At 70.2% G+C, this 55,295-nt stretch carries 54 protein-coding genes, 4 tRNA genes and 2 pseudogenes (2 of these 60 cut by a window edge); 28 read left to right on the forward strand and 32 right to left on the reverse strand.

Annotation, left to right across the window (positions count from 1 at the left end):
• Together EIL87_RS25945 and EIL87_RS25950 are read right to left on the reverse strand one after the other, a co-directional pair.
• On the reverse strand, positions 1–608 hold the 5' portion of the coding sequence (locus EIL87_RS25945; protein ID WP_125093176.1) for a chymotrypsin family serine protease. Its footprint begins 397 nt before the window's first position; 608 of the gene's 1,005 nt are visible here — the first part of the coding sequence; the start codon lies at positions 606–608; its stop codon lies off the left edge, out of view.
• A gap of 77 nt (positions 609–685) precedes the next feature.
• Positions 686–1,849 carry a UDP-N-acetylmuramate dehydrogenase gene (locus EIL87_RS25950; RefSeq protein ID WP_125093177.1) on the reverse strand — a complete coding sequence of 388 codons (1,164 nt, stop codon included), beginning with the start codon at positions 1,847–1,849 and terminating at the stop codon, positions 686–688.
• Between EIL87_RS25950 and EIL87_RS25955 the strand changes: the two genes are divergently transcribed.
• From EIL87_RS25955 to purU, 4 genes are all read left to right on the forward strand, one after another.
• The gene (locus tag EIL87_RS25955) at positions 1,836–2,354 is read left to right on the forward strand and encodes a DUF2505 domain-containing protein (protein ID WP_125093178.1); all 519 of its coding nucleotides are present in this window, start codon (positions 1,836–1,838) and stop codon (positions 2,352–2,354) included. The two genes, EIL87_RS25950 and EIL87_RS25955, sit on opposite strands and share 14 nt — an antisense overlap.
• 168 nt (positions 2,355–2,522) lie before the next feature.
• Entirely contained in the window at positions 2,523–3,374 is an 852-nt protein-coding gene (locus EIL87_RS25960) for a methyltransferase domain-containing protein (protein ID WP_125093179.1), read from the forward strand.
• Positions 3,375–3,473: 99 nt separating this feature from the next.
• The gene (locus tag EIL87_RS25965; RefSeq protein WP_125093180.1) at positions 3,474–4,199 is read left to right on the forward strand and encodes a maleylpyruvate isomerase family mycothiol-dependent enzyme; all 726 of its coding nucleotides are present in this window, start codon (positions 3,474–3,476) and stop codon (positions 4,197–4,199) included.
• Positions 4,200–4,225: 26 nt separating this feature from the next.
• Positions 4,226–5,104, forward strand: coding sequence for a formyltetrahydrofolate deformylase (gene purU / locus EIL87_RS25970; RefSeq protein ID WP_125093181.1), 879 nt, complete (start codon positions 4,226–4,228; stop codon positions 5,102–5,104).
• Between the two features lie 24 nt (positions 5,105–5,128).
• Here the strand turns inward: purU and EIL87_RS25975 are convergent, their stop codons facing one another.
• The 6 genes from EIL87_RS25975 to EIL87_RS26000 all read right to left on the reverse strand — a co-directional run bounded on the left by EIL87_RS25975 (position 5,129) and on the right by EIL87_RS26000 (position 8,476).
• On the reverse strand, positions 5,129–5,677 hold the full coding sequence (locus EIL87_RS25975) for a YbaK/EbsC family protein (RefSeq protein WP_125093182.1): 549 nt from the start codon (positions 5,675–5,677) through the stop codon (positions 5,129–5,131).
• Positions 5,678–5,696: 19 nt separating this feature from the next.
• Entirely contained in the window at positions 5,697–6,437 is a 741-nt protein-coding gene (locus EIL87_RS25980) for an alpha/beta fold hydrolase (protein WP_125093183.1), read from the reverse strand.
• Positions 6,437–6,721 (reverse strand): DUF2516 family protein, encoded by a 285-nt coding sequence (locus EIL87_RS25985; RefSeq protein WP_125093364.1) that lies wholly within the window; start codon positions 6,719–6,721, stop codon positions 6,437–6,439. Before EIL87_RS25985 ends, EIL87_RS25980 begins: the two co-directional genes overlap by 1 nt.
• A 119-nt stretch (positions 6,722–6,840) precedes the next feature.
• Positions 6,841–7,593: a hypothetical protein gene (locus EIL87_RS25990; RefSeq protein WP_125093184.1), complete on the reverse strand. Its 753-nt coding sequence runs from the start codon at positions 7,591–7,593 to the stop codon at positions 6,841–6,843.
• Between the two features lie 6 nt (positions 7,594–7,599).
• Positions 7,600–8,004 (reverse strand): helix-turn-helix domain-containing protein, encoded by a 405-nt coding sequence (locus tag EIL87_RS25995; protein ID WP_125093185.1) that lies wholly within the window; start codon positions 8,002–8,004, stop codon positions 7,600–7,602.
• Positions 8,005–8,095: 91 nt separating this feature from the next.
• Positions 8,096–8,476, reverse strand: coding sequence for a VOC family protein (locus EIL87_RS26000; RefSeq protein WP_125093186.1), 381 nt, complete (start codon positions 8,474–8,476; stop codon positions 8,096–8,098).
• Between the two features lie 101 nt (positions 8,477–8,577).
• On the opposite strand from EIL87_RS26000, the gene EIL87_RS26005 reads away from it, so the two are divergent.
• The gene (locus tag EIL87_RS26005; protein ID WP_125093187.1) at positions 8,578–9,123 is read left to right on the forward strand and encodes a CGNR zinc finger domain-containing protein; all 546 of its coding nucleotides are present in this window, start codon (positions 8,578–8,580) and stop codon (positions 9,121–9,123) included.
• Positions 9,124–9,465: 342 nt separating this feature from the next.
• On the opposite strand, the gene EIL87_RS26010 is transcribed toward EIL87_RS26005, so the two are convergent.
• Positions 9,466–10,674 carry a DUF445 domain-containing protein gene (locus EIL87_RS26010; protein WP_125093365.1) on the reverse strand — a complete coding sequence of 403 codons (1,209 nt, stop codon included), beginning with the start codon at positions 10,672–10,674 and terminating at the stop codon, positions 9,466–9,468.
• A gap of 189 nt (positions 10,675–10,863) precedes the next feature.
• On the opposite strand from EIL87_RS26010, the gene EIL87_RS26015 reads away from it, so the two are divergent.
• Positions 10,864–12,033: a pyridoxal phosphate-dependent aminotransferase gene (locus EIL87_RS26015; RefSeq protein WP_125093188.1), complete on the forward strand. Its 1,170-nt coding sequence runs from the start codon at positions 10,864–10,866 to the stop codon at positions 12,031–12,033.
• 743 nt (positions 12,034–12,776) lie between these two features.
• On the opposite strand, the gene EIL87_RS26020 is transcribed toward EIL87_RS26015, so the two are convergent.
• The 4 genes from EIL87_RS26020 to EIL87_RS26035 form a co-directional block, all read right to left on the reverse strand.
• A complete protein-coding gene (locus tag EIL87_RS26020; protein WP_125093189.1) occupies positions 12,777–15,392 on the reverse strand; it encodes a CHAT domain-containing protein in 2,616 nt (871 codons plus the stop codon).
• Positions 15,389–15,862 carry a hypothetical protein gene (locus EIL87_RS26025; RefSeq protein ID WP_125093190.1) on the reverse strand — a complete coding sequence of 158 codons (474 nt, stop codon included), beginning with the start codon at positions 15,860–15,862 and terminating at the stop codon, positions 15,389–15,391. Before EIL87_RS26025 ends, EIL87_RS26020 begins: the two co-directional genes overlap by 4 nt.
• Positions 15,859–16,395: an RNA polymerase sigma factor gene (locus EIL87_RS26030; protein ID WP_233576589.1), complete on the reverse strand. Its 537-nt coding sequence runs from the start codon at positions 16,393–16,395 to the stop codon at positions 15,859–15,861. The genes EIL87_RS26025 and EIL87_RS26030 overlap by 4 nt, the downstream gene beginning before the upstream one ends.
• 171 nt (positions 16,396–16,566) lie before the next feature.
• Positions 16,567–17,724: a S8 family peptidase gene (locus EIL87_RS26035; RefSeq protein WP_233576591.1), complete on the reverse strand. Its 1,158-nt coding sequence runs from the start codon at positions 17,722–17,724 to the stop codon at positions 16,567–16,569.
• Between the two features lie 329 nt (positions 17,725–18,053).
• Between EIL87_RS26035 and EIL87_RS26040 the strand changes: the two genes are divergently transcribed.
• On the forward strand, positions 18,054–18,893 hold the full coding sequence (locus tag EIL87_RS26040; protein WP_125093193.1) for a hypothetical protein: 840 nt from the start codon (positions 18,054–18,056) through the stop codon (positions 18,891–18,893).
• 378 nt (positions 18,894–19,271) lie between these two features.
• Here the strand turns inward: EIL87_RS26040 and yczR are convergent, their stop codons facing one another.
• Positions 19,272–20,717, reverse strand: a complete 1,446-nt coding sequence (gene yczR / locus EIL87_RS26045) for a MocR-like transcription factor YczR (protein WP_125093194.1) — start codon at positions 20,715–20,717, stop codon at positions 19,272–19,274.
• Positions 20,718–20,778: 61 nt separating this feature from the next.
• On the opposite strand from yczR, the gene yczE reads away from it, so the two are divergent.
• The 7 genes from yczE to EIL87_RS26080 all read left to right on the forward strand — a co-directional run bounded on the left by yczE (position 20,779) and on the right by EIL87_RS26080 (position 27,119).
• Positions 20,779–21,426, forward strand: a complete 648-nt coding sequence (gene yczE, locus EIL87_RS26050) for a membrane protein YczE (protein WP_233576593.1) — start codon at positions 20,779–20,781, stop codon at positions 21,424–21,426.
• Between the two features lie 284 nt (positions 21,427–21,710).
• Complete coding sequence (locus tag EIL87_RS26055) at positions 21,711–22,388, forward strand: maleylpyruvate isomerase family mycothiol-dependent enzyme (RefSeq protein ID WP_125093195.1); 678 nt, start codon at positions 21,711–21,713, stop codon at positions 22,386–22,388.
• 66 nt (positions 22,389–22,454) lie between these two features.
• Positions 22,455–23,039, forward strand: coding sequence for a TIGR03086 family metal-binding protein (locus EIL87_RS26060; protein WP_125093196.1), 585 nt, complete (start codon positions 22,455–22,457; stop codon positions 23,037–23,039).
• 52 nt (positions 23,040–23,091) lie between these two features.
• On the forward strand, positions 23,092–23,532 hold the full coding sequence (locus EIL87_RS26065) for a helix-turn-helix transcriptional regulator (protein ID WP_125093197.1): 441 nt from the start codon (positions 23,092–23,094) through the stop codon (positions 23,530–23,532).
• Between the two features lie 10 nt (positions 23,533–23,542).
• Positions 23,543–23,953 carry a VOC family protein gene (locus tag EIL87_RS26070; RefSeq protein ID WP_125093198.1) on the forward strand — a complete coding sequence of 137 codons (411 nt, stop codon included), beginning with the start codon at positions 23,543–23,545 and terminating at the stop codon, positions 23,951–23,953.
• An 11-nt stretch (positions 23,954–23,964) separates the two neighbouring features.
• Positions 23,965–26,316: an ATP-binding cassette domain-containing protein gene (locus EIL87_RS26075; RefSeq protein ID WP_125093199.1), complete on the forward strand. Its 2,352-nt coding sequence runs from the start codon at positions 23,965–23,967 to the stop codon at positions 26,314–26,316.
• Between the two features lie 182 nt (positions 26,317–26,498).
• Complete coding sequence (locus tag EIL87_RS26080; RefSeq protein ID WP_125093200.1) at positions 26,499–27,119, forward strand: hypothetical protein; 621 nt, start codon at positions 26,499–26,501, stop codon at positions 27,117–27,119.
• 227 nt (positions 27,120–27,346) lie between these two features.
• Here EIL87_RS26080 and EIL87_RS26085 read toward each other — a convergent pair whose 3' ends face one another.
• Together EIL87_RS26085 and EIL87_RS26090 are read right to left on the reverse strand one after the other, a co-directional pair.
• Positions 27,347–28,027, reverse strand: coding sequence for a dienelactone hydrolase family protein (locus tag EIL87_RS26085; protein WP_325049516.1), 681 nt, complete (start codon positions 28,025–28,027; stop codon positions 27,347–27,349).
• Positions 28,028–28,039: 12 nt separating this feature from the next.
• Positions 28,040–28,570, reverse strand: coding sequence for a CGNR zinc finger domain-containing protein (locus EIL87_RS26090; protein ID WP_125093202.1), 531 nt, complete (start codon positions 28,568–28,570; stop codon positions 28,040–28,042).
• Between the two features lie 61 nt (positions 28,571–28,631).
• Between EIL87_RS26090 and EIL87_RS26095 the strand changes: the two genes are divergently transcribed.
• Both EIL87_RS26095 and EIL87_RS26100 read left to right on the forward strand, forming a co-directional pair.
• Positions 28,632–29,270, forward strand: a complete 639-nt coding sequence (locus tag EIL87_RS26095; RefSeq protein WP_125093203.1) for a LysE family translocator — start codon at positions 28,632–28,634, stop codon at positions 29,268–29,270.
• 70 nt (positions 29,271–29,340) lie between these two features.
• On the forward strand, positions 29,341–30,249 hold the full coding sequence (locus tag EIL87_RS26100) for a dihydrodipicolinate synthase family protein (protein ID WP_125093204.1): 909 nt from the start codon (positions 29,341–29,343) through the stop codon (positions 30,247–30,249).
• A 17-nt stretch (positions 30,250–30,266) separates the two neighbouring features.
• On the opposite strand, the gene EIL87_RS26105 is transcribed toward EIL87_RS26100, so the two are convergent.
• Positions 30,267–30,857, reverse strand: coding sequence for a pyridoxamine 5'-phosphate oxidase family protein (locus EIL87_RS26105; protein WP_125093205.1), 591 nt, complete (start codon positions 30,855–30,857; stop codon positions 30,267–30,269).
• A gap of 254 nt (positions 30,858–31,111) precedes the next feature.
• Here EIL87_RS26105 and EIL87_RS27865 point away from each other — a divergent pair.
• A pseudogene (locus EIL87_RS27865) lies at positions 31,112–32,205 on the forward strand (MFS transporter).
• A gap of 420 nt (positions 32,206–32,625) precedes the next feature.
• On the opposite strand, the gene EIL87_RS26120 reads toward EIL87_RS27865, so the two are convergent.
• The 7 genes from EIL87_RS26120 to EIL87_RS26145 all read right to left on the reverse strand — a co-directional run bounded on the left by EIL87_RS26120 (position 32,626) and on the right by EIL87_RS26145 (position 35,250).
• The gene (locus tag EIL87_RS26120; RefSeq protein WP_125093208.1) at positions 32,626–32,982 is read right to left on the reverse strand and encodes a hypothetical protein; all 357 of its coding nucleotides are present in this window, start codon (positions 32,980–32,982) and stop codon (positions 32,626–32,628) included.
• Between the two features lie 626 nt (positions 32,983–33,608).
• Positions 33,609–33,682 (reverse strand) — tRNA-Phe (locus EIL87_RS26125).
• A 29-nt stretch (positions 33,683–33,711) separates the two neighbouring features.
• A tRNA-Asp gene (locus tag EIL87_RS26130) sits at positions 33,712–33,788 on the reverse strand.
• A 23-nt stretch (positions 33,789–33,811) separates the two neighbouring features.
• Positions 33,812–33,884: transfer RNA gene (locus EIL87_RS26135), tRNA-Glu, on the reverse strand.
• A gap of 306 nt (positions 33,885–34,190) precedes the next feature.
• A complete protein-coding gene (locus EIL87_RS26930) occupies positions 34,191–34,349 on the reverse strand; it encodes a hypothetical protein (RefSeq protein WP_158628698.1) in 159 nt (52 codons plus the stop codon).
• A 219-nt stretch (positions 34,350–34,568) separates the two neighbouring features.
• The gene (locus EIL87_RS26140) at positions 34,569–34,856 is read right to left on the reverse strand and encodes a helix-turn-helix domain-containing protein (RefSeq protein WP_125093209.1); all 288 of its coding nucleotides are present in this window, start codon (positions 34,854–34,856) and stop codon (positions 34,569–34,571) included.
• Positions 34,857–35,010: 154 nt separating this feature from the next.
• Positions 35,011–35,250: a hypothetical protein gene (locus tag EIL87_RS26145; protein WP_125093210.1), complete on the reverse strand. Its 240-nt coding sequence runs from the start codon at positions 35,248–35,250 to the stop codon at positions 35,011–35,013.
• Between the two features lie 525 nt (positions 35,251–35,775).
• Here EIL87_RS26145 and EIL87_RS27200 point away from each other — a divergent pair.
• Complete coding sequence (locus EIL87_RS27200) at positions 35,776–36,264, forward strand: hypothetical protein (protein WP_199740612.1); 489 nt, start codon at positions 35,776–35,778, stop codon at positions 36,262–36,264.
• Between the two features lie 60 nt (positions 36,265–36,324).
• On the opposite strand, the gene EIL87_RS26155 is transcribed toward EIL87_RS27200, so the two are convergent.
• Genes EIL87_RS26155 through EIL87_RS26165 form a run of 3 tightly spaced genes read right to left on the reverse strand, consistent with a single transcriptional unit; the run spans position 36,325 to position 41,107 of the window.
• Positions 36,325–37,482: an acyl-CoA dehydrogenase family protein gene (locus EIL87_RS26155; protein ID WP_125093211.1), complete on the reverse strand. Its 1,158-nt coding sequence runs from the start codon at positions 37,480–37,482 to the stop codon at positions 36,325–36,327.
• Between the two features lie 4 nt (positions 37,483–37,486).
• On the reverse strand, positions 37,487–39,484 hold the full coding sequence (locus tag EIL87_RS26160) for an acetyl/propionyl/methylcrotonyl-CoA carboxylase subunit alpha (protein ID WP_199740629.1): 1,998 nt from the start codon (positions 39,482–39,484) through the stop codon (positions 37,487–37,489).
• Between the two features lie 9 nt (positions 39,485–39,493).
• Positions 39,494–41,107 (reverse strand): carboxyl transferase domain-containing protein, encoded by a 1,614-nt coding sequence (locus EIL87_RS26165; protein ID WP_125093213.1) that lies wholly within the window; start codon positions 41,105–41,107, stop codon positions 39,494–39,496.
• 119 nt (positions 41,108–41,226) lie between these two features.
• Between EIL87_RS26165 and EIL87_RS26170 the strand changes: the two genes are divergently transcribed.
• The 4 genes from EIL87_RS26170 (at position 41,227) to EIL87_RS26185 (ending at position 46,174) form a co-directional block, all read left to right on the forward strand.
• On the forward strand, positions 41,227–41,796 hold the full coding sequence (locus tag EIL87_RS26170; protein WP_125093214.1) for an SACE_7040 family transcriptional regulator: 570 nt from the start codon (positions 41,227–41,229) through the stop codon (positions 41,794–41,796).
• Between the two features lie 220 nt (positions 41,797–42,016).
• Complete coding sequence (gene ctaD / locus EIL87_RS26175; protein WP_125093215.1) at positions 42,017–43,726, forward strand: aa3-type cytochrome oxidase subunit I; 1,710 nt, start codon at positions 42,017–42,019, stop codon at positions 43,724–43,726.
• 285 nt (positions 43,727–44,011) lie between these two features.
• A complete protein-coding gene (locus EIL87_RS26180) occupies positions 44,012–45,232 on the forward strand; it encodes an MFS transporter (protein WP_125093216.1) in 1,221 nt (406 codons plus the stop codon).
• 117 nt (positions 45,233–45,349) lie between these two features.
• Positions 45,350–46,174 (forward strand): aldo/keto reductase, encoded by an 825-nt coding sequence (locus EIL87_RS26185; RefSeq protein WP_125093217.1) that lies wholly within the window; start codon positions 45,350–45,352, stop codon positions 46,172–46,174.
• Positions 46,175–46,237: 63 nt separating this feature from the next.
• On the opposite strand, the gene EIL87_RS26190 is transcribed toward EIL87_RS26185, so the two are convergent.
• On the reverse strand, positions 46,238–47,389 hold the full coding sequence (locus tag EIL87_RS26190; protein ID WP_233576597.1) for an FAD-dependent monooxygenase: 1,152 nt from the start codon (positions 47,387–47,389) through the stop codon (positions 46,238–46,240).
• A 177-nt stretch (positions 47,390–47,566) separates the two neighbouring features.
• On the opposite strand from EIL87_RS26190, the gene EIL87_RS26195 reads away from it, so the two are divergent.
• The gene (locus tag EIL87_RS26195; RefSeq protein ID WP_125093219.1) at positions 47,567–48,688 is read left to right on the forward strand and encodes a 5-methyltetrahydropteroyltriglutamate--homocysteine S-methyltransferase; all 1,122 of its coding nucleotides are present in this window, start codon (positions 47,567–47,569) and stop codon (positions 48,686–48,688) included.
• Positions 48,689–49,041: 353 nt separating this feature from the next.
• Positions 49,042–49,656 carry a YigZ family protein gene (locus EIL87_RS26205; protein WP_125093221.1) on the forward strand — a complete coding sequence of 205 codons (615 nt, stop codon included), beginning with the start codon at positions 49,042–49,044 and terminating at the stop codon, positions 49,654–49,656.
• Positions 49,657–49,741: 85 nt separating this feature from the next.
• On the opposite strand, the gene EIL87_RS26210 is transcribed toward EIL87_RS26205, so the two are convergent.
• Positions 49,742–50,311, reverse strand: coding sequence for a phosphatase PAP2 family protein (locus EIL87_RS26210; protein ID WP_158628699.1), 570 nt, complete (start codon positions 50,309–50,311; stop codon positions 49,742–49,744).
• A 96-nt stretch (positions 50,312–50,407) separates the two neighbouring features.
• On the opposite strand from EIL87_RS26210, the gene EIL87_RS26215 reads away from it, so the two are divergent.
• The gene (locus EIL87_RS26215) at positions 50,408–50,974 is read left to right on the forward strand and encodes a chorismate mutase (protein WP_233576598.1); all 567 of its coding nucleotides are present in this window, start codon (positions 50,408–50,410) and stop codon (positions 50,972–50,974) included.
• A 4-nt stretch (positions 50,975–50,978) separates the two neighbouring features.
• On the opposite strand, the gene EIL87_RS26220 is transcribed toward EIL87_RS26215, so the two are convergent.
• On the reverse strand, positions 50,979–51,674 hold the full coding sequence (locus EIL87_RS26220; protein WP_125093224.1) for a class I SAM-dependent methyltransferase: 696 nt from the start codon (positions 51,672–51,674) through the stop codon (positions 50,979–50,981).
• Between the two features lie 453 nt (positions 51,675–52,127).
• On the opposite strand from EIL87_RS26220, the gene EIL87_RS26225 reads away from it, so the two are divergent.
• Positions 52,128–52,203: transfer RNA gene (locus tag EIL87_RS26225), tRNA-Lys, on the forward strand.
• Positions 52,204–52,373: 170 nt separating this feature from the next.
• Here EIL87_RS26225 and EIL87_RS26230 read toward each other — a convergent pair.
• Positions 52,374–52,598, reverse strand: a pseudogene (locus EIL87_RS26230) (tyrosine-type recombinase/integrase); the annotation flags it as partial.
• On the opposite strand from EIL87_RS26230, the gene EIL87_RS26235 reads away from it, so the two are divergent.
• Together EIL87_RS26235 and EIL87_RS26240 are read left to right on the forward strand one after the other, a co-directional pair.
• Positions 52,595–52,855: a hypothetical protein gene (locus EIL87_RS26235; RefSeq protein ID WP_199740613.1), complete on the forward strand. Its 261-nt coding sequence runs from the start codon at positions 52,595–52,597 to the stop codon at positions 52,853–52,855. The pseudogene EIL87_RS26230 and the gene EIL87_RS26235 sit on opposite strands and share 4 nt — an antisense overlap.
• 69 nt (positions 52,856–52,924) lie before the next feature.
• Complete coding sequence (locus tag EIL87_RS26240) at positions 52,925–53,524, forward strand: HAD family hydrolase (protein ID WP_158628700.1); 600 nt, start codon at positions 52,925–52,927, stop codon at positions 53,522–53,524.
• Between the two features lie 752 nt (positions 53,525–54,276).
• Here the strand turns inward: EIL87_RS26240 and EIL87_RS26245 are convergent.
• Positions 54,277–55,295, reverse strand: partial view of an alpha/beta hydrolase gene (locus EIL87_RS26245; protein ID WP_233576599.1) — the 3' portion only. Its footprint extends 91 nt past the window's final position; 1,019 of the gene's 1,110 nt are visible here — the last part of the coding sequence; its start codon lies off the right edge, out of view; the stop codon is at positions 54,277–54,279.

Below are 55,295 nucleotides of genomic sequence, written 5' to 3' on the forward strand. Positions count from 1 at the left end.
ATGCTGACGGCTGCGGCGTCCACTCGGCCCGACAGCGCGGCCCGCGCCAACTCGGCGTGCACCGTGCCGGTGTCCGGGTCGACCATCCGGTCGCCCACCGACCAGGCGTCGTCCAAGCACCCGACGTCGAAGGTCGTCAGACCCATCGGTTCAGCCGCATCGCTGGCCACGAGCACCCCGAGGGTGCCGATGCGCCGGTACGCGCCCGAGCCCAACCGGACCGCACGGCAGGGAGCCAGGCCGCTGCCGCCGCGCACCGCCCGGAGCGGGCAGCCCGCGCTGCTGCCGTCGGACCCGACGGCCCGCGGCCACTGCAGCGGTTCGTCGTGCGCCCGGTGGATGTGCTGCAGGACGGGCTGCTCCTCGACCACGTCGGTGGGGATGCCGAACACCTCGGAGGGGACGCACGCGTCGCGCTCGAGGGCCTCGCGCGGCCGCTTGGCGACGACCGACACGACGATGACCTGCTCGCGGAGGCGACCGCCCGCGCGCGTCCGGCAGCCGATGTCCACACCCGTCACACCGGGCAGGTCCAGCAGCTGGTCCTCGACCGCGCGCTTGATCGGGCGGATGACCGCCCGATCCCGAAGTTCCCTGATGCTCAACATGGTGGCCCCCTCCACCTCGTCCATTCAACACCCAGGGTTATCGGTTAGTCACTGGGAGTCACCTGGATGGCCGCCGCTCAGAGCGCGCAGTCGACCATCACGGGCTCGGGGACGAGGGCCACGCCGAAGGCGGAGCGGACGCCGTCACGCACCTCGCGGGCGAGTTCCAGCAGGTCCGCGGTAGCGGCGCCGCCCCGGTTGGTCAGCGCGAGCGTGTGCTTGCCGGACAGCGCGACCCGCCCACCCGGGCCCTGGTGGCCCTTGGTGAAGCCGGCGCGCTCGATCAGCCAGGCCGCGGACAGCTTGCTGCCGCTCTCCGCCGGGTACTGCGGGATCCGCTGGTCGGCGCCCACGCCCTCGGCGATGCACGCGAGGACGTCCGGCAGCTCGGCCTCGGGGATGATCGGGTTGGTGAAGAACGAGCCCGCGCTCCAGGTGTCGTGGTCGGTCGGGTCGAGCACCATGCCCTTGCCGCGCCGCAGCTCCAGCACCGCCTTCCGCACCTCGGCCGCGCCGACCCGCTCACCCGGTTCGACGTCCAGCGCGCGGGCGAGCTCGCCGTAGCGGATCGGCGCCGACAAGCCGCTGTCGTGCAACCGGAACCGCGCGCGCAGCACGACCGCCGCGTCGCTGTGCTTGAGGACGCTGCTGCGGTAGGTGAGTCCCAGGTCCGCGGCTTGCACGGTCCGCACCCGGCCGGTGCGGCGGTCCAGCAGGTCCACCGAGACCAGCAGGTCGGAGATCTCCACGCCGTAGGCGCCGACGTTCTGCACCGGGGTCGCACCAGCAAGACCGGGGATCCCGGACAAGCACTCCAGCCCGCCCAGGCCCTGCGCCACCGCGTCGGCGACCACGTCGTCCCAGTCCTCGCCCGCCTCGGCGGTGAGCTGCACGACCCCGTCCCCGAGGTTGTCGTACTCGCGACCCTTGGTGGCGATGCGCACGACATGCCCGGCGAAGCCCTCGTCGGCGACGACCAGGTTCGACCCGCCGCCGAGCACCAGCAGCCGGTGCCCGCCCTCGTCGGCCGCGCGGACCGCGTCGACCAGCTCGTCGTCGGTGGCGGCCACCACCAGCCCGGTCGCCGGCCCGCCGAGCCGCAGGGTCGTGAACTCGGCCAGCGGAGAACCACCGCCCGGCCGTTCACCTGGCAGGGCAGTGTTGTCGCGCACGTCTCCGGCACCGGACGTAGAAGGACTCACGACTGCCAAAGGTAACCTCCGCTGCATGGCACGCCGCATCGAGCACCGCAGCACCTCCGAACGGCCCGCCGTCGAGGTGTACCGGGCGCTGATCGACTCCGAGTACCTCACGGCCCGGCTGGAGGAGCTCGGCGGGTCGACCGCGACCCTGCTGCAGCACGTGCCGACCGACGCCGGGGCCCGCTTCCAGACCCGGCAGGGCGTCCCGGTGGACAAGCTCCCGTCGCTGGCGCGCACGGTCGTCGGCGGTGACCTGCTCATCGATCGCAGCGAGTCCTGGCGGCGCGAGGAGGAGGGCCACTACACCGGCGAGATCGCGGCCGAGATCGCCGGCGCCCCGTGCTCGATCACCGGCTCGATGTGGTTGCGCGACCTCGTCGACCCGACCGGCCCAGCCGTCAGCGAGCTCGTCGTGGAGGGCACGGTCAAGGTCAACGTCCCCTTCGTCGGGAGCAAGGCCGAAGACCTCGTCGCCGAGCAGGTGCAGAAGATGCTCGTCGAGGAGGACCACTTCACAGCCGCCTGGCTGGCCAAGCACGCCTGAGCCCGGTGCGGAGTTCGCTGTGCGCAGCGGTGCCGGTGGCAGGCCCACACCTGAAGCCGCGGCTTCGGCCGCTCACCTGAACAGCGCGGCCGTGCGGGACTCGGTTTCGGAGTCCGCGGGGCCGCCTCACCCTCCACCCGGCCCCTCCCCTGACAGGCTCCCGCCGCGATGAACGTTCCGAAGAAGCGCAACCCGAGGCTGGCCGCCGGGCGTGCCCGCGCGATGGGCATGCCCACCCGCGGCACCACGAACCCGAACCGGTTGCGCCGCGTCGACCGCTGGATCGCGGCCACCCCGTGGGTGGCCCGCGCGGTCAGCGCCTCTGGCAACCCGGTGGTCATCGACCTCGGCTACGGCGCGACCCCGACGACCACGGTCGAGCTCGCGCAGCGGCTCGGCGGTCTGCACCCGCAGCTGCGGGTGGTGGGCCTGGAGATCGATCCCGAGCGGGTCGCCGCGGGCAAGGCGGTGGCCGACCCGCCGAGGCTGGAGTTCCGGCGCGGCGGTTTCGAACTCGCCGGGCTCGCCGCGGGCATCCGCGACTTCCGAGGTCCCACGTTGGTCCGCGCGCTCAACGTGCTGCGCCAGTACACCGAGCCGGAGGCCTGGAAGGCGTGGGACGAGCTGTGCTCCCGGCTCGCCCCGGACGGCCTGTTGGTGGAGGGGACCTGCGACGAGATCGGCCGCCGCTGCTGCTGGGTGACGCTCGACCGGGGAGGCCCGCGCACGCTGACCCTCGCCTGCCTGCCCTCGGACCTCGACAAGCCCTCGGACCTCGCCGAACGGCTGCCGAAGACGCTGATCCACCGCAACGTGCCCGGTGAGCGGATCCACGCGCTGCTCACCGAGCTCGACGCCTGCTGGGCGAACGCGGCCCCGCTGGCCACCTTCGGCCCCCGGGCCCGCTGGGCCCACGCCGCGCGGCTGTTCGCCGAGCGGTGGCCGGTCCTCGACCGCCACCCGCGCTGGCGGCTCGGCGAGCTCACCGTCCCCTGGGCCTCGGTCGCCCCGGACCTCTGAGACCACCGATCACAACGTCGCCGGTGGGTAGCAGGGGCGCGGGTGACACGGTGGTGGCAGTGGTTCACGCGTCGTCGGTGCAGCCCCTTTAATGGGGGCATGGATCGCGACTTCCACCTCAAGGCTTTCCAGGAGCAGGGCGACGCCTTCCGGCGTGCGGTCCAGCAGGCCGGACCGGATGTCGAGGTGCCCTCGTGCCCGGGTTGGGACGTCCGGCAGCTGACCGGCCACCTCGCCCGTTCCTACGCGCGAGCGCGGCTGTCGCTGCAGGTCGAGCCGGGTGGCTTCCGGCCGGAAGCGCCTGAGGCCCCAGCGGATTTCGACGCCGCTCTGTCCTGGTGGGACGAACTGCGCTCGGGACTGCTCACCGAGCTGTCCACGATGGACCCCGATCGTCCGGTGTGGGCGATCTTCGACGGTGGCACTCCGACGACGTGGGCGAGGCGGGTCGCGCACGAGACCGCGATCCACCGGCTCGACGCCGAACTCGCCCTCGGGCAGGGCGGGGACCTGGTCTTCGACCCGGAGCTGGCGGCCGACGGCATCGACGAGCTGCTGGTCACGCTGCTGCCGCTCGGCGACTGGAGCTCCCACCAGCACTCCGGAACCGTGCTGTACCACGCGGCCGACGCGGGTCGCGCGTGGTTGGTGACCTACCGGCCCGGCGGGGCCCCCGTCATCGGCGGGCCCGCGGACGCGGGCCTGGAGACCGACGGGACCGTCGCAGGCACCGCCGACGCGCTCTACCGCCGCGTGTGGGGGCGGCCCAGCACGGCCCTCGTCACCGGCGACCACGCGCTCGCCGATGTCGCGGCCGGACGCTGAAGGAACCCACCCCACCTGCGACAATCATGGTCGTGAGCTCTTCCGAACGCCGCTTCGTCATCAGCCTCGGCTGCCCCGACCAGACCGGGATCGTCGCCCGGGTCTCCGGATTCCTGGCCGAGTTCGGCGGTTGGATCGTCGAAGCCGGCCACCACACCGACACCACGACCGGGTGGTTCTTCACCCGCCTGGAGGTGCGTGCCGACTCGCTGCCGTTCGGCGTCGACGAGCTGCGCAACCGCTTCGCCGGGGTGGCCGCGGACCTCAGCGACCGGGCCGAGTGGCGGATCTGGGACACCGATGAGCGGCGCCGCGTCGTCGTGCTGGTGTCGAAGGAGGCGCACTGCCTGCACGACCTGCTCGGCCGCGTCGGGTCGGGAGAGCTCGACGTCGAGCTGTGCGCGGTGATCGGCAACCACCCGGAGCTCGGGCCGATCACCGAGGCGCACGGCATCCCGTTCCACCACGTGCCCTTCAGCAAGGACCCCGAGGCCAAGGCCGACGCGTTCGAGCAGGTCCGGGTGCTGGCCGAGAAGCACGACCCGCACGCGATCGTGCTCGCACGGTTCATGCAGGTGCTGCCGCCGGAGCTGTGCGAGCGGTGGGCGGGCAAGGCGATCAACATCCACCACAGCTTCCTGCCGTCGTTCGCCGGTGCCCGGCCGTACCACCAGGCCTACGAGCGCGGCGTGAAGCTGATCGGCGCGACCTGCCACTACGTGACGGCCGAGCTCGACGCCGGGCCGATCATCGAGCAGGGCGTGATCCGGGTCGACCACACCGACGACGTCTCCGACATGGTCCGCAAGGGGCGGGACATCGAGAAGATGGTCCTCGCACGAGGACTGCGCGCGCACGTCGAGGACCGCGTCCTGGTCCACGGCAAGCGCACCGTCGTGTTCTGAGCCCCGGCTGGACCGCCCGGCGGTTCAGCGGGCGAGGTCGTCGAGGACTTCCGCGTGCGGGAGGCGGGGGAGGACGTCCGCCGGGGTGATGATCTTGCTCCGGCGCAGGCCGCTGCCCACCACCACCGCGCTCGCCTCGGTCACCCGGGCGTCGACGAGGACCGGCCACGAGTCCGGCAGCCCGAACGGGGTGATCCCGCCGTACTCCATGCCGGTGAGCTCGACCGCCTCGTCCATCGGGGCGAAGGACGCCTTGCGGACGTCGAGGCGGCGCTTGACCACGCCGTTGACGTCGGCGCGGGTGGTGGCCAGCACGACGCACGCCGCGTAGCGGACCTCACCGGACCGCTTGCCGGCGACGACCACGCAGTTCGCCGACAGCTCCAGCGGCGAGCCGTACTTGTCGCAGAACGCGGCGGTGTCGGCCAGCTCGGGGTCGATCTCGGTGACGCCGATGCGATCGTCGCCGAGCGCGCGCACGGACTGCTCGACCGGATCGGCGAGCAGGTCGAGACGCTCCAGCGCCGTCGTGACTTCCAGCTTCCCCGCAGCCGCGGACCAATCGAAACCCATGGCCAGCACGATAGAACGCTCAGCGCAGGAAGTCCGTCAGCAGGTCCCGGAGCACCTTGCGGTGGGTGAGCATCGGGGCTTGCGAATCCAGCAGCTCCAGGCGCGCTCCGCGGAAGGCGGCCGCGGTCGCCTTCGCGACCGTCGCCGGGTGCATGGGGTCGTGGGTGGCGCCGATGACCACGACCTGCGCGGTGGCTTCCGCCAGCCGGCTCGCGTCGTGCACAGGGACCTGCTCGGGCAGCTCGTGCAGGGCGTCGGAGAGCCGGGACAGGGCGTGGGCGCGCTGCTCGAGGTGATCACCGACCTCGACGCCCGCCGGGACCTCGGCGGCCAACGCCTCGTGCAGGCTCGCTCCACCGTCTTCGGCGGCGACCGCGGCGGCCAGCCGCTCGTAGGCGTGGGCTGCAGCGGGTTCGCGCGGCCGGTCGAGGGCCGCGGGCAGCAGCAGGGCGAGGCGCTGGAACCGGTCGGGGTGCTCGGCGGCGATGCGGGTCAACGCGCCCGCGCCGAGCGAGACGCCGACCGCCTGCGTCGCCTCGACCTCGTCGGCGACGGCCAGCACGTCGGCGGCCACGGAGCCGTAGTTCCAGTAACCGTCCGGGGCGTCGGGCGCGGAGCCGTGGCCGGGCAAGGTCACCACGACGCGGGTGCCGCGGAGCCCGGACGCGGGGATGCGGGCCTCGCCTTCGGTCGCGCCGAGACCGTGCACGACGAGCGTCACCGGGGTGCCGCTGCCGAGCACCCGCCACCGAGCGCGCACTACCAGGACCGCCCCTGGACTTCCTTCACCTTGGGGCGGACGTCGACGATGTAGACCAGCGAGGCGACCAGACCGGCGATCCAGATGATCCCGTACGGACCCCGCGTGTCGAGGATCAGCAGGAGCGCGGCGGCACCGGTGATCCCCATCCAGGCCAGCTTGTTCAACTTGTCCGCGGCCGTGAAGGCGTCCGCGCGCTGCAGCGCGGCGTGCACGAACGCGAACACACCGACCGGGATGCACGCGATCCAGATGATCGTCAGGATCCACCAGTACAGCGGCATTCCGCTCGAGAAACCCACGCTCCCACCTTACGTGCTCGTCATCGCGGAAGGCACCCGCCTCCGCACGCGTCCGGTCCCGGCACCTCGACGGGTACCGGGACCGGTCTTGATCGCGGTGATCAGCTACCGCTGGTCTTGCTGCCGCCGGTCGACTTCCGGGTGGTGGTCGTCTTGGAGGTCGTCGACTTCGCGGCCGGGGTGGTCTCGGCCGCGGCCGGCTTCGTGGTCGAGGCAGCGGGCTTCGCAGCGCTGGCCGGCTTCGTGGTGGCGGCCGGCTTGGAGGCGGTCCGCTGCTCGGAGCCGGAGCCGGAGCCGGAGCCGGAGGTGGAGGTGGAGGTGGAGGTCGAGCCGGAGGTGGAGGTGGTGGAGTTGGAGGTGGACGTCTGCGCCTTCGCGGGCTCGGACTTGGTGGTCTGCTCCTCCTTGCCGAAGGTGCGGGTGACCCTGCCCAGCACGTCGTCGGCCAGGCCGCGCACGTCACCGACCGTGTCCTCGACCCGCTCCTGCGCGGTGCCGACCTGCTCGCGGACCCGCTTCAGCTGCGCGGAGTCCTGCAGCTTCTTGTAGGTCTCCTCGCCGTGCTGGGTGAGCTGGTCGTAGAGCTTCCGCGCCGACTCGCCGTAGGTCTCCAGCTGCTTGCGCACCTCGGACGGGTCGAGCTTGGCCTTGAACTCGTTGAAGTCCTTGGGCAGGTCGGCCTTGGCGGTCTCGGTGCGCTCGCTGAACTGCGTGCGGAACTTGTGGACGGCGTCCAACACGGCTTGCGCGGCGAGGTCACCGGCGCCGAGGGCGGCCAGCAGCGGGGTCCGAGCCTGGTCGACGCCTTCCTTGAAGGCCTTGTTGACGTCGTCGGTCTTGGGGAAAGCCGGCATCGTGGTTCACTCCTCGGGTTGGTGGGTGTCCCCGTCCTCCGCGGCGTCCTGCTCGCGCCGGAACGAGGAGTAGATCTCCAGGAGCGCTTGCTTCTGCCGCTCGCTGAGCTCCGGGTCGGCGAGGATCGCGTCGACCACGGGCCCGGACTCGCGGCTTTCCAGGATTCCGGCCTGCACGTAGAGCGCCTCGGCGGAAATCCGCAGCCCCTTGGCGATCTGCTGCAGGATCTCCGCGCTCGGCTTGCGCAGGCCGCGCTCCACCTGGCTCAGATACGGGTTGGACACTCCGGCGAGCTTCGCCAGCTGTCGCAACGAGATCTGCGCGTTGTTGCGTTGGGTCCGGATGTAGCTCCCGAGGTCGCTGACCGCCTGGTTCACAGCTTTGGGGACGGCCTTGTCCATGCGTTCCATCGGGACCCCTCCGGTTCTACAACCCACCATAGCCAGGAGTGCTAGCTATTGCAAGCACTCAGCTAACACCCTGTGCCGCTCGGCGGACACCCTACTGAGCTGCACACATGCAGAAGGGGTGTCCTTCGGGATCGGCGTAGACGCGGAACTTCGCGTCGAGCTGGTCCGGTGGCTGCGGCAACTGCACCGCGCCGGCGGCGGTCGCCCGCTCGTGACCCTCGTCGAGGGTGGCGACCCGGACGTCGAGGTGCGCCATCTGCGGCACCTCCCGATCGGGCCACGTCGGCGCCCGGTGCTCCGGGTCGAGCTGGAAGGCCAGCGGGGCGCCGCCGGCCGGGTCGGCGAGCTCGACCCAGCTCTCCTCGGAAGCCGGCTCGTCGATCTGCCAGCCCAGCAACCTCCCGTAGAACTCGGCGAGCCGACGCGGGTCCGCGCAGTCGATCGCGTACGCCGCGAGCTTCAAAGCACTCATCGCACTCTCTCCCCACCGGTGTCAGCGATTCGGCGGTTACTAACCACCAAAAGGCATAATGCTGGTCACAGGGGTCGGCCGCAACCCCCTACTGGCTTACGATGGTGTCTGTGAACAGCAGAGCTGTCGCTCCGGAAGTGGACCGTGCGTCTGTGCTGGAGGCGGTCGAACTCGACTTCGACCACGACATCGAGCTAGTCCTGGCCTTCCTGAACACCTGCGACGCCGAGAAGGGCACCGAAGTCCTCGACGATCCCGGTCGCTGGCAGAGCTGGTGCACCGAACGCGGCCTGGTCGTGGTCCCCGAAGTCGAAGCGGCCCGCGAAATCCGCGACACGATGCGGTCGGCGGTGACCTACGGGATGCGCCCCTCGGGTTTGGCGAACACGACGTGGCCGGTGCAGGTGCAGCTGCGCAACGGCATCCCCTCGCTGGTCGGGGTGGATGCCCTGGGCAGCGTGCTCGTGGCCGCGGCGCGGCTGGTGCACACCGAGCACTGGGATCGGATCAAGATCTGCCCGGCCGAGGACTGCCTGTGGGCCTTCTACGACCGTTCCCGCAACAGATCGAGGACGTGGTGCTCGATGCGCGTGTGCGGGAACCGGGAGAAGGCCCGTTCATGGCGTGAGCGCCACACGACGGCGTAGGCCTCTCGGGGCTCGCTGCGAGGCGGTGCCGTTGGCAGACACCCCCGGAAGGGAGAGGACAGCGGCTCCGCGGACCCGCGCGCCACTCCTGGGGCGCGCCGGTGCACGGCGTCCGGCGCGCGCCACGAAGCCGCTCTGACCCGTGGCGGTTGCCGGTTGAGGCCCGCACCGGGAACGGCGGCTCCCGCCTCGACCACGCGGTGGTGCGAGCCGGGGCCCGCACCTGAAGCAGCGATCACCGCCGACGTCCGCCCCTCCAGCCGGTGAGGCCGGGTTCGCCCGCCGATGTCGGCGTCGCGCGTGCGCGGTGCAGGGTTGGGCTCTCCGGGGTCGGCGCTGCGGTCAGAGCAGGAGTTCTGCGATCGAGTAGATCGCGAGGCCTGCCAGGGCGCCGACGACGGTGCCGTTGATGCGGATGAACTGCAGGTCCCGGCCGACCTGCAGCTCGATCTTGCGCGAGGTCTCCTGGGCGTCCCAGCGCTCGACGGTGTCGGTGATCAGCGTGGTCAGCTCGTCGCGGTAGTTCGACACGACGTAGGTGACCGCGCCTTCGACCCACCCGTCGACCTTGCCCTGCAGCTCGGGTTCGGTGTGCAACCGGGCACCGAGCGAGCGGAGACCGTCGCGCACGCGCACGCGGAGCTCGCTGGAGGGGTCCTCGGCGGCGTCGAGCAGCATCTTCTTCGCCGTGCCCCAGGCCGAGGAGACCAGGTTCTGCACCTCGGGGTGCTCCAGCACCTGGTGCTTGATCTGCTCGGCCTTGGCCATCGTCTTCTCGTCGTGCTGCAGGTCGTGGGCGAACTCGATGAGGAAGCGGTCCACGGCCTGGCGCATCGGGTGCTCTTGGTCGGTCCGCACCGCCCAGGCGAAGGACAGCACCTCGGCGTAGACCTTGTCGGCGAGCATCGCGTCGACGAACTTCGGTGACCACGACGGTGCGCGCTGGCTGACCACCCGCAGCACGGTCTCGTGGTTGTCGCGCACCCAGTCGTAGGCGCGGTCGCAGATCAGGTCGACGAGCTTGTGGTGCGAGCCGTCGTGGAACACCTGCCCCAGGATTCGCCCCAGCGGGGGCGCCCACTGCTGGTTGACCAGCTTGCGCACCACGCCGTGCTCGACGATCGCCTGCACGTCCTCGTCCCGGAGCACCTGCACCGCACCGCGCACGGCCGTGGCGAGCTCGGAGGTGACCCGCTCGGCGTGGTCCGCATCGTCGAGCCAGAGGCCGAGGCGGCGGCTGATGGCCGCGCTGCGCAGCTTGTCCCGCACCACGTTCTCGGCCAGGAAGTTGGTGCCCACGAAGTCACCGAGGCTGCGGCCGATGGTGTCCTTGCGGGTCGGGATGATCGCCGTGTGCGGGATCGGCAGGCCCAGCGGCCGCCGGAACAGCGCGGTCACCGCGAACCAGTCCGCCAGCGCACCGACCATGCCCGCCTCGGCGGCGGCTCGGACGTAGCCCACCCAAGCGCCCGCGCCGGCGTTCTCCTGCCAGCGCGCGAAGAAGTACACCGCCGTCGCCACCAGCAGGAACGCGGTGGCCACGGCCTTCATCCGCCGCAGGCTCCGGCGCTTTTCCGAGTCGGGAACCGATGTGGTCTGCACGCGTCGATTGTTGCAGCGTTTCCGGACACGACGGGGCGAACGCGACGACGTGACCTGCCCAACAGCGTCGCCGTCCACTCCCCGGGAGCCTCAAAACGCTGGTCACCCCCGTCGTTCGGTGTACTAGGCTCCGCTGGCGTGCGCACTCCTGCTTTGACCTCCCGCCTCCGGCCGTTCACGTCCACGATCTTCGCGGAGATCACCGAGCTGGCCCGCCGCACCGGCGCGGTCAACCTCGGCCAGGGTTTCCCCGACACGGACGGACCGGTCGGCATGCTGCGGGTCGCGCAAGAGGCCATCGCCAACGGCGTGAACCAGTACTCGCCTGGTGCGGGTGAGCCCGAGCTGCGCGCAGCGATCAGCGAGCACCGCGCCGCCCGCTACGGCATCCAGCACGACCCGGACGGTGAGGTGCTGGTCACCGTCGGCGCCACCGAGGCGCTGACCGCCACGATGCTGGCGCTGGTCGAGCAAGGTGACGAGGTCGTGCTCATCGAGCCCTACTACGACTCGTACCCGGTCGCGATCGCCATGGCCGGTGGTGTGCGCAAGACCGTCGCGCTGCGCCAGGGACCCGACCACCGCTTCGAGCTCGACCTCGACCAGCTGCGGTCGGTCGTGGGCCCGCAGACCCGCGCGCTGGTGCTCAACTCGCCGCACAACCCGACCGGCACCGTGTTCACCGACGACGAGCTGGCCGCGATCGCCCAGGTCTGCCGGGACAACGACGTCATCGCCGTCACCGACGAGGTTTACGAGCACCTCCTGTTCGACGGTCGCCAGCACCACCCGCTGGCCGGGTTGCCCGGCATGGCCGAGCGGACGGTGTCGATCTCCAGCGTCGGCAAGAGCTTCAGCGCCACCGGCTGGAAGATCGGTTGGGTGTGCGGCCCGGTCGAGCTCATCTCGGCGGTGCGCGCGGCCAAGCAGTTCATGACCTTCGTCGGTGGCGCCCCGTTCCAGCCGGCCGTCGCGCACGCGCTGCGCAACGAGCTCCCCTGGGTGGATCAGTTGCGCACCGACCTGCAGCGCAAGCGGGACCGACTGGCCGAAGGGCTCGGCGAAGCGGGCTTCGACGTGCTCGACAGCGAAGGCACCTACTTCATCTGCACCGACGTGCGCCCGCTGGGCTTCACCGACGGCGAGGAGTTCTGCCGCGCCCTGCCCGAGCGCATCGGTGTCGCGGCCATCCCGGTGCAGGTCTTCTGCGACAACCCGGACGGCTTCAGGCACCTGGTCCGCTTCGCCTTCTGCAAGAAGGACGAGGTCCTCGACGAGGGCATCCGCCGCCTGCACAAGCTGCGGTGAGCCGACGAGGAACCCGTCGCTGAGTCCCGTCCGTGCCGACTCTCCCGGTGCAGTCCAGCACCGGGATCGCCGGGGATGCCGGACGGTGGCAGGATTCCCGCCACCGTCCCACGCTGCGGTGAGCCGGTCCCGCCGCCTCCGCACGCTGCGTCGCCCGCGGTGCAGGCCTGCGTCGGGGGCCGCCGAGGGCCGCCGCGAGGATTGGCCGCCCGCGGACGCCGCGGTAGGAGCCGACGCGGGAACCCCGCTGATGGACCGCTGTCGTGTCGGCCGTCCCCCATGCAGTCCCGCACCGGAACCGTCCGTGACGGCCAGGGATCTGCCGTTTAGGAGACGCTGCGGCAGGCCCACCAGGCAGCTCGTCGCTTCCAACGCTGTTGAGCCGCGGCCGAGTCGGCAGCCCCAGTGCACTCCTGCACCGGGAACCGACCGGGACCGCCGAGGGCCGCGCGGCCAACTGCCGTTTGGGAACACTGCGGCAGGCCCACCAGGCAGCTCGTCGCTTCCAACGCTGTTGAGCCGCGGCCGAGTCGGCAGCCCCAGTGCACTCCTGCACCGGGAGCTCGTGGGGGTTACCACGGGCTTACACGGGAACCGCCCGCCCGCAGACGCTGCGGTTGGCCGACGCGGGGACCCCGCTGCTGAGCCACGCCGGTTCCCCCGGGTGCAGTCCCGCACCGGCATTCGTCCGGGACCGCTGGAAGCCGGTGGAGTCTGGTGCCGCGACTCGCTGTGGGAGGCCGTCAAGCACCTCCGTATCCGATGCAGATGAAGCCGGTTTCACCGTGCCGTGCTTGGGCTTTCGCGAGCGCGGCGGACGGTGGTCGACCTGCGTCGAGCTCCTCGTGGAAGGTCAGCATGACCTGCACGGTCCGGTCGTCGGGGACGGGGACCACGCTGGCGACCACCGTGGCGGTACCGCGCTCCAGCAGGGTGGCGGTCAGCCCGCTGAGCTGATCACCTTTGCTGATGGCGGACTTGCCGACGTCGCACGCCGAGAGCACCACCGTGGTCGGACTGCGGCGCAAGCCGTCGAGGTCGTGCGCGTAGAGCGGCCCGTCGTCGAGGTCGAGGCAGGACAGCAGCGGCTGGTCGTCGCGGAAGTGCCCGTGCGCGGCCAAGTGCGCGACCTGCGCTCCGTCCAACGCGGACAGGACCTGGTCCGTGCGCGCCTCCTCGCCGGTGAGCAGGCGTCCGCCGTTGCTGCGCTGCAACGCGACGACTTCCTGCTCGGCGTGGTCGAGCCTCGGTCCTGCGATCCACACCTTCGCCCCGTTCCGGTCGGCCTTCCTGGCGCGGGCGGCACCGCCCAGCCAGCACCGGACCGAGGGGCTGACCGTGACCGCCTTTCCGCTGCACGCGGGCAGCACCGACCACGGCAGCTGGTGCAGCCGACCGGTCGGCACCACGACGAGTCCGCGTCCCTGCCCCAGCGCCGGCAGGACAGGAGCCAGCAGCTGCGCTTGCAGCTGGGACGCCGCGAGCCGGATGCCGTGCTCGAACATCGGCGCCGCGCGCGAGGCGACCCCGCACGCCTGACGAGCCAGCAGGTGCCGCAACCGGACAGCCTGGTTCTCCGCCGCGGCTTCCGGCCCGAGCGCGTGCAACCCGAGCTCGCCGTCCACGATGGACACCGCGAAGAGGGTGCCGCCCTCGGCGAACAGGCTCAGCAGCACGGCGTCACCCAGTTCGGCGCTGATCTCCTCGATCCCGGCCGGGGCGCGCAGCGGGTCGGTGCGGCCTTCAACCAGCAACGCCTGGTGCCGCACCTGCTCTTCGAGCTCGGCGATGGTGTCCATGGCGCGCTGCGGGTCGGTGGTCTGCTGCGCGTCGAGCACCGCACCGCGCAACCGGACCAGCGCCGCGTTCAGCCGCGGGTCCGACGGCGGCCGCAGCGACCGGCGGTGCAGAGCGCTGGCACGGGAGCGTTCGGTCCAGCGCAGCACCAGCTGCGGGTCGCCGATTCGCAGCGCGGCCCGCACCGCGACCTCACCGAGTTCGTCGGCGAGCCCGAGAGCGTGCACTCGCATCTCGAAGGCGGCCATGCCGACCGCTTGGCCGTCGACGTCCTTCAACCCGGCGCGGCACGCCCGCAGCAGCCGGGCCAGGCCGCCCTCCTGCTCCGCCAGCAACGCCTCGGCCAACCACCCCAGCGCCCGAAGTTGGGGTGGCACGCCCTCGAGCGCACGCAGCTGCGCGCACCGGCCGAGCAGCTTGCGCGCCAACGAGTGCAGCCCCGCGCGCTGCGCGGTCCGCCCGGCCTCGAGCCGGAGTTCCGCGGCGGCGGCCCGCCAGCCGTACTCCTCGCAGGTGTTCGCGGCACGTCGTGCCGCGGACACGGCGTAGCGCGTGGCGTGCCCGGACCGCAGCTTGGCCTGCCACACCACCGCCGAGGCCAATGCCGCCCACGCTGGTCGCTTCTGGCCGCGGAACAGCCGTTTCGCCGTGCTCGCCGCCTCGACCGCTGCGGCCGGGTCGTCGTCGCGCAACGCGCACCCGGCCAGCGCGAGCCGGGTCTCGGCGAGCCTGCCCCGACGGCCGGTCTCGGCCAGCCTTTGCGCGGCCTGCTCCATGACCGCGCGGGCTTGCTGGGTCAACCCCGCTGCGGCGAGCGCCTCGCCCCGGTCGACCAGCGCCTCCGGGTTCGCGGTGACGTCGAGCCCGTCCGCCACCGCCTCCTCGAACAACCGCAGTGCCCGCGGCAGATCACCGGCCCGGAACGCCACGCAACCCCGGTTGTGCCGGCACCCGGCGGCGCGCATGCCGCGGCCGTCGGCGGTGAAGAGCCGCTCGGCGTCGGCCAGGTCCTCCTCCGCCTCCGCCAGCCGGCCGGTGTAGAGGTTGGCCAGGCCGCGCCCGAGCAGCGCGTTGGCGCTCCAGCGCCGGTCACCTTCCAGGTGCACCAGCGCGCTGGTCAGGCGCAACCGCGCGTCCCGGTGCTGCCCGCGCTGGCAGTGCAGCAGCCCGCGCACGCAGGTCGCTCGGGGGCGGTCCTCGGCGGGCAGGTGCGGTTCGGCCGCGGCGAGGTTCGCCCAGCTCGCGCCGATATCCCCGCGCTCCAGCTCGATCCACGCCAGGGTCAGCTGCAGCTGCGCGGCCCGCTTGGACCAGCCGCCGCGCTGCGCGGTGCACAGTCCCAGCCACGCGTGCTTGCGCGCCTGCTCGGCCTTGCCGAGCTCGACCGCCGCGAGAGCGGCGATGTGGCGGGCGAGCACGCGCAGCTCGCCGTCCGGTGCCGCACCGCCCAGCAACCGCTCCGCTTCGCGCATGGCGTCCCGCGGTGTCGCGGTGGCCTCGTCGCGCCAGCGCAGCGCCGCCTCGACCGCTCCCGGTGCGGCCACCGCCGCCGGGGCGCTCAACAGACCAGCCAATCCGCGATGGCGGGCTCGGCCCGCTCGGGGCGGAAGGCGACGCTGAGCGGGCCGCGTGGCACGTCGTTCACCTGGAACGCGCCATAACGGTCCAGCTCACCGCTGCGTTCGCCCGCCGGGTGGCGGAGCACGACCTCACCGGTCGGCGGTTCTTGGCCGGAGCGGTTGAGCACCAACCCCGACACCTGGACCAGACCCCGCGCGGTGGGCGCCAGGTCCATCTCCAGCACGCGCCCGGGCATGGCGAAGGTCAACACCCGCTTCTGCTGGCCACCGGTGCGCACGCCGACGCGTTCGTCGGCGGAGTCGCCGACGAGCGTGAGCTCGCCCCGATCACGGGCTGGGGCGCGCATGGCCACCGCTGCGTACGAGTCGGCCAGCACCCGGTCCGGGACCGGGTCGCAGGTCTGGAACAGATCGCGCAACCGGCGCAGTTCTGCCGGGATCCGCTGCATCATCCCGCCACCTCCTCGGGCAGATCGGTGCTGACCAGCCGCTTGCGCAGCTCGGACAGGCACCGGGACTTCTTCGGGCCGATCGTTCCCCTCGGAATGCCGAGGGCCTCGCTGATCTGGGCGTAGCTGGTCTCCGGTGCGACCGCCAGAACGCGCAGCAGCTGTTGGCACCGCTGCGGCAGCAGGGTGAACGCCTGCGCGAGCCGGGTCCCCGAAGCTCTCCGCAGCACCACGCTCTCGGCGGCCTCGGAGTGCTCGGCCCGGCCCAGCTCATCGGTGTCCAGGCCCACCGGTGACTCGCGCGCTCGGGCCCGGCGCAGCCGGATCGCCTTCCGCCGGGCGGTGGTCACCAGCCAGCCCGGCAGCGCTTCAGCGTCGCGCAACTGGTCCAGGTTCTCCGCCAGCGACAGCCAGGTCGCCTGACAGACGTCTTCGGCGTCCGCGGTGCTGCCGGCGAACGCCCGCGCCACACCCCAGATCACCGGCGTGTACAGGTCCGCCAACTCCCGCCACGCCTGTTGGTCCCCGGATGCCACCCGATTCAGCAGCAACGCAGTCGGCCCGGTTCCCCCGACCTCGTACACGACCAGCACCTCCGGAGCTCGGCGATCTCTCTTCGTTCCCACCGAGTAAGAGGACGGAGGGGCGCCGAAAGATTCAGCCGGAGCCGGATACCCCACGATCGGGTCAAGATCCGGCGGTTCGGCTCACTCCGCCGGGACCGGAGCGGGCACCGCGGAGGCGTAGGGGTAGCAGTGCTCGACGAGTTCGCGGGCCCGTTCGGGATCGCGGTCCAGTTGCAGGACGGTGGCGATCGCGGCGGCGACCCGGGGCGCGGCGAAGGAGGTCCCGCTCCAGCTCGCGTAGCCGAAGCGCCGCCCGCCACCTGGTGCCAGCCGGACGAAGCAGCTGCGCACGTCGACTCCCGGCGCCGCGGCGCCGACCCAGTCCCCGGTGCCGGAGAAGCCGGTGATCTTGCCGTCGGACCCGGTGGCCGCGACGCCGAGCACCTCGGGTGCGGCGGCGGGCCAGAACGGCCGGCTGTGGCCGTGGTTCCCGGCAGCCGCGACGACCACGGCCGGGGCCATCGCGCTCAGTTCCGCGGCCAGCAGCTCGGGGCAGCGGTCGTCGGCGGTGTGGCAGCCCGAGGTCAGCACCACCACGTCGACCTGCTCGCCGCGCTCCTGCGCCGAGCGCCGGAGGGCGCGCAGGCCGGCGGCGACCGCGCGGTCGTCGGTGAAGCCGAGCGAGGACAGCACGCGCTGCGGCCGGAGGACCACACCGGGTGCGTGCTGCAGGACGACTCCGCTGACGAAGGTGCCGTGCCCGGCCTGGCGGTCCTGCCCCGAGTCGTCGTCGGCGTCCAGCTCCTCCGGGACGGCGACGAACCCGGGGCGGTCGGCGAACCACGGGTGCGGGTCGCAACCGGTGTCGAGCACGCCCACGACCACCGGCGGGTCCCAGTGCGCCGCAGGCGGTTCCGGAAGCGGTGGCGTGCATTCCGGTTCGCCGCCGGTTCCCCACATCACCGGAGCCCCGAACATGACCGGACTGCCGAGGTGGACGTTGTTCACCGACACGCCGGGGGTCTCCCAGGCCAGCTCGACGCAGTGATCGCGTTCTGCCTCGCGGAGCCGGATCCGGGCCAGCAGCAGGTCTTCGTCGTGGTGGACCCGGTCGACCCAGCGGTGGCACCGGACCAGGACCGTGTCCAGCGAGTCCGCAGGCGCCAGCAACTCCCCCCTCCTGACCAGGCATTCCGCCTCGCCTCCGGGGTCGTGCAGCAGCATCTCGTGCCCGTACGAGGCCCAGGTGCGGTGGAGCTCGTCGAGGTCCAGCCGCGGCCGCTGTTGATCGTGATCCACAGCGGACACCATGCCCCGCTCGGCCGGAGTCCACAGCGGACGGAACTCCTCCGGGGGAACCACGACCACCCCGCTGGGGCGCGTTTGGCCCCTTCCGGTGTCCCCCGAATGCATGGAGAATGCTGACCCAACTGTCGTGATCGTCGCTCCGGGTGGTCCGAAATCGGCCCCTGGAGTGGTTGAATGTGGTCCGGAGGCGTCGATCTCGGCGTAGCCGTTGCCCCACCGCGCCAGATCGCGCGGGCTGACCGGAATTGGCGGTGGTGACCGTGAAGGGAATCCGCGCATCGCGCGTTCCCCGCTCGCGGGTCGCCACGCTCCTCGTGCGGGTGTCGCTCTTCAGCGGCCTGTGCCTCGGGGTGATGGTCGGCGGGGCGACCGCGGCCTCGGCTGCGGACCACGCGCAGGCGGCCAAGCCCAGCGCGTCCGCGGCGGCATCGGCGTCGAACTCGTCCTCCTCCGGCGCCTCCGCCGGAGCCGGTGAGGAGAAGTCGACCCAGCCGGCCTCGAAGCCCGCCAAGCCGAAGCCCGCGAGCCCGCAGGTCGAGAAGCCCGCTCCGGCGAAGCCGGAGAAGGCCCAGCCCGCGAAGCCGGACAAGCCCGCCAAGGCCGAACCCGCTGAACCGGACACGCCGGAACCGGTCTCCGCCGAAGCGCACGAACCGGCGCAGCCCGAGACCGGAACGGGTTCTCAGCCCGAGCACGCGCAGAGCGGCTCCGCCACGTCGCACGGCAAGGCGGTCTCCGACGACGAGCGGGCCGCGCCCGCGAAGGCCGCGAGCAACCACACGCCCCAGGCCGTCGCCCACGGGCAGCCGACGACCGCCGATCCCGCCCCGGCCGGCAAGCCGGTGGTGCGGTACTCGGTGGGGACGAACGGCACCCCCACGGCCGACGACGACGCGCAGCCGCGGGCACCCGACGCCGGTGAGGCGCCAGACGTCGATCCGCCGGTCGGCCCGACCCCTGCCGCGCCCGCGCCGTGCCCGCCTCCGGCGAGTTCGATGACCGCGGCGGGCACCGCCAGCATCGGAGGACTGCGCAACGCGCACGCGATCCTGCCGTGCACACCGGACCTCTCGGACACCGCCACCGTTCTGGTGGCGCAACGCGACATCGGCCCGGACCTCAGCATCCGATCGGTCGAAACCACCGCGTCGCCTGACTGACAGCGGTCGACCCGCTCTGCACGACACCGCATCTGCGGTGACTCTGGTGTCACCACCACCCGATGGACTCCGATCCGGACGCCTGCGCCCGCCGGATCGGTCCGGGGCGCCACCAGTGCCTGCCCGGCAGCGTCGCTGAAGAACATCGCTGATCAAGCGTCTCTGACCTGCTGGAAGTGCAGGACTGGGCCCTGGCCCCGGTGCCGCAATGCCCCTGCGGCACCGGGGTGGCGCCCCTCAGGTCGAACCGCCCGTCGGCACGTCGAGGGGCCGTGCCGACGGGCGGCCGGCAATTCCGGGTGGGATCCGCTGAACCCGCACGGGACCAGCGGGTCCCGCCTGGCGCACGCCTGAAGCTCGCCGCGAGGGGTGTGAGCTTCAGGCGATGGGAACGGTGAGCGGGTTCGGTGCTGGCCCAGGCCGCACCGAACCCGCTGCCGCCGCAAGCCGCTGAATCGCCTCGACCAGCTGCTCGCCGGGCAGCGTGTAGGGCAAGCGGATCCAGCGCTCCAGCGATCCGTTCACCGAGAAGCGCGCCCCCGGGGCCAGTCGCAGACCGTGCGCCTCCGCCGCGACGGCCAACCTGCTGGCGATGGGTTCGCCGACGTCGCACCACAAGGACAGCCCGCCGTCGGGCACGCGGAACCGCCACTCCGGCAAGTGCTCTCGCACCGCTCCGACCAGGACGTCCAACCGTTCACGGCTTTCCACCCGACGCCGGGCCAGGATCGCCTCGGCGTCGTCGAGCAGTTCGGCGAGCACGAGCTGCTCCAGCACGGGGGTGCCCAGGTCGACCGCGGCACGCCCGAGCACCAACCGCTGCACGAACTCCTCACCGGCCCGGATCCACCCGAGTCGCAGCCCTCCCCAGAACGACTTGCCCGCCGAGCCGATGGTGATGGCGCGGTCGGTGAAGCTCGCCATCGGCGGAGGAGACTCCTCGTCGGTGAGGTCGATGTCGACCAACGTCTCGTCGATGACCGCGTTCGTGCAGGTGCGGGCCAGAGCGGTCGCCAGCTTGGCGCGGCCCTCGGCCTCCAGCCGCACACCGGTCGGGTTGTGGAAGTCGGGGATCAGGTAGGCGAGCCGTGGGGAGGTCTGGCGCAGTGTCGCGGTGAGCAGCTCGAGGTCCCAGCCGTCGCCGGTCATCGGCACGGCCACGGGTGTCACGCCGAGCCCGCGCAGCGCCTCGAGCGCGTTCGGGTAGCTCGGGTGCTCGACGAGGACGCGTTCACCCGGCGTGACGAGGGCCCGCAGGACCAGCGCGAACGCGTGCTGGGCACCGTTGGTGACCAGGATCTGCTCAGGAGTGGTCGGCAGGCCGCGCGCGGTGTACCGCTCGGCGATGCGGGTGCGCAGCGCGGGCAGCCCGTGCGGCTGGTAGCCGTGGTCACCGAGCTGCTCGGCGAGCCGGACCTGCGCGCGTTCCACCGCCCCGCGCATCTCGGGCGGAGCGCCGGGAGTGGCCTGGGCCAGGTTGAGCACGCTCGAGTCGGTGGAGGGGAACCAGCCGCCGTGCATCTCGGTGCCGCGCCTCGGATCGGGCAGCCTCACCCAGGAACCGGCGCCGCGCCGGCTGGCCACGAAGCCGTCCTCGCGCAACCGCTCCACGGCCCTGGCGATCAGGGTGCGGCTCACCTCCAGGGCGGCGGCGAGCTCCCGCTCAGCGGGCAACCGGGTTCCGGGCGGGAGCCGCCCGTCGAGCACCAGCTGGCGGATGCCCTCGGCGAGCAGCTGCGAGGAGGGACGCGCGCCGCCGTGCCACGCGCCGAGGAGTTCGACGAGCTTGTGGCCGTGGATGTGCGCACCGGGAGTCGGCAACATGAGTCCACACTAGCCAGATTGGCCATCGCGATGAAGTCCAATCCTCGGGTAGAAGTGACGCATGGCCTCTCCCGCGGTCCCAGTGGACCTCTCACCGCTCTCGATGCGCTTCCGCCCCCTCGCCCGGTTCCCCCAGCTCTTCGGCGGCCTCCTGCTCTACGGCGCGAGCCTGGCGCTGATGGTGCGCGGCGACCTCGGCCTGTCCCCGTGGAGCGTGCTCGACCAGGGCATCGCCGAACGGCTGGGCATCAGCATGGGCACTTCGAGCGCGCTGGTGGGGGCGGCGGTGCTGTTGGCCTGGCTGCCGCTGCGGCAGCGTCCCGGAGTGGGCACCGTCGCGAACGTGCTGCTGATCGCCGTCTCGGTGGACGCCACCCTGGCGGTGTTGCCGACGGTCGACGACCTGGTGCTCCGGAGCGTGCTGCTCGTGAGCGGGGTCGTGCTCAACGCGCTGGCGACCGCGACCTACGTCGGCGCGCGCCTCGGACCGGGTCCGCGCGACGGCTTGATGACCGGGCTGCACGCGCGCACGGGCTGGTCGGTCCGTCTGGTGCGGACGTCCATCGAGGTCTGCGTGCTGGTCGCGGGCTGGTCGCTCGGGGGCACGGCCGGGCTCGGAACGGTGCTGTACGCGACGGCGATCGGACCGCTCACCCAAGCGAGCCTCCGGTTCACCGCCGTGCGGGCGAAAAAAGATCTCTGCCCCTAGAGACATCTTGGATACCACGCAGTAGCATTGACGCCGTCCACCTGACCCCCAGGGGTGGACCTTGACGCCCCCGCACTCCCGGTAACCCCCAGGCCGGTTGAGCGCGGGGGCGTCGCTATTCCTGGCCCACCTTCGCCGTGGACGGCGCCCGTGGTGGCCAAGTTGGACAGCTGTGCCAGAACGGTCCGATCACTTCGGACGGAAGATCAAGGCTCGGCAACTCGGCTCACACACCTTGGTCTGAAGATCCCGAAGGTGTCAGACCACGGGTCTACGGTCCGCGCATGGACTTCCTCGGTGAGTTGAGACGGCAGCTCGAAGCGTTCCGCGTCCTGCTCAGCGGTGACCTCTCCGCCCCGGTCGAGCACTGCCCCGGGTGGAACGTCCTCGGCCTGGCCGGTCACCTCGGCAACGAGAACCTCTGGGTCGCCACGGCGGTCCGCGATCTGCACGGCGACCACCAGCACGTCCCGGTGTCCGCGGACTCGCTGGACACCTGGTTCGCGGGGACATGCGAGACCATGCTGGCGGAGTTGTCGGCCTCGCCGGACACTCCGGCCTGGACCTTCGCCCCGCCCCGCACGGTCGGTTTCTGGCGCCGCCGTCGCTGCCACGAGACGATGGTGCACCGGTGGGACGCCGAGAACGCGCTCGGCCGACCCACCCCGATCGACCCGGGGCTCGCCGCCGACGGCGTCGACGAGGTCCTCGGCACGATGGCCCCGCGCCAAGTCGCCCTGGACCGCACCTCGGCTCCACGGCGAGCGGTCCGCTTCCACGCCACCGACGTCGGTGCGACCTGGACCTACGGGCCGGGCGAACCCGTCGCCGAGATCGCGGCGCCGGCGGAGTCGCTCTACCTCCTCCTCTGGAACCGCGGGCGGCTGGACGACCCACCGATCTCCTGCACCGGAGACCACGACACCGCACGCTCGACGCTGGTGGGCCCCCTGGTCCCGTGACCGCAGCGATGACTTCTCGCCGGGCCGGTGGTCCACCTCTGCAGCGGAACGGAACGGGAGGCGGACATGGCACGAGACCCTGTGATGGGACCGGAACTGGTCGAACTGCTGGAGCGCAGCTACGCGACCACCTCGGTGGTGCTCCACGCAGTTCCGGCGGAGCGCTCGGACGCGCCGAGTCCGTGCGAGCGGTGGACCGTCGGTCAGCTGGGCGGGCACCTCGTCGGAGGCGCGACCTACTTCGGGAAGGCCGTGAACGACCAGTCCCCGGAGCTGCCGACCGAGGAGCCACCGGCGTTCGGTGACGAGCTGGGAGCTGCGTTCGACGAGGCGGCGCGGTTCGACCTGGCCGCCTTCGGCCGGTCGGGTGCCCTCGACCAACCGCACGAGTTCGCGTTCGGGCCGGCGCCGGGATGGGTGATCGCGAACGTCAGCCTGTCGGAATCGGTGCTCCACGGTTGGGACGTGGCGTGCGCGATCGGCGTGCCCTACTCGCCGGACGACGCCGCCGTCGACGCGGTCCTGCGGTTCCAGTCGCAGAGCAGCGAGGACGACCTGCGCTCCGAGGGCATGTTCGGACCGGCCCAACCGGTCCCAGCCAACCCGACCCCGTTCCAGGAGCTGCTGGCGCTCACCGGGCGCCGACCCTGATCCGGTTCGAGCGGAATGGGCGCGGTTGTCCGGGTGACGTGGCACCATCCTGCTGGTGAGCAGGTCAGGTGATTCCGCGAGGTCGCGGGAGCTCGCGCTGTTGAGGCGCGTGCGCGATCGGGTCGATCGCGAGTACGCCCAGCCGCTGGACGTCGAGGCGCTGGCGCGCGGGGTCAACATGTCCGCCGGGCACCTCAGTCGCCGGTTCCGCGCCGCCTACGGCGAGTCGGTCTACGCCTACCTCATGACCCGGCGGATCGAACGGGCCATGGCGCTGCTGCGGCGCGGCGACCTGAGCGTCACCGAGGTGTGCTTCGAGGTCGGCTGCTCGTCGCTGGGGACGTTCAGCACGCGGTTCACCGAGCTCGTCGGAGTGCCTCCCAGCACCTACCGGCGGGAGGCCGCCGGGACCGCGTCGATGGTCCCGTGCCTGGCCAAGCAGGTCACCAGACCGGTCAGGAATCGAGAAGCGCCGTCCCCCAAGGGCTCCTAGCGTGGTTGACATGGACATCCGCATCAACGCCAGCTTCCTCCCGCAGGACGACCCGGAAGCAGCTCTGGCCTTCTACCGCGACCTGCTCGGCTTCGAACTCCGCAAGGACGTCGGCTACAACGGTCTGCGCTGGCTGACCGTGGGCCCCGTCGACCAGCCCGACACCTCCATCGTGCTGCACCCGCCGGGCGTCGACCCGGGCCTCACCGAGGACGAGCGCCAGATGATCCGCGAGATGATGGCCAAGGGCACCTACTCCATGATCGTGCTGGCCACCCCTGACCTCGCCACCACGTTCGACAAGCTGCAGGCCGGCGACGCCGAGATCGTGCAGGAACCCACCGACCAGCCCTACGGGATCCGCGACTGCGCGGTCCGCGACCCCGCCGGGAACCTGATCCGCATCCAGGAACTGAGCTGAACGGAGCCGCCATGCACGTTGCCGACAGCCACGACCTGATCCGCGTGCACGGGGCACGGGTCAACAACCTCCAGGACGTCAGCGTCGAGATCCCGAAGCGCCGGTTGACCGTGTTCACCGGCGTGTCGGGGTCGGGCAAGAGCTCGCTGGTCTTCGGCACGATCGCCTCCGAGTCGCAGCGGATGATCAACGAGACCTACAGCGCGTTCCTGCAGGGCTTCATGCCGACGCTCGCGCGGCCCGACGTCGACGTCCTCGACGGCTTGACCACCGCGATCATCGTCGACCAGGAGCGGATGGGCGCCGACCCGCGCTCGACCGTCGGCACCGCCACCGACGCCAACGCGATGCTGCGGATCCTGTTCAGCAGGCTCGGCAAGCCGCACATCGGCTCGCCGATGGCGTTCTCGTTCAACGTCGCGACGATGAGCGGGGCCGGTGCGGTGACGATGGAACGCGGCGGGATGAAGGTCAAGGAGCGTCGCGAGTTCAGCGTCACCGGCGGCATGTGCCCGAGGTGCGAGGGGCGCGGCAACGTCTCGGACTTCGACCTCTCCCAGCTCTACGACGAGTCGAAGTCGCTGCGCGAGGGCGCGCTGACCATCCCCGGCTACACCATGGACGGCTGGTACGGGCGGATCTACATGGGCTCGGGCTTCCTCGACCCGGACAAGCCGATCCGCAAGTACACCAAGAAGGAGCTGCACAACCTCCTCCACAAGGAAGCCACGCGGGTCAAGGTCGACGGTGTCAACGTCACCTACGAGGGCCTGATCCCGCGGATCCAGAAGTCGATGCTGTCCAAGGACCGCGAGGGGATGCAGCCGCACATCCGCGCGTTCGTGGACCGGGCGATCACCTTCACCACCTGCCCCGAGTGCGAGGGCACCCGGCTCAACGAGAACGCACGGTCGTCGAAGATCGCCGACATCAACATCGCCGACGCCTGCGCGATGCAGATCACCGACCTCGCGGAATGGGTCAGCGACCTGGAGGAGCCGTCGGTGAAGCCGCTGCTCGGGAAGCTCCGCCACACGCTCGACTCGTTCGTCGAGATCGGTCTTGGGTACCTGTCGCTGGACCGGTCCGCCGGGACGCTCTCCGGCGGTGAAGCGCAGCGCACCAAGATGATCCGGCACCTCGGATCGTCGTTGACCGACGTGACCTACGTCTTCGACGAACCCACGATCGGGCTGCACCCGCACGACATCGAGCGGATGAACAACCTGTTGCTGCGGTTGCGCGACAAGGGCAACACCGTGCTGGTCGTCGAGCACAAGCCCGAGACGATCGCCATCGCCGACCACGTCGTCGACCTGGGGCCGGGCGCCGGCACCGACGGCGGAACGGTGTGCTTCGAGGGTGACGTGGCCAGGTTGCGCGCCAGCAACACCGTGACCGGCAAGCACTTCGACGACCGGGCTGCGCTGAAGCCCGACGTCCGCGAGCCCACCGGTGCGCTGGAGATCCGCGGGGCAGACGCGAACAACCTGCGGGACGTCGACGTCGACGTCCCGCTCGGGGTGCTGTGCGTGGTCACCGGTGTCGCGGGATCGGGCAAGAGCTCGCTGGTCCACGGCTCCCTCCGCGCCGACGAAGGCGTGGTGGCCGTCGACCAGAGCGGCATCCGCGGTTCGCGGCGCAGCAACCCGGCGACCTACACGGGACTGCTCGACCCGATCCGCAAGGCCTTCGCCAAGGCCAACGGCGTGAAGCCGGCGCTGTTCAGCGCCAACTCCGAGGGCGCCTGCCCGAACTGCAACGGCGCCGGGGTCATCTACACCGACCTGGGGATCATGGACACCGTCGCCACGACCTGCGAGGAGTGCGAGGGCAGGCGGTTCAACGCTTCGGTGCTGGAGTACCGGTTCGGCGGTCACGACATCAGCGAGGTGCTGGACATGTCGGTCGCCCAGGCCGAGGACTTCTTCGGCTCCGGCGAGGCCCGCACACCAGCGGCGCACAAGATCCTGGAGCGCATGGACCAGGTCGGGCTCGGCTACTTGCGGCTCGGGCAGCCGCTGACCACGCTGTCCGGGGGTGAGCGGCAGCGCCTCAAGCTCGCCACGCACATGGGCGAGAAGGGCGGCGTGTACGTCCTCGACGAGCCCACGAGCGGTTTGCACCTGGCCGACGTGGAGCAGTTGCTCGGGTTGCTGGACCGGCTCGTGGACTCCGGCAAGTCGGTGATCGTCATCGAGCACCACCAAGCGGTCATGGCCCACGCGGACTGGATCATCGACCTGGGTCCCGGGGCCGGTCACGACGGTGGCCGCATCGTCTTCGAAGGCACCCCTGCCGAGCTGGTCAAGTCCGGCACGACCCTCACGGCACAGCACCTCGCCGCCTACGTCGACGCCTGAGCCCGGGGGTGGCCACCCCGACGAGGCGGCCACCCTCTGGCAAATCCGGTGGAGCCGCCGAGACTCCGGTCGTTAGGCTCCGCGCCGTGATGCAGCAGTTCTTCTTCCGCCTCGGCTGACTCGGCTTCCGCGAGTCCTGGCGCCACGATCCCGGCGCCTCCCGAGTCATGCCTGGAGGAACTGTGCTCTTGTTGGTCAGCGGTGCGTCGTGCGTCGGCAAGACCACCGCGCGCCTGCACGCCCGTCACCAGCTCGACGAGTCCTTCGAGACCGCCGAGCTGTTCACGCTCGGAGCGATCCCCGCCGTGCCGACCGTCGCCTGGCGTCAGCAGCAGGTGGAGGTCGCGGTCCGACGTGCGATCGACCTCGAAGCCGAGGGCAAGCACCTGCTCTTCGCAGGGGACCCGGTCCCGGTGGGCGAGGTGCTGGCCGCTCCCAGCGCCGACCGGATCGTCGTCGCCGCCTGCCTGCTCGACGTCGACGAGCAGACCCACCTCGACCGCCTCGCGCGTCGGGGCGACCCCGAGGAGCTGGTCCCCCTGCACCAGGGTTTCGCCACCTGGCTGCGCGCCCACGCCACCGACCCCGGCCACGTTCCGGAAGCCGTCACCCAGGACGGCTGGTCCGACATGCGCTGGGAACGCTGGACGGACCGCTCGCCAGGACCGGAGTGGGCGATGACCGTCATCGACACCTCGCCCCTCACCCCGGAGCAGGTGGGGGCTGAGGTGGCGAGCTGGTGCCGCCGAGCGATCGCCGGTGCAGCACCGTGCTTCCCGGCGGGGTGGTTCGAGCGCCCGTAGTCATCGATCACCTCCTCGGGCGCCTCTCCCGGGGACGACTCCGCGAGCAATGGCCATGTCGACAAACCGCTGTGACGCCGCCGTGAGCAAGGTCCGTGCTCACGGCGGCGTCGGCGGTGACCTAGCACGCCGGACGGCCGACCACAGCAGCGCCGATGCGCTCCCGCGGTGGACACCACAACCTCAACGGGCCCGGCACTGGGCCTGGACCGCTCACCGTGCGGGACTCACCGCTCCTCGCAACCCGCCTTGCTGCGTGCACGTCCTGCGTCCTGCTCCAGGAAGTCCAGCACCCGTCGCCAGGTCAGCTCCGCCGCAGCGACGTCGTGGTCGGGGAGTTCCGGGTCGGTGTAGAAGTGGCCCACGCCCGGATACCGGAAGACCTCCAGCTCGAGCCCGGACCGCCGCACCACCTCGCGCAGCGCCGCAACGCGCTCGGCCGGTGCGAACTCGTCCGGGTCCGCCGCGTGCAACTGCACCCGCAGACCGGAGCGGACGGGCTCGGGAAGATCGGCGGCCGCGTGCAGGAACAGCACGCCTCCGGTCGCGGGACGCTCCGGCAGGAGCGCGGACACCACTCCCGTCCCCATGGACATCCCGGCCAGCACGGCCTCACCCGGCACACCCGCGAGCGCGCGCCGGGCACGCTCGACCACCACCGCCCAACCGACCTGCTCGAGCAGCCGAAACCCTCCCTCGAGAGTCGAGGCGGTACCCCCGCCGAAGAGATCGGGCACCACCACCTCGTGCCCAGCGCGACGAAGCCGCTCAGCAGCGTTCAGCTCCACCGCGCGCAACCCCAGAACGGAGTGGAACAACACGACCCGAGCCACCCCACCATCATGACCCCAGGCCCCAAGACCAGCACTGACGCGCCAACAGGGCCGAGGCACAGCCGGTCCCCGCACCTCGTGCGCATGTCATCCGGGCTGCTCTCGACTTCGAGATCGACGCCGCCGATGGGCGGCGACCTTGTGACGGTTCAGGCAGGTCGACGAGCAGAAGACTCGCCGACCAGCCGGCGAGGCATCCGCGTAGACATCCACGCAGTGGGAAGCCCCGCACGTTCCGATCCGCGCCTGCCCGTGGTTCAGGAGCCAGTCGAGCACGCAGGTCGCCAGCGCTGCGGGGAGCACCCCCTCCGGTCTGTCGACCGTCCAGCGCAGCCCAGACTCCGTCGCTACCGGGGTGGGGCCGGTTGATCGCAGCACGACGTTCAACTCGTCGAGAGCACGGCCTTCACCGGCCGACGAGAACACACCGTAGATCGCATTCGCCACTCCTGCGAGGTCAGCGAGCGTGTGTTCGGGGAAACCGCCCGGCCAGGCCAACAGTTCGGACGCATCCGGGTACGGCGCTGCCTGCTCGTCCGCTACCGCACGCGGGCGATCGGCGTACTCGTTCACGAACTCGACCAGGCAGCTCAGGTCGAGCAGGGGGACGGTGAACATGGCGCCAGCGTAACCCTGGAACCTCTTCCTCCTGGTTACGCGACTGGTAACCTGTGACAACGTGCCATGGGGTTACACGTCGATCGACCTCAGTGTCCTGCCCGCATTCCTCGCCGCCGTCGCCATCATCTTGCTTGCTCCGGGGCCCGACATGGCCTTCATCGTCGCCACCGGGCTGAAAACCGGACGGACGGGCGCGATCCGAGCCGCGCTCGGCATCACCGCAGGAGTCAGCGTCCACGTGGTCCTCACTGCCGTCGGCCTCGGAGCGTTCCTCGCCGCCGCACCAGGCGTCGTCGACGCGATCCAGCTCGGAGGCGCCGCGTACCTCGCCTACCTCGCGTGGACGACCTGGAGGTCCAGCGGCGCGCCGTGGGAACCGTCCACGGTGAGGCCCTCGAAGGTGTTCCGGCGCGGGTTCGCGGTGAACATCTCCAACCCGAAGATCATGCTCTTCTTCACCGCCTTCCTGCCGCACTTCCTCGGCGGTGCCCGCCAGAACCCCGTCTTCCAGCTCCTCGTGCTCGGCTTGGTCCTGCAGGTGATGGCGCTCGTCGTGGATCTCGCGATCGGTTGCGCCGCTGGGACGATCCGCGACCGGGTACTGCACAACGGGAGGGTTCGAACATCGCTGGAACGGTTCGCGGCTGGTGTCTACGGCGCTCTGGCGACCCTCCTCCTGATCGACACCGTCCGTTGAAGAGCAGCGGTGAGGACTTCGCGGCCAGCTCGAGGGCCTGGCGCGACATCGGCTCGGCTGGGGTGCTGATCTGGCACACGGTAGGAACCCGTGCTCACCGGATAGCGCGTTCCCGCTCACGCCCACCACGGACGACGGCATCGACGAGAAGGCGTTCGTCGGACTGTTCGACCGACTGGCGGCTGCGGAGGTGGACTCGATCACCGCTCTCGGCTCCACGGGTTGCTACCCCTACTTCGACCGCGACGAGCGCGCCCGCGTCGCACGGTTGGCCGTGGAGCACGCCGGCGGCATCCCCGTGATCGTCGGCATCGGTTGTATGCGGACCCGCGAGGTGCTCAGGCTGGCTGAGGACGCGCAGCGCGCGGGCGCTTCGGCTGTCCTGCTCCCGCCGATGTCGTTCCACCCGCTGACCGCGGACGAGGTCTTCGGCCTCTACGAGGACGTCACCGCTGAGCTCTCGGTTCCGCTCGTGGTCTACGACAACCCCGGCACCACGCGTTTCACCTTCACCGACGAGCTCCACGCCCGCATCGCCGAGCTGCCGAACATCGCCTCGATCAAGATCCCCGGCGTGCCCGCCACTCCGGACGAAGCCGAGGCCCGCATCGCCCACCTCCGGGCGGTGCTGCCCTCGTCGGTGACCCTCGGGGTGAGCGTCGACCCGCTGGCAGCGACCGGTCTGATCACCGGGTGCGACGCCTGGAACTCCGTCCTCGCCGGCACCGTGCCCGAACCCGCCGTGGCGATCACACGCGCAGCGCAGGCAGGGGATTCAGCGTCCGCGACCGCGGAGTCGGAACGGTTGCAGCCGCTCTGGGACCTGCTCACGCGCCACGGAAGCCTGCGCGTCGTCTCCGCGATCGCCGAGGTCCTCGGTCTCGTCGGGCACCCGACCCTGCCGCGCCCTCTGCACGGCCTGAGCTCGGACGAGCGCGCCGACGTGGTCGAGGTCGTCGAACGCCTCGCCCTGCACTGACCGCACCCTGGGTACGCCTACCGATCTGGGAGTGGCGGCAGCGGCAAGGGCAGGCCCGGAAGGCCGTCGATGCTCGTGGCGATGTGTTCCTTCTTGTGGAAGTACGCGTCGAGCGACTCGTCCGTCTCGCGCGCGAACCGCGAGGTGTGCAGTGCGCGGTCCTCGGTGAACGTCATGAACGGCACCGCGTACCCGCAGGTGTCGCGGATATTCTCCGCGGTGACGAGGATGATCGCCCGCAACCCGTTCTGGGTCGGGTCCACTTCCAGGAAGTGGCGCAGCAACTCGGTCCAGCGTTCGTCGTCGCGGAAGACCGGCTCTCCTCGTCCGTGGACGCGCACGATGTTCGGCGGTCCCTCGAAAGCGCACCACATCAAGGTGATGCGGCCGTTCTCCCGCAGGTGCGCGATCGTCTCAGCGTTGCTGCCGGCGAAGTCGAGGTAGGCCACCGTCCGGTCATCGATCACGGCCAGTGAACCGGTCATGCCCTTCGGCGAGAGGTTGACCGTGCCGTCCCCGTCCAACGGAGCCGTCGCGGTGAAGAAGATGTGTTGCGCCTCGATGAAGGCGCGCAACCTGCCCTGGATGCGCTCGTAACTCTTCCCCATGAACCGAGCATGACGCGGACGCTCGGGGATCGAGCTCATGTGGGACCGATATCACCCTCGGTCCACGCGCGCCTTCAGACAGTCGCCCACGGGCGGCCGGCCGACACCGCGAAAAACCGTTGGTGACCTCCACCCGCAGGTGGTCGACTTGATCCGGTCGAGAACCTGCCGTGGTGGGGAGAGGTGTGCGGCGCTCCGCGAGCGCACCAGCCCTGTTGGGTGCGGGCGCCTTCGTGGTCGGGACGTGCGAACTCGTGCTGGCAGGACTGCTGCCAGAACTCGCACGCTCCCTGCAGGTCACGGTCGTGAGGGCCGGTCAGGCGGTGACGGTCTTCGACCTCGCCGCCACGATCTCCGGCCCGCTGCTCGCGGCCGCGACCGTCCGGTGGGATCGACGAGCCGTTCTGCTCTTGGCCTTGGGCTCCTACCTGACCGGAACCGCCGTGAGCGGTGTCGCCGGGTCGTTCGGCCTCCTGCTCGTCGCGCAGGTCCTGGCTGCCTGCGGAGCGGGGTTGTTCCTGCCCACAGCCACCGTTGCTGCGGCGGCGATCACGGGGCCGGAACGGCAAGGCCGAGCGGTGGCCACCGTGACCACCGGGATGACGGTCGCGATCGCGGTAGGCGCCCCGCTGGGTACGGCGCTCGCAGCGCTGGCCGGTTGCGGGCGACGATGGCCTCGCTGTCGGCGCTGGCGGTCCTGGCAGCGCTCGCGGTCGTCACGTGGATCCCGCCAGTTCGAGCGAGCGACCACGAGGCGCTGGGATTGCGCCAGCGGTTGTCGCCGCTCATCGACCGCAGAGTGCTCGCGCTCCTCGGAACCACCCTGGTCGCGTTCACCGCGATCTACATCCCCTACACCTACATCTCAGTCGTGGTCGCCGACGCCACCGGAGGGCGCGGACTGTGGTGGGCGGTGCTCCTGTCCGTCCTCGGAGTCTCGGGGATCGTCGGCAACCTCGTGGCCGGCCGCCTCGCGGACCGGTTCGGAGGACGTCCCGTCGTCGCCGGAGCACTGGTCGGACTCGCGATCGTGTTCGTGCTGACGCCGCTGTGGAGCGCATCGCTCCCGACGGCCGTGGTCGCCGCAGCGGCCTACGGGCTCATCGGGTTCGGAGTGAGCGCTCCGCAGACCTCACGCATCCTGCGCCTCGGCGCGCAACCTTCCCTCTCGGTCGCGCTCAGCGGGGCGGTCCTCTACCTCGCCATCGCGCTCTCCGGGGAGAGCGGCGGCGCAGCCATCGCGGAATTCGGACCGGGATCGATCGGTCTGCTCGCCGGAGCAGGACTGATCCTCGCGCTGGTCCTGTCCGAAATCGCGCACCGTTCGCGGAGCGAACCCCACTCCTGACTGGTTCCGCAGGCCGCAGCAACACCGGCTGGGGTGCAGCCTCGACTTCCGGTTCCCCGGAGGACCGAGCGAGCGGGTCGACGTCTTCGCTGTCAGCAGGACTGACGGAGCCGTGAGGGAGGGGCAGCCGCTGCCGACCAGGCGGGGGCAGCCCACCCGAGACCGAGCGCTTCTACCGGCTCTTCGCCGTTCGGCGAACCCGTGGGTCCATGTTCAAGCCGGAACACCCGGGTTGGCACGTCCCGATCACGATCGGCCGATGGGGCACGCGTGGAACCAAGAAACGCTTCGCACGCCAGTGGCGGTCACCGGCGCAGCCCCGGCCAGCTCGACCGCGTGCTGGCTAGCGCCCTGCGAGGCGCCGACCTGCAGCGGCAGGCTCGGTGACGAGGGATCTTGCTACGGTTTCCGGACGGAAGATCAGCGTTCGTAGGTGTAGCTGTAAGTGCCGTAGGGCGTGGTGCAGGTGGTGGTGTCGCCCTTCTGCACGCAGCTGGTGCTCGGAGAGCGGTAGCTGAAGGTTCCCTCCTCCCGCGGGCTCTTCGACCTGGGCTTCTGCGTCGTGGACCTGTGCTTCTTGGAGATCACGGGCTGCTCGGAGATCACCTCACCGTCGCGCGTGATCACCAACTCCTTGGAGTTGATGGTGTAGACGTGACCATCGTTCTCCTCGGTCTCGTACGTCCCGGCGGAGATGCGATCGGCAGGCAGGGTGATCGACCCGGCCGCGCCGGAACCGTGGTAGTAGACCTGCCCGGAGACCGTGCACAACCGCACGCGCGACTGCTTGGTCCGATACGTCGCGAAGCACTTGTCCCGTTCCTGTTGAACTGCCGAGCCCTGTGACTGAGCAGCAGGCTGAACCGAGGGGTCGGCAGCAGCGGCCGTAGCCCCGAGGCCCAGGCACGATCCCGCCAGGGCTAAGGCGAAGAGAGCATGACGCATGTGTCATCACCTCGAAGCCAGTCTCGGCAGACGGCGTCGGGGCAGGAAGGGCCGAAGGGCCGCGGAGCTGTCGGTCAGCCGGGCACGGACTCGCGTCGAGAACGCTGTGATCAGTTTCGAGCGGGGGGCGTTCCGGCCGGTGGCGGCGGCCACGGAGTCGCACTCGATCAGCGTCCCGGCAGGTGCACGGTCTGACGGGTCCAGGTGCGGCGGGACCTGCCGGGCGACCGCACGGTGGTTCGAGGAAGAGCTGGCGGAGTCACCTTGCCCGGTGCGCACACCATCGAGGTGGCTCAAGTTCGGGCTGACTGACGCTGTGGATCCGCTCCCGCTCGATCGCTCGCACCGCCTGCAGCCGCAGCAGCTCGCGCTCGACCTGTCACGTTGAGCTGAGACCCAGACGGAGACCAAAAAAGCCCCTCCGGGATCCGGAGGGGCTTTCCTGCAGCTCTGAGCGGTGGCCAGGGGCGGGGTCGAACCGCCGACCTTCCGCTTTTCAGGCGGACGCTCGTACCAACTGAGCTACCTGGCCGATAGCGTCCGGCGCGTTGCCGTTCGCCTTGGCGACCCAGACGGGACTCGAACCCGCGACCTCCGCCGTGACAGGGCGGCGCGCTAACCAACTGCGCCACTGGGCCATGCTTCACTCTTCAGTTGTTCGTACCCCCAACGGGATTCGAACCCGCGCTACCGCCTTGAAAGGGCGGCGTCCTAGGCCGCTAGACGATGGGGGCTAGACCGATCCGGAACCGGCCCGGCCTTCGCCTCCAACCGGCTTTCCCTTTCGGGGCGCCCCGTTGGCGATGATGAAAGCTTACGACACACGCTTCCGGCCGCCCAAACGGGGGGCCCCCTAAGCGGCGCGACACTCTCGCGGGCCGCCCCGGCGCCCCGCGCCATGGATCAATCCTAGCCCTCTGACCAGCCCGTGAGCCAGATCCGGCAAGCCGCGACCCTGGCGGCCCGAGAACCGCCCGCACGGGGTTACCACCGCCCGAAACGGTCGAATCGGACGTGAGCCGGTTTTTGTGATCCACGACTCAAGCGCGGCCGCCCGTGTCGACCGCCCGCGCGCCGTCGGTGACGAGGCCCGGCAGCAGCACCCGCCACGACTCCTCGATGCGGGCGGTGAGCCGCTGCGGTTCGCAGGCGGCGAGCAAGTTGGTACCGGCGACCACCGCGTGGCAGAGGCGAGCCATCGCCGTCGGATCCACGCCGGCCCGCAGCACCCCGGTCGGACGCCCTGATGAGGTCGTCGAACAGGGACGCCCAGCCATCTGCGTCAGTGCCGATGCGGTTGCTCGCGAGCAGCAGGCCGGCACGCAGCAGCACGTCTTCTTCGAGGCGGCGCGCCGTGTCGCAGGTGAGGCCGACCATCGTGGCCAGCGGGTCCTGCGCGCCCTCGTACCAGCGACTGCTCAGCTCGGCGAGGTTGTCGCGGTAGTGGGCGACCAGGGTTTCCACTCCGCCACCTCCGGCTTCCCGCTGAAGTGGAAGTGGAACGCACCCTTGGTCGTCGCACAGTGGCGCAAGATCGCGCTGAGCTTCGCAGCTTCGTAGCCGACCCGGTCGATCTCCTCGGCCGCGGCGACCAGGATCGGGTGACGCGTGCCCCGTGTTGCTGCGGCATAGATCGACTCCGACCCCGACGGCAGTGCCTGACCCGCCCGTGCGGGCGACACCACGCCCGAAGGGGTGATCAACATGCCACCGGAAGTTACTCCGGAACCCAGTCTTTCGCCCAGCGGAACAACCGCGCATCACACGTTCGGAGATCGCGTGCCGACCGTGAGTTCGTGATCGAGCTCGTCTCGCCGCATCGCCGGTCCGCGCCCGGTCCGGCGTTCAGCGCGACCCAGGTCAGCGCGCCACGGGCGGTTGCCCGTCGTCGTCCGGGACCAAGCCCAGCATGTCCAGCAGCAGGCGGCAGTCCTCCGCGCTCTCGGCGCTGCGAGCGACGGCGACCCTGGCTCGGTGGACTTGCTCCTCCGAGATGCGCGAAGGCTCGCCGACGCGCTGCCCAGGCACCGCGGACGATGGCCGCGACTGCCCGTCTTCCTGCTGCCACAAGAACTTTCGTACGTCCAGCGACCCGTACATGGCGCCTCCCAGGCCTCGGGTGTCGGCCGCAGGTTATCCACAGCTTGTCAACAACCGCAGCCCCCCAGAGAGTGATTCGTTGTCAACTGAGAGTAATCGCGTGCGTGTGTCGATCCACTTCGGATATTGCGTGCGCCACAACCTGCGTCCTATCCGGACAACGAACGGAACGGCGCACGCATTCCGGAGGGAGCAGGTCGACAACCCGCCGGGGCGCGGAGACCTCCGACCGGGCGTCGGCGGGAGCGCCGGATGCACGAATCGTGGCCGGAACACTCCCCGCGTGAGGGAGGCGCGTGCCACAATCGGCCTCGCTGACACACCCCCGGTCAGCACCTGTGGAGATCCCCTCCGGCCCTCGCGCTCTTCCCCCTGGCGCGAGGGCCTTCCACGTCAGAGCGGGTGTTCACCATCCGCGGCCCGGTCGGGGCCCACCGCTGGACGCGGTGGCCGACCTCGGATCGCCGGACGGTGGCCGAGGCCGATGCGATAGGCAGGCCGCAACACAACCGTTATCGTGTCGGCGTGGCTCTAGGACGAACCAAGGCGAATCGGCAGCGCAAGCCTGTCGAGGATGCCGAACCGGACCCCGAATTCGAGTCGTACCTGGCTGCGCTGAACCCGGAGGAAAGCCCCGAAACAACCGGGTCAGGGCGTCGCTTCGGTGCCGCTCAGGTGTACCAGCTGCGCCTGCCGCTGCTCGCCAACGAGCGTCTCCGCGAGCTCGCCTTCAAGCAGGGAACCTCCCCCGCCGCACTCGCGCGGGACTGGGTGCTGCAGCACCTGCAGATCGCCGAGGAGGAGCAGCCGGCGGAACCGCAGGCGCAGCAGCCCACGGCGCAGCAGCCCGCGGCTCACGGGCCCACGGCCCAGGGGCCTGCATGGCCCGGCCAGGACGGCCCGTACCCCGACAACACCCCCGACCCGATGCCTTCCGGTTTCGCTGGAGGGATCCCCGACGTGGAGCAGACCGAGGAGATGACCGTCCCGGTCGACCGCTACCGCCCGATGTGACGTGGACACGAGGAGGCCGTGGTCGCGAGCAGGACTCGCCACCACGGCCTCGTCGTCGTCTCAGGCCGGCAGGCCCAGCTCCCGGGCGATGAGCATCAGCTGGACCTCGCTGGTGCCCTCCCCGATCTCGAGGATCTTGGAGTCGCGGTAGAAGCGGCCCACCGGCGTCTCGTTCATGAAGCCGTAGCCGCCGAAGATCTGGGTGGCGTCGCGGGCGTTGTCCATCGCCGCGTTCGACGAGGCCAGCTTCGCGATCGCGGCCTGCTTCGTGTACGGCTCACCGCGCAGCATCCGCGCCGCCGCGTCGTAGTAGGCCAGGCGGGCCGTGTGGGTCCGCATCTCCATCTGGGCGACCTTGAACTGCATCGCCTGGTACTCGCCGATCTTGCGGCCGAACGCCTCACGTTCGCCCAGGTAGCGCAGGCACTCGTCGACGCAGCCCTGGGCGGTGCCGACACCCAGCGCTGCGATCGCCACCCGCCCCTCGGTGAGCGTGGCCAGGAACTGGGCGTAGCCCCGGCCCCGTTCGCCGACGAGGTTCGACGCCGGCACGCGGCAGTCGTCGAAGGACAGCGCGTGGGTGTCGGAGGCGCTCCAGCCGACCTTGGAGTATTTCTTGGCGACGGAGAAGCCCGGGGTCCCCGAGGGCACCATGATCGCTGAGATCTCCTTGCGGCCGTCCGGGCGTTCCCCGGTGACCGCGGTGACCGTGACGAACCCGGTCATGTCGGTGCCGGAGTTGGTGATGAACGCCTTCGCGCCGTTGATCACCCACGCGTCACCGTCGAGCACAGCGGTGGTGCGGGTGGCACCCGCGTCCGAGCCGCCGTCGGGTTCGGTGAGGCCGAACGCGCCCAGCACTTCACCGGTGGCGAGCTTGGGCAGCCACTCGCGCTTCTGCTCCTCCGACCCGAAGCGCAGGACGGGCATGATCCCCAGCGAGACACCGGCCTCCAGGGTGATCGCCACCGACTGGTCGATGCGGCCGAGTTCCTCCAGCGCGAGGCACAGCGCGAAGTAGTCACCGCCCATGCCGCCGTGCTCCTCGGGCACCGGCAGGCCGAACAGGCCCATCTCGCCCATCTTGCGCACCAGCGGGTAGGGGAACTCCTCGCGCTCGTAGTAGTCAGCGATGACGGGCGCTACTTCCTTGCGCGCGAAGTCCTGCACGCTCTGCCGCAGCGCTTCGTGCTCCTCGCTGAGCCGGTGGTCCACCATCGCGTCATGCCTCCCCTTCTGCGGTGAGGACGGCCAGCGGCTGGTCGAGCCCGACCGGCTGTCCCTTCCTCGCGTGAACTTCGGTGACGGTGCCGTCGATCGGGGCGGTGACGGTGTGCTCCATCTTCATCGCCTCGACGACGAACAAGCGTTGTCCGCTGCGCACCTGCTGCCCCTGGGTCACGTCGGTGACCAGCACCGTTCCCGGCATCGGAGCTGTGACGACACCGTCGGAACGCCCTGCGGTGCCGCCGCGCTCGGCCAGCAGCCGGTGCTCGGTGAGCGCCCAGGTGTGCCCCTCGGCGGCGAGCCAGGTCGTGCCGTCGACGTGCGCGTACCGGTAGTGGCGGGTGCGCCCCTGGTAGGTGGCGGTGAGGGTGTCGCCGTGGACGTGCGCGGACACCTCGGACGACGACGTCGTCCCGCCGGTCTCGACGGCCACCTCGGCGTGCTCCGGGGTGCCTCGGAGGTGGACCTTGATGTCGTCGGTGAACCGCCAGGTGCTCCACGCCAGCGGTCCGATGCGCCAGCCGTTGGGCACGTCCCACGGGTCGGAGCCGCTGCGGGGTTGAGCGGCGATGAGGCGTTCCAGGGCGGCCGCGACGTAGGCGTGCTCGGGGACGTCGGCCTCGGTGAGGGCGTCCAGGTCTCGTTCGACCAGGCCGGTGTCGAGGTCCCCCGCGAGTACGCAGGGGTGCTGCAGCAGGGCGCGCAGGAACGCGATGTTGCTGCTCAGGCCCAGGATCGTGGTGTCGGCCAGGGCTTTGTCGAGTCGGCGCAGCGCGTCACCCCGGCCGGGGGCCCAGGCGATGACCTTGGCGAGCATCGGGTCGTAGTCGGAACCGACGCTGCCGCCCTGGCGGATGCCGGAGTCGACGCGGACGCCCGGCCCGGTGGGCTCGTGGACGGCGAGGAGTTCGCCGCCGGTGGGCAGGAAGCCGCGTGCCGGGTCCTCGGCGTACACGCGAGCCTCGACCGCGTGGCCGTCGAGCGAGAGGTCCTGCTGCGTCCACGCCAGCGGCTCACCGGAGGCGACCCGGACCTGCTGCTCGACCAGGTCGACCCCGCGTTCCCCGCGCACGGCCGTGACCAGCTCCGTCACCGGGTGCTCGACCTGCAGACGGGTGTTCATCTCCATGAAGAAGAACTCGTCTGGCCGGTCGGCGGAGACGATGAACTCGACGGTGCCGGCGCCGGTGTACCCGACGGCCCGGGCCGCGTCGGCCGCCGACGCGCCGATGCGAGCGCGGGTCTCGGCGTCGAGCAGCGGCGACGGGGCCTCTTCGACGATCTTCTGGTGCCGCCGTTGCAGGCTGCACTCGCGCTCACCGAGGTGCACGACGTTGCCGTGCGAGTCGGCGAGGACCTGGACCTCGATGTGCCGGGGCCGCGAGACGAAGCGCTCGACGAACAGCGTGTCGTCGCCGAAGGCCGCGCCGGCCTCGCGGCGCGCCGAAGTGATCTGGTCGTCGAGCTCGGTGTCGGCGTGCACCAGGCGCATCCCCTTGCCTCCGCCGCCAGCCGAGGGCTTGAGCAGCACGGGGAGGCCGACCTCCAGCGCGGCCCGGTGCAGGTCGGCGTCGGTCATGTCGGGGTCGCTGCGGCCCGGCACGACCGGGACGCCGGCGGCCGAGACCGTCTGCTTGGCGCGGATCTTGTCGCCCATCGACTCGATCGCGCTCGCGGGCGGGCCGATGAACACCACACCCGCTTGCTCGCAGGCGCGCGCGAACTCGGCGTTCTCGGCGAGGAAGCCGTACCCGGGGTGGATGGCCTGCGCTCCGGCCTCCCGGGCGGCGTCGAGGATCCGCTTGCCGTTGAGGTAGCTCTCGGACGCCAACGCCGGCCCGATGTGGACGGAGGTGTCGGCTTCGGTGACGTGCCTGGCACCGCGGTCGGCGTCGCTGAACACCGCGACCGAGCGAATGCCCAGCTCACGCAGGGTGCGGATGACCCGGACCGCGATCTCGCCGCGGTTGGCGACCAGCACGGTGTCGAACATGCTCATCCCTCACATCCGGAAAACGCCGTAGGAGATCGGCTCGAGCGGTGCGTTGCCCGCTGCCGAGATGGCCAGGCCCAGCACGTCCCGGGTCTGCTTGGGGTCGATGACGCCGTCGTCCCAGAGCCGGGCCGTCGCGTAGTACGGGTGCCCCTGGTGCTCGTACTGGTCGCGGATCGGCTGCTTGAAGGCCTCCTCGTCCTCGGCCGACCACTCCTCGCCGCGCGCGTCGAGCTGGTCGCGGCGGACGGTGGCCAGCACGGACGCCGCCTGCTCGCCGCCCATCACCGAGATCCGGGCGTTGGGCCACATCCACAGGAAGCGAGGCGAGTACGCCCGGCCGCACATCGAGTAGTTGCCGGCACCGAAAGAACCGCCGATGACCACGGTGAACTTGGGGACCCGGGCGCAGGCGACGGCGGTGACCATCTTCGCGCCGTGCTTGGCGATCCCGCCGGCCTCGTAGTCCTTGCCGACCATGAACCCGGAGATGTTCTGCAGGAACACCAGCGGGATCGAACGCTTGTCGCAGAGCTCGATGAAGTGCGCGCCCTTCATCGCCGCCTCGCTGAACAGGATGCCGTTGTTGGCGACGATGCCCACCGGTTGGCCGTGGATGCGGGCGAATCCGGTGACCAGGGTCTGGCCGTAGTCGTGCTTGAACTCGGCGAAGCGGCTGCCGTCGACGATCCGCGCGATCACCTCGCGCACGTCGTAGGGGGTGCGCGAGTCGGTGGGCACGGCGCCGTAGAGCTCCTCGGGGTCCACCGCGGGCTCCTCGCTCGGCGCGACCTCCCACGGGCGCGGCTCGCGCGGGCCCAGCGTGCTGACGATGTTGCGGACGATGCGCAGCGCGTCGGCGTCGTCCGCGGCGAGGTGGTCGGTCACGCCGGAAGTGCGCGAGTGCAGCTCGCCGCCGCCCAGCTCCTCGGCGGTGACCTCCTCGCCGGTGGCGGCCTTCACCAGGGGCGGGCCGCCGAGGAAGATCGTGCCCTGCTCGCGGACGATCACGGCCTCGTCGCTCATCGCGGGCACGTAGGCGCCGCCGGCCGTGCAGGAACCGAGCACAGCGGCGATCTGCGGGATGCCCCGGGCGGACATGGTGGCCTGGTTGTAGAAGATCCGGCCGAAGTGCTCGCGGTCCGGGAACACCTCGTCCTGCCTGGGCAGGAACGCGCCACCCGAGTCGACCAGGTACAGGCAGGGCAGGTTGTTGTGCAGCGCGACCTCTTGGGCGCGCAGGTGCTTCTTCACCGTCACCGGGTAGTAGGTGCCGCCCTTGACGGTCGCGTCGTTGGCCACGATCACGCACTCGCGCCCGGAGACCCTGCCGACCCCGGTGATCATCCCGGCGGAGGGCGCCTCGTCGTCGTAGAGGCCGTGCGCGGCCATCGGCGAGAGCTCCAGGAACGGAGAGCCCCGGTCCAGCAGCGCGTCCACCCGGTCCCGGGGCAGCAGCTTGCCGCGCTCGACGTGGCGGATCCGCGCCTTCTCCGGACCGCCCAGCCGAGCTCTGGCCAGCTGCGCGTTGAGGTCGTCGACGAGCTTGGCGTGCTGCTCGGCGTTGCGCGCGAACTCCTCGGAGCTCGGGTCCACCGACGTGCGCAGGGCGGGCGCATCCATGAGCCACACCTTCCACTGGGATTCCCGGCCGCGAGGTGGTCGGCCGGGACGGTTAGTCAGCGTTAACTTGGCGAGTCCATGTTAACGATGACTAACACCCTCGTCTAGCATCGAGCGGTATGTCCACTGAAGCGGCGAAGCCGAGCCGGCGCGAGCAGATCCTGACCGCTGCGGCGGAGAAGTTCGCGCGCTCCGGCTTCCACGGTGTCGGCATCGACGACATCGGCGCTGCCGTGGGCATCTCCGGGCCCGCCCTGTACCGGCACTTCCGCAGCAAGGACGCGATGCTGGCGGAACTGCTGACCGGCATCAGCGACCGCTTGCTGCTGGGCGGCAAGCGGCGGGTCGACGCGGCCGCGGACCCGCAGGACGCGCTGGACCGGCTGGTGCGCTGGCACGTGGAGTTCGCGCTGCACAACCCAGCGCTGATCACCGTGCACATGCGCGACCTGGACAGCCTCTCCGACCAGGAACGCCGACGGGTCCGGGAATCGCAGCGGCTCTACGTCGAGGTCTGGGTCGACGTGCTCTGCAGCGCCCGCCCGGAGCTGGACCGACCACGCGCCCGGGCCGCAGCGCACGCGGTGTTCGGCCTGATCAACTCGACACCCTTCAGCGCCCACCTCGACACCTCGGCGATGTCCCGCCTCCTGCGCAGCATGACCCGAGGCGCCATCGCCGCGGTCTAGGGCGTTCCAGGAGCCACTCCGCCGGCGGGGCCGCGGGTCCAGGTGTGGGGCAGAACCGTCACCGCCGCCGCTCCAGTTCTGCCACCCGCACCCGCTGAGCAGATCGACGCCCGCAGAAGATCGAGCCGAGCACTCGCGGCCGATTGCGGGGGTGCTGTGCCGGGTAAAGACTGGGGGATCAGGTCGGTAGAGGTCGTTCCCCGGACTCCGGAGGGCTGGCATGGCCACCACCAACATCGAACCGACGACGGTCCCGACGCGGGCCGCCACAGGCAGGCGCCCGCTCAAGGGCGCGCGGTTGGTGCCGTGGCTGAGGACCACCGACCCCAAGGACATCGGGCAGCTCTACCTGATCACCTCGTTCGCCTTCTTCATCACCGGCGGCGCGATGGCGCTGCTGATCAGGGGCGAGCTGGCGTCGCCCGGCCTGCAGTTCCTGTCGCAGGAGCAGTACAACCAGCTGTTCACCATGCACGGCACGATCATGCTGCTGCTGTTCGCGACGCCGATCGTGTTCGGGTTCGCCAACATCGTCCTGCCGTTGCAGATCGGCGCGCCGGACGTGGCCTTCCCCCGGCTCAACGCCTTCTCCTACTGGTTGTTCCTGTTCGGCGGCCTGATCGTGATCGGCAGCCTGCTGCTGCCCGGCGGCGCCGCCGACTTCGGGTGGACCGCCTACACACCGCTGTCGCGCGCCACGTTCTCCGCCGGCCCCGGCGGTGACCTGTGGGCCGCAGGGCTCATCGTCAGCGGTCTCGGCACGATCCTGGGCGCGGTCAACATGATCACCACCGTGATCTGCCTGCGCTGCCCCGGGATGACCATGTTCCGGATGCCGCTGTTCACCTGGAACATCCTGGCCACCAGCATCCTGGTGCTGATGGCGTTCCCGATCTTGACCGCCGCGCTGTTCGGGCTGCTGGTGGACCGGCACCTGGGCGGGCACGTCTTCGACCCGGCGCACGGCGGGGCGATCCTGTACCAGCACCTGTTCTGGTTCTTCGGCCATCCCGAGGTCTACATCGTCGCGCTGCCGTTCTTCGGCATCGTGACCGAGATCCTGCCGGTGTTCAGCCGCAAGCCGCTGTTCGGCTACACGGGGCTGGTCGGCGCGACCATGGTCATCATGGGCTTGTCGGCGATCGTGTGGGCGCACCACATGTTCGCCACCGGAGCCGTGCTGCTGCCGTTCTTCTCGTTCGCGACGTTCCTGATCGCGGTGCCCACGGGCATCAAGTTCTTCAACTGGATCTGCACCATGTGGCGGGGGAGCCTGACGTTCGAGAGCCCGATGCTGTTCTCGATCGGCTTCCTGGTGACGTTCCTGCTCGGCGGGCTGACCGGCATCCTGCTGGCCTCACCGCCGCTGGACTTCCACATCCACGACACCTACTTCGTGGTGGCGCACTTCCACTACGTCCTGTTCGGGACGATCGTGTTCGCCGTGTTCGCCGGGGTGTACTACTGGTTCCCGAAGATGACCGGCCGGATGATGAACGACCGGCTGGGCAAGGTGCACTTCTGGCTGACGTTCATCGGCTTCCACACGACGTTCCTTGTCCAGCACTGGCTGGGCAACGAGGGCATGCCGCGCCGGTACGCGGACTACCTGGTCAGCGACGGGTTCACGACCCTGAACGTGGTCTCCACCATCGGCGCGTTCATCCTCGGCGGCTCGATGCTGCCGTTCCTCTACAACGTCTTCACCAGCTACCGCTTCGGCACCCCGGTCGAGGTGGACGACCCGTGGGGGCACGCCAACTCCCTGGAGTGGGCCACCTCGTGCCCGCCGCCGCGCCACAACTTCACCGACCTGCCGCGCATCCGCTCGTCCCGGCCGGCGTTCGAACTGCACTACCCGCACATGTCGGACCGGTTGGAGTCCGAGGCGCACGCGTGGGCACGCCGCAAGATCACCCCGAACGACTGATCCGCCCAACCCGGAGCGCCGCCGGTTGGGCGCTCCGCACCGCGTGGTTCCACAGTGGACGAGAGCGCTGCCCCGAACGGGTTGTACCTGCAGTGGCGCGGTTCATACTCGATCGAGGAACAGGCCCGACCCCCCGTACTGTTGAACGTGGGCAGAGAGCGGTCGTGGGCGCCGGACTGAATCGTTCACGTCACCACGCGAAGGCGCCGATCGCCTGATCCCTCGCCGTGCAGTGCAGCGCGTGCGGAGCAGACCACACCACTTCACCACACACGGGAGACTTCCTTGCCCATTGCCCTGTTGGCGCTGGCCATCGCCGCATTCGGCATCGGAACGACCGAGTTCGTGATGATGGGGCTGCTGCCTGAAGTGGCCACCGACCTGCAGGTGTCGATCCCCGGCGCCGGTGGGTACATCTCGCTGTACGCGCTCGGCGTCGTCATCGGTGCACCCGTGCTGACCATGTTCGGCCTCCGCGCCCGCCGCAAGACCATGCTGCTGTCCATGCTCGTGCTGTTCACCGTCGGCAACCTGTTCTCCGCCTTCGCGATGAACCACGACACGCTGCTGGTCGCCCGGTTCATCTCCGGCCTGCCGCACGGTGCGTTCTTCGGCATCGGCGCTGTCGTGGCCGCTGGTCTGGTCGCCGCCGACCGGCGCGGTCAGGCCATCTCGATGATGTTCATCGGCTTGACCGTCGCCAACATCGTCGGCGTGCCGCTCGGCACCCTGCTCGGCCACGCGCTCGGCTGGCGCTGGGCCTTCGGCCTCGTCGCGGTGATCGGCGTGCTCGCGCTCGCGGCCGTGTCGGTGCTGGTGCCCAAGCAGGCCAAGCCCACCGAGGTCAGCCTGCGCGGTGAGCTGCGCGCGTTCCGCCGCCCGCAGGTGTGGATCGCCTTCGCCGTCGTCGTGTTCGGCTTCGCCGCGATCTTCTCCTTCTACAGCTACATCAAGCCCGTGCTCACCGATGTGACCGGCTACAGCCCGACCGCCGTGACCCCGCTGCTGGCCGTGTTCGGCGTCGGCATGACCGTCGGCACCGCCCTGGGCGGCCGCCTGGCCGACCGGGCGCCGCTGAAGACGCTGTGCGTGGGCATCTCCGCACTGGCCGTCTCGCTGGCGGTGTTCGCGCTGACCGCGCAAAACCCGATCATGGCTCCGCTCATGGTCTTCCTGATCGGCGCCACCGGGTTCACCGCGATCCCGAGCATCCAGGCGCGGATCCTGGACCAGGCCAAGGAGGCCCCGGCCCTGGGTTCGGCGAGCATCCAGTCCACCTTCAACATCGCCAACTCGCTGGGTGCCTACCTGGGCGGCGTGGTCATCGCGGCCGGCTTCGGCCTGGTGTCGCCGAGCTGGATCGGCGCGCTGCTGGCGCTGGTCGGACTGGGCTTCGCGGTGCTCTCGGGCGTGCTGGACCGCCGCCCGAAGCGCAACGAGGTCGTCGCCTCGCACCAGGCCCGGACCGCGACGGCTTCGAACGCGGAAGCCGAGATGTCCGCCTGATCTGCGGTTGCCCAGCTCACACGAGTGCTCTGGAATGCAGGTGTGGCTGCCTCGGTTCCAGCCGGTGGGGGCCGCTGTGGCCAGACCAATCCCGAACTCGGTGGAGGAAACACCCACATGACTCAGGTTCCGAACGTCACGCTGAACACCGGTGCTTCGATGCCTCAGCTGGGGTACGGCGTCTTCCAGGTCCCGGCCGACGAGGTCATCGCTCCGGTCCGCGCAGCGCTGGACGCCGGGTACCGCAGCATCGACACCGCGAAGGTGTACGGCAACGAGGAGGGCGTGGGCAAGGCCATCGCCGACTCGGGCGTCAACCGCGAGGACCTGTTCGTCACCACCAAGCTGTGGAACGACGACCAGGGCTACGACAGCACGGTGAAGGCCTTCGACGCGAGCCTCGCCCGGCTCGGCCTCGACTACGTGGACCTCTACCTGATCCACTGGCCCGTGCCCAGCAAGGACCTCTACGTGGAGACCTGGAAGGCCTTCCAGGAGATCTACAAGAGCGGCCGCGCCAAGGCGATCGGTGTCTCGAACTTCCAGATCCAGCACCTGCGCCGGCTCTTCGAGGAGACCGACGTCGTGCCGGCGCTGAACCAGATCGAGCTGCACCCGAACCTGCCGCAGGCCGAGCTGCGCGCCTTCCACACCGAGCACGGCATCATCACCGAGGCGTGGAGCCCGCTGGGCCGCAACAACGGCCTGCTGGACAGCGCCACCATCACCAACCTGGCGGAGAAGTACGGCAAGACGCCGGCTCAGATCGTGCTGCGCTGGCACGTCGAACTGGGCAACGTGACCATCCCGAAGTCGGTCACGCCTTCCCGCATCGAGGAGAACATCGAGGTCTTCGACTTCGAGCTCGCCCAGGACGACATCAAGGCGATCACCGCGCTGGAGAACGGCGTCCGCGTCGGCCCGCACCCGGAGGAGATGTGACCCGGCGCTGCAGCTGAGCGCGCGAAGGGCCCTCGACCACCCGGTCGGGGGCCTTCCTGCTGCTCAGGCCACGCGCAGGCCGGGCTTGGCGGCCAGCGAGTGCAGCACGTTGCTGCCCGAGCGCAGCGACACGACCTGGCTGTGGGTGGCCAGCCAGCCGGGGAACCGGGCCAGCCGCTGGATGGGGGTGCGCCGCTGCGCAGAGGTCAGGGCTGCGGTGCGCGAGACCTTGAGGACCCGCGGGCGGCGTTCGAACTCGTAGGCGCGCAGCCGCTCGGCCAGGGAACCCGTGGTGTCGGCCATGTACTGGGTGAGCAGCCAGGCGTCTTCCATGGTCTGGTTGGCGGCCTGGGCGACCGCGGGCGGCATGGCGTGCACGGCGTCGCCGAGCAGCGTGGTGCGCGCGCCGCCCCAGACGTGCGGGACCTTGTGCCGGATGTGCGGGAAGAAGCCCAGGTCGTCATCGGTGACCGAGGCCAGCAACGCCTCGACCGGCTCCGGCCAGCCGCGGAACAGCTCGCGCAGCTCGGCGACGGTGAAGACCCGGTCGCCCTCCTTCCACGGCATGTCGAACCACCAGTGCAGCAGTCCGCCGCCGGTGGGGATGAGCCCGCAGTGCGCGTTGCGGCCGGCGATGTTGAGGGTCTGCCTCCCCTGCGCGACGGGCAGGTCGCTGCGGGTCAGCCCCTGCCAGCTGGCCCAGCCGGTGGGCCTGGCGGACTCGCCGCCGAGAACCTGCTTGCGCACCACCGAGCGCTGCCCGTCGGCGCCGATGAGCACGTCACCGGTGGCGCTGGTGCCGTCGGCGAAGTCCACCCGGACGTGGTCGGGGCGCTCGGTGACGGCGACGCAGCGGCGGCCGAACTGGATCGCCCCGGCGGGCAGCGACTCGGCCATCTCGGCGATGAGCCTGCGGCGCGGGATCTGCACGGTCGGCGAACCGAGCCGTTCGGTGACCTCGTCGAGGTCGGCTTCCCACAGCAACCGGCCGGATTCGGTGAGTGACCGGAGGCTGTGCAGCTGGTGCCCGCGACCGGTGATGTCGACGCCCAGCTCGCGCAGCGCGGCGGTGCCGTTGCTCCACACCGTGATGCCGGCCCCGGAGGTCCGCAGGGCGTCGTGGTGCTCGAAAACCTGCACGTCATGGCCTTGGCCGAGCAATCCGCTGGCGATTGCGAGTCCCCCGACTCCGGCTCCGATCACGAGAACTCGCATCGTCTCCATCCGTCATCCCCGACACCCGTGGCCGCCTCGATTTTATCCACTCGACGGTATGTACCGAATTGTCCTTGGTCACACGCCGTGAACGGCCGCGCGCCCTGGAGCGCACGAGTTCCCGGAAGATGGAAACGTGCCTAGGCACGCCGGAGGCCGAGAACTATGTTGCGTGCCATGAGCCCACGTGTTGCACCACCGTTCCGGGCCGACCACGTCGGCAGCCTGCTCCGTCCCCAGCGCCTGCTGGAGGCCCGTGACTCGCACGCGGCCGGCCGGATCGACGACGCCGAGCTGCGCGCCATCGAGGACGAGTCGATCACCCAGGTCGTCACGATGCAGGAGGACGTCGGCCTGCAGAGCGCCACCGACGGCGAGTTCCGCCGCAGCTCCTGGCACATGGACTTCCTCTACCAGCTGGACGGCGTCGAACGCGTCGACGACAACAGCCTGAAGGTCCAGTTCCACAACGACCAGGGCGACATCGAGTTCGTCACCCCTGACCTCAAGGTCAACGACAAGATCAAGCTCCCCAAGACGATCTTCGAGGACGCCTTCAACTTCCTGGCCTCGAAGACCACCAAGAACACGCCGAAGCTGACCATCCCCTCGCCGGGCATGCTCACCTACCGGGGCGGGCCCGCGGCCGTCGACTCCACGGTCTACCCGGACCTGGAGCAGTTCCGCGCCGACCTGGCCGCCGCCTACCGCGCGGAGGTGCGCGCGCTGGCCGACCTGGGCTGCCACTACCTGCAGCTCGACGACACCAGCCTGGCGTACCTCAACGACCCCAAGCAGCGCGAGATGCTCAACGCCCGGGGCGAGGACGGCGACACCGCGCACATCAAGGACATCGAGCTGATCAACGAGTCGCTGCGCGGGCGTCCGGACACGCTGACGGTGACCACCCACATGTGCCGGGGCAACTTCCGGTCGTCCTGGGTCGCCGAGGGCGGCTACGACTTCGTCGCCGAGGCGCTGTTCAACCAGCTCGAGGTCGACGGCTTCTTCATGGAGTTCGACGACGAGCGCTCGGGCGGCTTCGCCCCGCTGCGCCACGTGCCCAAGGGCAAGTACGTGGTGCTCGGGCTGGTCACGACCAAGCGCGGTGAGCTGGAGTCCAAGGACGAGCTCAAGCGCCGCATCGACGAGGCCGCCAAGTACGTCGACCTCGACCAGCTGTGCCTGTCCCCGCAGTGCGGGTTCGCCTCGACCAAGGACGGCAACGCGCTGACCTACGAGGAAGAGGTCGCCAAGCTGCGCCTGATCGTGGAAACGGCCCAGGAGGTCTGGGGCTGAGCGGTCTGCGGGCGGTTGCGGTGCAGCCGCCCGCAGCTCAGGCCGCTTCTTCGAGGAAGCGGCCTGCGACGAGTCCGGGTTCTTCGGCGCCGTCGAACCTCACCCAGAGGACCGGCCCTTCGAAGACCTGCGGGAGGCCGGTGGCCATCTCCACCACCGTGCCCTCCTGATCACGGAACCGGCCGAACGTGGCACGCACCCGCACGCCTGGTTCAAACGGGCTCGATGATTGCTCCATGAGGGTGGACGGTACGTGCCGGGACCGACAGGCCGGAAATCGCCCGGCCCTTCTATGGAAATCCCCACACGGCCGGCGGCGGGCCCCAGGTGGGAAGATGCCCTGGGGAGGGTTGATGCGGACGATCAAGCGGTCGGGTGAGCACGAGATCGAGGTGCGCAAGTCGCGGTTCCTCTGCTCGCTGGCGCGGGTGACCGAGGAGTCCGAGGCGCGGGAGTTCATCCAGCTCCAGCGCAAGAGCCACCACGACGCCCGGCACCACTGCTCGGCGTTCGTGCTCGGGGACTCCGGCGAGATCCAGAAGTCCAGCGATGACGGCGAACCCGCGGGCACGGCCGGCGTGCCGATGTTGGAAGTGCTGCGCCGCAACGAGATCACCAACACCGTCGCCGTGGTCACCCGTTACTTCGGCGGGGTGCTGCTGGGCGCCGGCGGGCTGGTCCGCGCCTACGGCGGCGCGGTGTCGGAAGCGCTCGAGCACGTCGGCACGCTGGAGCGCCGACCCGTCCGCGTGCTGCTGGTCGAGACCGATCACGTGCTCGCGGGCAAGCTCGACAACGACATGCGGTCAGCCGGCTACCAAGTCGCGGACACGTCCTACGACGCCGCCGTCCGCTTCCACGTCAACGTCCCGGTCGAGCAGGTCGAGACCTTCCACGCCTGGCTCGCCGAGAACACCGGCGGCGCCGCGCACGCCGCAGAAGGCCCCCTCATCCACGCCGAGCTCTGAGCCACTCCGGTCCGCGGATGAGCTGCTGTTCCCGGGGTGGGACTCCGCTCGCACCGCCACGCAGACCAACTCCTTCGCAGGTGGCTCACGCAACGAGGCTTGCTCCTGCTGCCTTGGGTGAGGGCGGTGGTGGTGGGCGCTTGCCGCGGGGTTTGCTGGCGAAGGCTGCGATCGTGCCGATGAGGGCACCGAAGAGGAGGCCGGCGATCACGTCGTGCGGGTAGTGCACGCCGATGAACACCCGCAGGAACGCCTCCAACAGGGCCACCACGGCGACGACGGCGGCGGCCCGGCGCCACAGCACCGCTGTGGTCACCGCGAACGCGGCCGCCGAGGCCGAGTGCCCGCTCGGCAGCGACCAGACCCCGACCTCGTCGCAGAGCTCGACCGTGCGCACCGGGTGGGCCCGGCACGGGCGCGCCTGCTTGAGGAGGTCCTTGACCGGGCCGGTGAGCACCCACGCGGCGCCACCGGAGATCAGGATCGCCAGGAGGGCTCGTGCTCGCCGGTCCACCCGCCACCACACGAACCCGGCGACGGGGATGAACGCCAGCAGCAGGGCGTCGGTGAGGAAGAGGGCGAGGGCCTGCACCCAGCCGGGCGAGGCGGCGCCCCAACCGGCGATGAGGCGGTACAGATCAGCGCTGAGCTCCACCACATCCACCCTAGCGGGCGTCCACAGCGGTCCGCCGGAGCTGATCACCCCATCACACGATCCGGCAGCCGGTGCCGGGGTGTACTACTGGAACAGGTGATCTCGACAGGAGGTTTCGCGGTGCGGTCGTTCGTCGTCGGTGTTGCTGTGGTGGCTGCTGTGCTCGGGCTCGGGGCTCCGGCTCAGGCCGAGGGAGCGCTCGACCCGCTGGTCGGGTCTGCCGCGGAGCGGGTGGTCCTGTCGGACCAGGTCGCGGCGGCGAAGTGGGGGACGGGTTCACCGATCGAGGACCCGGAACGGGAGCAGCAGGTGCTCGACGGGGTCGCTGCCCGTGCCGTGGAGCTGGGTCTCGACCCGGAGGAGGCGAAGCGGGTCTTCCGCGACCAGATCGAAGCCAGCAAGCTCGTCCAGCGGGGGCTGCACGCGCACTGGAGCGCTCACCCCGACGAGCAACCCACCGAGCGCCCGGACCTCGGCGAGATCCGGCCCGAGCTGGACCGCCTGGGCGAGGCGATCCTCGTGGTGCTCCGCGACACCGACGACCTGCGCGAGGGCGCCTCGTGCCCCGGTCTGCTGGTCAGCGCCTACGCCCACTCCGCACACGACCTCGACGCGCTCCACCAGACGGCGTTGGGACGCGCGGTCCCGTTGATCTGCTCCTGACCGGTCACCGCCGGAAGAGGGCGACGTGGAGGAAGTCCTCGCCGAACGTCGGTGACCCCGGCGGTTGGGCGCGCATGCGGCGGATCTCGACCGGGGTGAGGTCCGTGAAGATCGCGCGCAGCTCGTCCGAGGTGAACGCCAGCCCGCCGTGCACGGCACCGTCCCGGTAGAGCTGGTCGTCCGGCACCGCCGTCCCGGCGCGCTCAGCCCCTGCGGCGAAGCAGCTCATCGCCAGGTGCCCGCCGGGCGCCAACAACCGGTCGACGAGGTCGAGGTAGCTGATGCGCCGGTGCGGCGGCAGGTGGTGGAAGCAACCGGAGTCGTAGAGGAGGTCGTAGGGGCCGGTGAGGTTCGTGGTGAACACGTCACCCTGGCGGAAGCGAACCTCCGGCGCGCGCTCGCGCGCCCAGGCGATGGCGGCGGCCGACAGGTCCACGGCCTCGACGTCGAACCCCTTCGACGCCAGGTACGCGGCGTTCCGCCCGGGCCCGCACCCGAGGTCCAGCGCTCGACCCGAGCGCAGCACACCAGCGTCCACGAAGGACACCAGGCTCTCGTCCGGCTTGGCGACGAAGAACGGCACATCGCGGTCGCGGTCCTCGTAGAAGTGGTCCCAGAACGGTTCCGGAGACGGGAAGAGCGTGTCGAGCATCCGCAGCAGACCATCGACGTCGCGCACGTGGCGCGCGGACCCTCCCATGGACCCATGGTACCGGAACATCCGGTGCAGCAGCGTCTTTCACTTGATCGACTTCGAATTTACCCATCATGACGCAATTTTTCGTCGAGAACACCCTGAGCGCACCAGCCGCCTGTCAGGGAGATCACCGCCGCGGGCCACGAGCCGGGTCCGCGCGGACGTGGCAGAGCAGCGAGCACTCGCCGTTCGGCGGCGGTTTCGGCCGCGTCCGCCCGACCGCCCCCGCGCCACCAGAGCTGCGGGTCGACTCGCGCCGGAGCCCTTCCGGGATCACGCAGCCGCGCCCCCGCCGGAGCAGGCGGAGCAGGCGCACGCGAACCACTCGCCTCCGCGCCCGGGCAGCCCACCGCGCCGTGCGCAGGAGGCGCGGAGGCCACCCCGGTGACACCCCCGCCCGATTTGCCGCTACCACGAACGAGCAAGATCATCCGGACCTTGTAACCTTGGGCACGCGGGGCGTTAGCTCAACTGGCAGAGCAGCGGACTTTTAATCCGCGGGTTCAGGGTTCGATCCCCTGGCGCCCCACCACAACCCCAGGTCACAGGCCTGGGGTTCTTTTTTTCAAGATCGCGTCCGACCTAAACCCTTCCGAAACGGCTGCCGGTGTTCCCCAAGCACAGCGAGCCGAAGGGCAGCGGCCGGCATAACGACGACCGGCCCCCAGTATGAGAGGAGGCCGGTCGTTGGCGAGTCCCGCGCTAGATGACGTGCTCCATGGCATCCGCAGCCTCCCGACTGACTGCCTTGCGGCCCATGTACACGTCCTGCGTCATCGACGGGCGCGAGTGGCCGAGCTGATCAGCGATCAGGCGCGGAGTGAGCCCCGCCTCATCCAGGATCGTCGCGGCCGTCTTCCGGAACACATGCGATGTCACCCAGGCGAAGCCCTCACCACCTCGGGTCTCGCGAAGCACTCGACGTGTACCTAGCCGTACCGCTGTTCAAGCTCTACCTGATCAACCAGTTCGAAGCCTTCTTCGGCTACTACCCGGTCCGCGAGCACGTTGTGAACCTCGAAGGCGCCGATACACCGATTTGGGACCTGATGGGCAAGGACGCCACCCTGTTCCACCATGCCGCCGAGCCTGATGAGGAGTCTCTGAGCTCGCTGTTCATCCAGCAGTCCCAGATGTGGTTCGACAGCATCTGGAACACGGTTGCGCGGGAGGTTCCTCGATGACCCAGGCAGCCGAAATCCTCGACCACAGCAAGGTTGTGCTGCTGGGACTTCGACGGACCGGCATGCGCCGTGTTCGGCGGCCTGAGCAACCACGATGTTGCCGTCGAGCTCCGCGCGCTCTTCCCGGAGGCTCTGCCGGAAGGCATCGAGCAGAGCCCTGACCCGTTCGATGTTCTTGAGCACGCCACCCAGTTTGGAGATCTGGCCACCCGGGTCGAGGAACGCCTGGGTCAGCTCGAAATTCGTGCCGTCGCAGCTGCCCCCGCCACCCCTGGGACAACCGATGTCCTCGACGTTCTCCAACGCCGGGGTGTATCGGTTGTCATCGTCTCCAACAACTCAGAGGCAGCAGTCCGCGCGTACCTCAATACCACCAGTCTTGAAGCACTAGTCCAAGGCGTGTCCGCGCGGACAAGTGGCGAGCTCGCCGAGCTGAAACCGTCACCCTTCCTCCTGCAGCAGGCCATCACCAACATCAAGGCTGACGCAGCTGAATGCGTGATGATCGGCGACTCGACGACAGACATCCAAGCTGCGCACGCCGCAGGCACAGCCGTCATCGCCTATGTCAACAAACCGGGCAAGCGTGATCGGTTCACCCCGCACAAGCCGTCAGCGATCATCGAGCACATGACCGACCTTCTCGGGGACGAATCTGCACTGACATGAGTCAGCGGTCCGACCGGCGCATCTTCGCTCAGCTGCTCTGTGAGGTCATATACGTCCCACCGCTGGTGGCTCGCAGGTGTCACGAGCACAACTGCATGGCCTGGCACATCAACACACGCACCTGCCGACCTTGCTCCAGCGACTAGTGCTACAGCTGCCGGATGGCCGTTGACCTGCGGTATTGGCGTGCGTGTTTGAACTTTCTCCACTTCATCAAGGGCGGCCCCTGCGGGGCCGCCTGCCGCTGCATGCGAGCCAGGGTCGGAGCTGCCGACCTTCTTGTATGCGAGCCCGGTCAAGCGACCGCTAACCGTCCGGGCATGCGGCTCGCTGCGCTCGCCGGTCCCGGCGGCCACGGCCGCGACCGGGCGCAGGCGGAAAGGTCGGCAGCCGCACCCTGGCGCCAGCGGTGGCAGGCGCCCCCGCAGGACACGCCGGAAGCAGAGGAACTCAACCGCGGTTCTCTCACGACGGACCGGCACTCAGCTGGGCAGACTCAAGTTGCAGTGCTGGGCACGCTGCCAATGTGGTCGCCTCACCCCTCAAACAGGCGCGAAATGTGCCAGCAAGAAGGTGTGCACCCGCGTGTGGTCACCAAACGAAGCCCTGACCCCTTCCGTCTGCCATGGCGCTGCATCGCTTCAAGCAAGCACTGCGCCGAGTCACGACCCGTCGAGCGAAGATGAAGCCGCCTCATGACGCTTTAGTCGAACCCAGGTTCGTAGTGGAATTGGGGAACGACGACTATCTGCTCACCGCGCGCTCGGGCCGAACTGCGTTGCCAGGAAAGCGGTCTGGTCTCGTACCGCGCGCTCAAACAGATCGCCCACGTAGATGTCGAAGTGGTCGCCCTCGTAGCGGCTGACCTGGACGTGGTCCTGTTTGGCAGCGAGTCGGGTTGTGGTGTCGGCGGGCGCGGCCCTGTCGTCCTCGCACACGCACAGCAGGGTGGGTGCGGTGATTTTCGGCAGGTCCTTTCCCGGCCTATACAGCGGTAGCCGCAGCGCCAACCGAGCCGCGACCCCGTTCGCGCTGTCGGCCCCGCCGTCGGCCCCTTTGAGAACGCCCCAGAGGGTGTCGCGACCGACCCCTGTCTCGGCAGGGCGGAAGGAATCGTCACCGGTCTCGATGTTTCCTGACAGATCCCTCGCCAGCGACGACATCTTGGTCATGGCCGCGGAAGTCCTGGGGGAGAGCCGGGTTCCCGGGGGCAGCAGCCGCGAAGCGGCGGCGATCGCGGTGGGGGAGACGAGGTAGGCGGGCATCCACCACACGCCCACCACCGGAGCGAGCACCGGCTTCGCGCCGAACAAGGACCCCACGGCGTCGAGCACCCCGGCAGCGACGAGCCACAGCATGCTCAACGGCGAGCTGCGGAGGCGTGAGAACAGCGATGCCGGACCGTCGGTGAACGGGCACTGAGCCACCACGGCGGCCAGCTGATGGTCTTCACTCGCAATCCGCAGCGCGTGTCCCCCGCCGAACGAGGTTCCCCACACCGCGATCCGATCGGTGTCGACCCCTGGCAGCGACCGACCGTAGGCCAGTGCAGCTCGCCAATCGTCAAGCTGCTCATCAATGTCGAGCAGCTGTCGAGGCGAGCCCTCACTGGCCCCCAGGTACCGGTAGTCGAACACCAGCACCATCCATCCCTGCTCGGCGAACCGCTCCGCGAACGCGTCCAGCCGCCACTCCCGCACCGCACCGAGGCCGTGTGCCATGACCACCAGCGGTCGCAACCCATTCACTTCGGCGGGGGCGTATAGCCACG

It is taken from the genome of Saccharopolyspora rhizosphaerae (genome assembly GCF_003931915.1).
Taxonomy (GTDB): Bacteria; Actinomycetota; Actinomycetes; order Mycobacteriales; family Pseudonocardiaceae; genus Saccharopolyspora; species Saccharopolyspora rhizosphaerae.

Excerpts from the sequence above, each read along its gene's own strand:
- EIL87_RS26025 (WP_125093190.1), bottom strand. The coding sequence starts at position 15,862 with ATGATGCAGCGGATCCCGGCAGAACTGCGCCGGTTGCGCGATCTGTTC.
- EIL87_RS25950 (WP_125093177.1), bottom strand. The coding sequence starts at position 1,849 with ATGCGGCGTGCCATGCAGCGGAGGTTACCTTTGGCAGTCGTGAGTCCT.
- EIL87_RS26160 (WP_199740629.1), bottom strand. The coding sequence starts at position 39,484 with ATGTTCGACACCGTGCTGGTCGCCAACCGCGGCGAGATCGCGGTCCGG.
- EIL87_RS26090 (WP_125093202.1), bottom strand. The coding sequence starts at position 28,570 with ATGTTCACCGTCCCCCTGCTCGACCTGAGCTGCCTGGTCGAGTTCGTG.
- EIL87_RS25995 (WP_125093185.1), bottom strand. The coding sequence starts at position 8,004 with ATGGAACGCATGGACAAGGCCGTCCCCAAAGCTGTGAACCAGGCGGTC.
- EIL87_RS26165 (WP_125093213.1), bottom strand. The coding sequence starts at position 41,107 with ATGGATGCGCCCGCCCTGCGCACGTCGGTGGACCCGAGCTCCGAGGAG.
- EIL87_RS26075 (WP_125093199.1), top strand. The coding sequence starts at position 23,965 with ATGCACGTTGCCGACAGCCACGACCTGATCCGCGTGCACGGGGCACGG.
- EIL87_RS26060 (WP_125093196.1), top strand. The coding sequence starts at position 22,455 with ATGGCACGAGACCCTGTGATGGGACCGGAACTGGTCGAACTGCTGGAG.
- EIL87_RS26190 (WP_233576597.1), bottom strand. The coding sequence starts at position 47,389 with ATGCGAGTTCTCGTGATCGGAGCCGGAGTCGGGGGACTCGCAATCGCC.
- purU (WP_125093181.1), top strand. The coding sequence starts at position 4,226 with ATGGTCGTGAGCTCTTCCGAACGCCGCTTCGTCATCAGCCTCGGCTGC.
- EIL87_RS26055 (WP_125093195.1), top strand. The coding sequence starts at position 21,711 with ATGGACTTCCTCGGTGAGTTGAGACGGCAGCTCGAAGCGTTCCGCGTC.
- yczR (WP_125093194.1), bottom strand. The coding sequence starts at position 20,717 with ATGTTGCCGACTCCCGGTGCGCACATCCACGGCCACAAGCTCGTCGAA.
- EIL87_RS25985 (WP_125093364.1), bottom strand. The coding sequence starts at position 6,721 with ATGCCGCTGTACTGGTGGATCCTGACGATCATCTGGATCGCGTGCATC.
- EIL87_RS26220 (WP_125093224.1), bottom strand. The coding sequence starts at position 51,674 with ATGGGAGGGTCCGCGCGCCACGTGCGCGACGTCGATGGTCTGCTGCGG.
- EIL87_RS26195 (WP_125093219.1), top strand. The coding sequence starts at position 47,567 with ATGAGCCCACGTGTTGCACCACCGTTCCGGGCCGACCACGTCGGCAGC.
- EIL87_RS26185 (WP_125093217.1), top strand. The coding sequence starts at position 45,350 with ATGACTCAGGTTCCGAACGTCACGCTGAACACCGGTGCTTCGATGCCT.
- EIL87_RS26005 (WP_125093187.1), top strand. The coding sequence starts at position 8,578 with ATGGTGTCTGTGAACAGCAGAGCTGTCGCTCCGGAAGTGGACCGTGCG.
- EIL87_RS25975 (WP_125093182.1), bottom strand. The coding sequence starts at position 5,677 with ATGGGTTTCGATTGGTCCGCGGCTGCGGGGAAGCTGGAAGTCACGACG.
- EIL87_RS26140 (WP_125093209.1), bottom strand. The coding sequence starts at position 34,856 with ATGTTGATCACCCCTTCGGGCGTGGTGTCGCCCGCACGGGCGGGTCAG.
- EIL87_RS26010 (WP_125093365.1), bottom strand. The coding sequence starts at position 10,674 with ATGAAGGCCGTGGCCACCGCGTTCCTGCTGGTGGCGACGGCGGTGTAC.
- EIL87_RS26105 (WP_125093205.1), bottom strand. The coding sequence starts at position 30,857 with ATGGGGAAGAGTTACGAGCGCATCCAGGGCAGGTTGCGCGCCTTCATC.
- EIL87_RS26205 (WP_125093221.1), top strand. The coding sequence starts at position 49,042 with ATGCGGACGATCAAGCGGTCGGGTGAGCACGAGATCGAGGTGCGCAAG.
- ctaD (WP_125093215.1), top strand. The coding sequence starts at position 42,017 with ATGGCCACCACCAACATCGAACCGACGACGGTCCCGACGCGGGCCGCC.
- EIL87_RS26145 (WP_125093210.1), bottom strand. The coding sequence starts at position 35,250 with ATGTACGGGTCGCTGGACGTACGAAAGTTCTTGTGGCAGCAGGAAGAC.
- EIL87_RS25965 (WP_125093180.1), top strand. The coding sequence starts at position 3,474 with ATGGATCGCGACTTCCACCTCAAGGCTTTCCAGGAGCAGGGCGACGCC.
- EIL87_RS26000 (WP_125093186.1), bottom strand. The coding sequence starts at position 8,476 with ATGAGTGCTTTGAAGCTCGCGGCGTACGCGATCGACTGCGCGGACCCG.
- EIL87_RS26170 (WP_125093214.1), top strand. The coding sequence starts at position 41,227 with ATGTCCACTGAAGCGGCGAAGCCGAGCCGGCGCGAGCAGATCCTGACC.
- EIL87_RS26155 (WP_125093211.1), bottom strand. The coding sequence starts at position 37,482 with ATGGTGGACCACCGGCTCAGCGAGGAGCACGAAGCGCTGCGGCAGAGC.
- yczE (WP_233576593.1), top strand. The coding sequence starts at position 20,779 with ATGGCCTCTCCCGCGGTCCCAGTGGACCTCTCACCGCTCTCGATGCGC.
- EIL87_RS25960 (WP_125093179.1), top strand. The coding sequence starts at position 2,523 with ATGAACGTTCCGAAGAAGCGCAACCCGAGGCTGGCCGCCGGGCGTGCC.
- EIL87_RS25955 (WP_125093178.1), top strand. The coding sequence starts at position 1,836 with ATGGCACGCCGCATCGAGCACCGCAGCACCTCCGAACGGCCCGCCGTC.
- EIL87_RS25990 (WP_125093184.1), bottom strand. The coding sequence starts at position 7,593 with ATGCCGGCTTTCCCCAAGACCGACGACGTCAACAAGGCCTTCAAGGAA.
- EIL87_RS26070 (WP_125093198.1), top strand. The coding sequence starts at position 23,543 with ATGGACATCCGCATCAACGCCAGCTTCCTCCCGCAGGACGACCCGGAA.
- EIL87_RS26930 (WP_158628698.1), bottom strand. The coding sequence starts at position 34,349 with ATGGCTCGCCTCTGCCACGCGGTGGTCGCCGGTACCAACTTGCTCGCC.